Genomic DNA, 57,671 nt, shown 5'->3' with positions numbered 1-57,671 from the left:
CGCTTCTGGATCATCGCCGGACTCTTCGCCGCCTTCGGCCTCGGTGTCTTCTACGCGGAATGGGTGGTGGGGTCCCAGTGAGCTTCGACCCGCTCTACGAACCCCGCGAGGGGCTGACCCACCGCGACGCGGACTGGTCGGGCATCCACGTCCTCGTCGTCGGCCTCGGCGTGTCCGGCTTCGCGGCCGCCGACGCCCTGGCCGACCGCGGCGCGCACGTCGTCGCGGTCTCCCGCGACGAGACCGAGGCGATCCGCGAGCGCGCGACGATCCTCGAGATCCTCGACGTCGACGTCCGTCTCGGTCCGGAGCACGTGGTCGAACCCCCGGCGGGGACCGAGCTCGTCGTCACCTCTCCCGGGGTCCCGCCGCACGACCCGCTCATGCTCGCAGCGGCGACGGCCGGCATACCCGTGTGGGGAGAGGTCGAGCTCGCCTGGCGCATGCGGGCCCGCGAGGGTGCCGCCCCGTGGCTCACCGTCACCGGCACGAACGGCAAGACGACGACCGTCAACATGCTCGCCTCGATCCTGCGCCACGCGGGGCTGCGCGCCACCTCGGCGGGCAACGTCGGCACCCCGCTCCTCGAGGCGGTGCTCCACCCCGAGCCGTACGACGTCCTCGCCGTCGAGCTCTCGAGCTTCCAGCTGCACTGGCAGCGGTCGATCTCGGCCGTCGCCTCCGCCGTCCTCAACGTCGCGCCCGACCACCTCGACTGGCACGGCAGCTACGCCGAGTACCTCAGGGCCAAGGGCAAGATCTACGAGAACACCCACCTGGCCTGCGTCTACAACGTCGACGACATCCAGACCGAGCAGCTCGTCATGGAGGCCAACGTCGTCGAGGGCTGCCGGGCCATCGGATTCACGACCGGCATCCCGGCGCCGTCGATGGTCGGCGTCGTCGAGGACGTGCTCGCCGACCGCGCGTTCATCGAGCAGCGCCAGCGCTCGGCTGCCGAGCTGTGCACCCTGGCCGACCTGCGGGGCGACGCGCCGTCGGTGGCGCCGCACTACGTCGCCAACGCGCTCGCGGCCGCGGCCCTGGCCCGCGCGTACGGCGTCGGGCCCCTCGCGGTCCGGGACGGCCTGCGCGCCTTCCGTCCGGACCGGCACCGCATCGCCGAGATCGCGACGGTCAAGGGGGTCCGGTTCGTCAACGACTCCAAGGCCACCAACCCGCACGCAGCCGCAGCGGCGATCCGCTCGTTCGACTCGGTCGTGTGGGTCGCTGGAGGCCTGCTCAAGGGCGCCGACGTCGACAGCCTCGTCGAGGAGATGGCCTCGCGTCTGCGCGGCGTCGTCCTCATCGGGGCCGACCGCGACCAGATCGCCCAGGCCCTTTCCCGACACGCGCCGGATGTCCCGGTCGTGGACCTGTCCGAGACGGACACTGGAGTCATGGACCGAGTCGTCAGGGAGGCCGCGCGTCTCGCCCAGCCGGGCGACGTCGTGCTGCTGGCGCCCGCTGCCGCGTCCATGGACATGTTCACGAACTACGGAGCACGCGGAGACGCCTTCGAGGAGGCGGTCCGGCGGCATCTGGAGGCACACGGGGGGCTGGAGTGAGCACGACGACCGCTGGCGACAAGGCGGGGACGTCGAGCACCGGGGCGGGGTCCCGGTCCCTTCCCGTCATCGGCAAGCTCGAGTCGCCGCTGACGACCTACTACCTCATCCTCGGGGCCACCTCGACGCTCGTCGTCTTCGGCCTGATCATGGTGTTCTCGGCCTCCAGCGTCGAGGCGCTCCTCGCCGACGAGGCGTCCTACACGGTCTTCCTCCGCCAGCTCCTCTTCGCCGTCGTCGGCGCGGTCGCGGCCGGTTTCGCCAGTCGCCTGGACGTGCGGTGGTGGAAGCGCCTCGCCTTCCCGATGGTCGCCCTGTCGATCCTGCTGCTCGCGGCCGTCATCCCGTTCGGTCGCAGCGTCAACGGCAACCAGAACTGGCTCGCGATCGGGCCGATCCAGTTCCAGCCGTCGGAGTTCGCGAAACTGGGACTCATCCTGGTCGGGGCAGTGGTCTTCGCCAACAAGTCGGCGCGCATCACGAGTGTCGTGCACGTCGCCCTGCCCTTCCTCGTGCCGATCAGCGCCTTCGTCGTCGGCCTGATCCTTGCGGGGAAAGACCTCGGCACGGCCATGGTCGTGATCGTCATCATCGCCGCGGTCCTGCTGGTCGCCGGCGCTCCCATGCGTGTCTTCGCCGCGGGAGGCGCGCTGGCCGCCGTCGGGGTCGGCCTGCTCGTGACGGGCAGCAGCAACCGCACGAGCCGCATCACGGACTTCCTCGACCCGACGTGCAACACCAACCCCGACGGGTGGTGCGGGCAGTCGGTGCACGGCCTCTACGCGCTGGCCGACGGCGGCTGGTGGGGCGTCGGGCTCGGCGCCTCCAAGGAGAAGTGGGCCTGGCTCTCCGAGGCCCACAACGACTTCATCTTCGCCATCATCGGTGAGGAGCTCGGCCTGCCCGGCACCCTGATGATCCTGGTGCTCTTCGGCATCCTCGCGTGGGCCTGCTTCCGACTCGTCAGCCGCACCCAGGACCGCTTCGTCCGTGTCGCCGGCGCCGGCATCATGACGTGGCTGCTCGGGCAGGCCATCATCAACATCGGCGCGGTCATCGGTCTCTTCCCCGTCATCGGGGTGCCGCTTCCGCTCGTCTCGGCCGGAGGATCGTCCCTCGTCACGACCTTGGTCGGCCTCGGCATCCTGCTGTCCTTCGCGCGCAACGAACCCGGTTGCAGGGCGCTGCTCGACGCCCGCCCGAACCTCGTCCGTCGTTCCCTCGCGGTGCTGCCGTCCCGCGTCCGATCCGTCCCGCAACGTCGTAGAAGCCGGTGATCCCGCTGTCCTCGCCCACCTCCGTCCTGCTCGCCGGGGGAGGCAGTGCCGGTCATGTGTCCCCACTGCTGGCCCTCGCCGACGCCCTGCGTCGACGTCACCCCGACCTCCGGGTGACGGCGCTCGGCACGAAGGAGGGGCTGGAGGCGCGCCTGGTGCCGGCGCGTGGCTATGACCTGAGGTTCGTGCCGAAGGTGCCCCTTCCGCGGCGTCCGAGCCTGGACCTGCTGCGCCTGCCGGGTCGGCTCAAGGCCGCGGTCGACGCCGCCGGCGCCGCCATCGACGAGTCGGGCGCCGAGGTGGTCGTCGGCTTCGGTGGCTACGTCAGCACGCCCGCCTACCTCGCCGCCCGGCGCCGCCGCGTGCCGATCGTCATCCACGAGCAGAACACGACGGCCGGCCTCGCCAATCGCCTCGGGTCCCGCTGGGCCACGGCGGTCGCGACGACGTTCGCGAGCACGTCGCTGCGAGGAGCCCGGCGCATCGGGATGCCGCTGCGGCACGAGGTTGCCACCCTGGACCGGGCCGCGCGTCGGGACGAAGCTCTGGCGCACTTCGGGCTCGAGCTCTCGCGGCCGACGCTGCTCGTCACCGGCGGCTCCCTCGGAGCCCAACGCCTCAACGACACCCTGCGGGCGCGCGTCGAGGCCTTGAGCCGGGCCGGGGTACAGGTGCTCCACGTGACCGGCCTCGGCAAGGAGTTCCCGGTCGAGACGCCCGCCGGCGGGGCGCCGTACGTCGTCGTCCCCTACGCCGACCGCATGGAGCTGGCGTATGCCGCGTCCGACCTCGTCGTCGCCCGCGCGGGCGCCAACACGGTCTGCGAGCTGACGGCCGTGGGTCTTCCTGCCGTGTACGTCCCGCTCCCCGTCGGCAACGGTGAGCAGCGGCTCAACGCCTCCGAGGTCGTCGCGGCCGGAGGCGGTCTCCTCGTCGACGACGCGGCCTTCACGCCTGACTGGGTCGATGCCCAGCTGCTGCCCCTGGCGGCGGACACCGCGCGTCTCGGCGCCATGGCTGCTGCCGCCCGTGCGCTCGGTGAGCCGGCCGCCGACGAGGCCCTGGCCGACCTGGTCGACGAAGCAGCACGAGGCAGGAAGAGTCTGTGAACGAGACACCGCGCACCCCCACCGTCGACGACCCGTTCGCCGCGGCGCGCTTCGACTTCCGGGCGCCCGTGCCGAGTGCCGCCGAGCTGGGCCGCGTGCACTTCCTCGCCATCGGGGGGGCCGGGATGTCGGGCGTGGCACGCATCATGCTGGCCCGCGGCATCCAGGTCACCGGTAGCGACGCCAAGGACGTGCCCGTCCTCAAGGCCCTCGAGAGCGAGGGCGCCGGCGTCTGGGTCGGGTTCCACGAGGCACACCAGCAGCGAGCCGACGCCATCGTCATGAGCAGCTCGATCCGTGACGACAACGTGGAGCTCGTCGCCGCCCGCGAGCGGGGAGTGCCGGTGCTCCACCGGGCCCAGGGCCTCGCGGCACTCATGCAGGGCCGGCGGCCGGTCGCCGTGGCGGGAGCCAACGGCAAGACGACGACGACGTCGATGCTCACCGTGGCGCTGCAGGGCTGCGGCCTCGACCCGTCCTTCGCGGTCGGCGGCGAGCTGGCCAAGCACGGCACGAATGCCCACGACGGCGCCGACGACATCTTCGTCGTGGAGGCCGACGAGAGCGACGGATCGTTCGTGGTCTACGGCCCCGAGGTCGCGATCGTCACGAACGTCCAGCCAGATCACCTCGACTTCTACTCGAACTTCAAGGTTGTGCAGGCTGCCTACGACGCGTTCGTCGCCACGATCCGCCCGGGTGGGCTGCTCGTCACGTGCGCGGACGACGCCGGCGCCGTGGCACTGGCGCAGCGAGCCCGGGCAGCCGGCACGCGTGTGCTCACCTATGGCTTCGACCCGTCGTCCGACGTCGTGCTGGACGACCACCGTCAGGACGGCGTCACCTCCTCGGCCACCCTGCGCGACGCGGGCGTCGAGCGCCGGATGACGCTCGGCGTCCCCGGTCGCCACAACGCGCTCAACGCCGCGGCCGCCTATGCCGCGGCCGTCCACGGACTCGGCCAGGATCCCGACCGCGTCATCGCCGGCCTGGCGTCCTTCACCGGCACGCGACGACGGTTCGAGCCGAAGGGCGAAGCGGGGGGAGTCGTCGTCGTCGACGACTACGCCCACAACGCCGGCAAGGTCGCTGCGGTCGTCGAGACCGCCAAGGACCTCGTCGGGGACAGCGGGCGCCTCGTCGTCGTCTTCCAACCGCATCTCTACAGTCGGACGCGTGACTTCGCCGCCGAGCTGGGGACGGGTCTCGCACCCGCGGACGTCGTGGTGGTCATGGACGTCTACGCCGCCCGGGAAGACCCCCTGCCAGGGGTGTCCGGCCGGCTCGTCGCCGACGCGGTCACAGTCGCCCGGCCAGAGGTGGACGTCCACTACGTGCCCTCGTGGTCGGCCGTCGCCGCGACGGTGGCGGCCCTCGCCCGACCCGGTGACCTCGTGCTGACGGTCGGCGCGGGCGACGTGACGATGGTCGGCCCGGAGGTGCTGCGGGTCCTCGGTGGTGGGTCGCCGTGATGCTCGAGCGCGGCTCGTCCCGCCGCCGTGTCGCTGGCACCGGACTCGCCTCCGCACGCACGCGCTTCGAGCGCCGTGCTGCGGCAGCACGGCGGCGGCCCCGCCTGGTCGCCGGCGTCCTCGTGGCCGTGCTGCTCCTCGGAGGCCTCGTCGCCTGGCTCGGATGGTTCAGCGGTGTCCTGACGGCCTCGAAGGTCGAGGTCCACGGGGTCGGTGCCCCCGCGTCGGTTCGGGTGCGCACCGTGGCCAAGGTGCCCCTCGGTGGACCGCTCATGCGGGTCGACACCGACGCCGTCACCGCGCGGCTGCTCGCGGACCGGGCCTGGAGCAGCGTCGCGGTGAGCCGGAGCCTTCCCGACACCGTCGTCATCACGGTCACCCCGCGCGTCGCGGTGCTCGCGGTGCGCAACCCTCGAGGTGAGGTTGACGTCGTGGATCGCGACGGATTCACCTTCCGGACCGTCGGCAGCGCACCAGCGGACGTGCCGCTCGTCAGCTCGGGAGCCGCCCAGGTGACCAAGGCGGGTGTGGACGCGGCGCTGGGGGCCCTCGGGTCGCTCGAGCCGTCGCTGCGGGCCGACGTCTCCGGGGTGTCCGTGTCGACCGCCGACCAGGTCTCCTTCACCGTCACGGCGAAGGGGGGCGCACCCAAGACCGTCGTCTGGGGCGGCGCCGGCGACGGTAAGCGCAAGGCGCAGCTCGTGAAGATCCTGATGGGGGAGCCGGGGTCGACGATCGATGTCAGCGTCCCGTCGTCACCCGTGACGCGCTGACCCGTCGCAGTCGGGCCGGGACCCGGATTCTCGGGCGCGGGCCGGCGCGTGGGAGAGTGGTCCCCGGTGGTCCGGACGTCGTGTCCGGTGGTGCTGGTGTGACGCGTGGGGCCCCGTTCCTGGAATTGGGGGAATCCCCGCGGCGACACGCCGTCCCGTGGGTTGAACGACCCTGTGGCTCGTCATACCGTCGGGGCACCAGTTCGTGACCAAACCGTAACCTTTATCTTCACGTTGAGGGTTGAGGGGTAAAAGGCTCCAGTCGAACCGGACCCACCACGCACGTCCCATCCCCAGACCACCCGGCAGCACGGCATCACCAGTCAGGAAGGCCCACTCTCGTGGCAGCAGCACCGCAGAACTACTTGGCCGTCATCAAGGTCGTCGGCATCGGCGGCGGCGGCGTCAATGCCATCAATCGCATGATCGAGGTCGGCCTCAAGGGCGTCGAGTTCATCGCCATCAACACAGACGCCCAGGCGCTGCTCATGAGTGACGCCGACGTCAAGCTCGACGTCGGCCGCGAGCTCACCCGGGGCCTCGGCGCAGGCGCCGACCCGGAGGTCGGCAAGAAGGCGGCCGAGGACCACGCGGAGGAGATCGAGGAGGTCCTCAAGGGGGCCGACATGGTCTTCGTCACCGCTGGCGAGGGTGGTGGCACCGGAACCGGTGGCGCGCCCGTCGTGGCACGCATCGCCCGTCAGCTCGGCGCCCTGACCATCGGTGTCGTCACGCGTCCGTTCACCTTCGAGGGCCGCCGCCGAGCCAACCAGGCCGAGTCGGGAATCGGGAGCCTCCGTGAGGAGGTCGACACCCTGATCGTCATCCCCAACGACCGGCTGCTCTCGATCAGCGACCGCAACGTCTCGATGATGGACGCCTTCCGCTCGGCCGACCAGGTCCTGCTCTCCGGTGTCCAGGGCATCACCGACCTCATCACGACGCCGGGCCTGATCAACCTCGACTTCGCCGACGTCAAGTCGGTCATGCAGGGCGCCGGCTCGGCCCTCATGGGCATCGGCTCCGCCCGCGGCGAGGACCGTGCCGTCCAGGCCGCCGAGCTGGCCATCAGCAGCCCGCTGCTCGAGGCATCCATCGACGGTGCCCACGGCGTGCTCCTGTCGATCCAGGGTGGATCCGACCTCGGTCTCTTCGAGATCAACGAGGCGGCGCGTCTCGTCCAGGAGGCCGCGCACCCCGAGGCCAACATCATCTTCGGGGCGGTCATCGACGACGCGCTCGGCGACGAGGTCCGCGTCACGGTCATCGCGGCCGGGTTCGACAGCGGCGGTCCCACCCAGCGTCACGACGACCGTGCGCTCGGACAGGTCATGGGACGCCCGCAGCAGGCCCAGCAGCAGCGGGCGGCCTCGCCGGCGCCCCAGCAGCCGCAGCCGGCCCACTCCAACGGTGCTGCGCAGCCCGTCTCCCAGCAGGCTCAGCAGCCGGCGCACCAGCTGCCCACGCAGCAGTCCACCCAGCAGGCCGCCCAGCAGCAGCCGCAGCACCACGCTCCGGTCTCGGCAGCGCCGCCGGTGCAGCAGCCGCCCCGCCAGGTGACCTTCGACGAGGGCGACGACCTCGACGTCCCTGACTTCCTCAAGTAGGCCGTCGTAGGGTCGGCTCGTGTTCTACTGGCGCACGACCGTCGAGACGGATCAGGACGACCGCCCCGCCGACGCCGTCGAGATGGCCTTCACCGGCCGGTCGGCTGGTCGCGGCGGCGGGGCGTATGCCGGCCTGAACCTCGGCGGCCACGTCGGTGACGCTGTCGCTGACGTCGAGGCCAACCGTGAGGCCCTGGCGCACGAGGTCGACCTTGCGCGCGAGCGGCTCGTCTTCATGAACCAGGTGCACGGCAGCGACATCGCCGAGGTCGACGCACCGTGGGACGGTGAGGCGCCGGCTGTCGACGGGATCGTCACTCGTGCCACGGACCTTGCTCTCGCCGTGCTGGTGGCCGACTGCGTCCCCGTCCTGCTGCACGACGTCCGGGCCGGGGTGGTCGGCGCCGTCCACGCGGGTCGCCCCGGCATGGTGGGTGGCATCGTCGGGCGCGCCGTGACCGCGATGCGCGACCTGGGTGCGACCTCCCTGTCCGCGACGGTGGGGCCGTCGGTCTGCGGGCGCTGCTACGAGGTCCCGGCCGCCATGGCCCGCGCCGCGGCGCAGACGGCGCCGGCGTCTGCGGCGCGCTCGTGGACCGGGACTCCCGCGATCGACGTCGCCGCCGGAGTGGTCGAACAGCTGGCCGCGGCCGACGTTGCGGTGCAATGGGTCCCGGGCTGCACGCGGGAGAGCGGTGACCTCTACTCCTACCGGCGAGACGGCCGGACCGGCCGCTTCGCGGGCGTGGCCGTGCGGCGCGCGGTCTCCGCATGACGGCTGGCGCGCAACCGCGACTGGAACAGTTGCGTGACAACCTCGCAGGCGTCCACGACCGCATCGCCCGCGGCTGTGAGGAGGCGGGCCGCGACTCCGAGGACGTGACCCTTGTCGTCGTCACGAAGTACTTCCCGGCCTCCGACGTCCTCCTCCTCCACCAGCTGGGAGTCCGCCACTTCGGCGAGAACCGCGACCAGGAGGCGAGCGAGAAGTTCCGCGAGGTGCGGCGCGCGCTCTCGGAGGCCGGCGGGGATGACCTCACACTGCACTTCATCGGGCAGCTCCAGAGCAACAAGGCCGCCCACGTCGCCGGCTACGCCGATGTCGTCGAGTCCGTCGATCGAGCCAAGCTCGTGTCCCCCCTTGCCAAGGGCGCGCACGCCGCGGAGCGGCGCCTGGAGGTGCTCGTCCAGGTGAGCCTCGATGGCGCGACCTCACGCGGCGGCGCGCTCTCGCACGACGCCGACACCCTCGCGGACGCCGTTGCGGCCGCGGGGGCCCTCGAGCTGCGCGGCGTCATGGCCGTCGCACCGCTCGGCGCCGACCCCGACGAGGCTTTCGCCCGCCTGCACGACATCGCGGACGGCATACGTGCTCGGCACCCGCGGGCGGACTGGATCTCCGCCGGCATGAGCGCCGACCTCGAGGCGGCTTTGCGCCACGGCGCGACACACCTGCGTGTCGGGACGGCAATCCTCGGTTCGCGCCCGTCAGTTCTGTAACGTCGGCCACGATCACAATTCGACGTTTGGGAGCTGGCCATGGCAGGGGCACTGCGCAAGACGATGGTGTACCTCGGACTGAGCGAGGAGGACCAGCGTCATGAGCGTTACGACGAGTACGACGCCTATGACGACTCCGACCGCTACGACGACACCGAGCACACCGCAGCGGTGACCCAGCTGCCCACCAAGCGACCCGTGGCCGCGGTCGTGCGCGACGTCGAGGTCGGCTCGCTCAACCGCATCACGACGATCCACCCGCGGACCTACAACGAGGCCAAGAACATCGGCGAGTGGTTCCGCGACCAGGTGCCGGTCATCATGAACCTCAGTGACATGGACGACGCCGACGCCAAGCGTCTCGTCGACTTCGCGGCCGGGTTGGTCTTCGGCCTCCACGGCACGATCGAGCGCGTCACCTCCAAGGTGTTCCTCCTGTCGCCGGCTCACGTCGAGATCTCCGCCGACGAGGCTGAGACCCCCGCGGTCGCCAACCGCGGTTTCTTCAACCAGAGCTGAGCTCCCGGTCCCCACCAGGAGCGTTCGGCCGGGTCGTCCTGACGTCGACGTGCACCCCGGTTATCACTCCTGCCGCTAGATCAGGGACACTGACGGACATGGACGCGTTCTGGACCATCTACGGGGTGGTGGTCTTCACCTTCTTCATCGCCCTCATCGGTCGCTTCGTCATCGACTGGGTGCAGGTGCTGGCTCGGTCCTGGCGCCCCTCCGGGGTCGTCCTCGTCGTGGCCGAGGCTGTCTACACCGTGACCGACCCGCCCTTGCGCGCCCTGCGCAAGGTGATCCCGTCGCCGAACCTCGGCGGCGTCCGACTTGATCTCAGCTTCCTCGTCCTGATGTTGCTGACCTCTCTCGCTCTCAACGTGCCGAGCTTCTTCTGACCGGCAGGTGGTCACCTCGTGCCCGCTGCGCGGGCGCAGGTGCCGACAGCCCCACCGGTGAGCCTGGCTTTGGTTCGCGCCCGGAACGTTGGATAGCGTTGACCCGAACCATTACGTCTGCATCGAGGTGACACATGGCGCTTACGCCTGAACAGGTGCTCAACAAGCATTTCCAGACCACGCAGTTCCGTCGTGGCTACGAGGAGCGGGACGTCGACGACTTCCTCGATGAGATCGTGGCGGAGATGCGGTCGCTCATCGAGCAGCGTGACGACTACCTGAAGCAGCTCAACGACTGCCGCGCGAGCAAGAACCAGTCGGCGGTCCGTGCTGACGGCGCGACCGCGGCCATGCCCGCCGTGGGCCGGCCCGGCGACGAGGCCAAGCTCGGCGGCCTGACCGCCAAGATCCAGGATGCCGAGCGCGCCTTCAAGGCCGCGGCGGATCGAGCTGCCAAGGCCAAGGCCGACGCCGAGAACGCCGAGCGGGCCGCCAAGGAGCGCATCGAGCGCGCCAAGGCGGAGGCCGAGCGTGCCGAGGTCGCGGCCAAGTCCGCCGTGGACTCGCAGGCCCTGGACGACGCGCAGGCCAAGCTCAACGGCCTCAACTCCCAGGTGGCCGACGCCGAGGCCAAGCTCACCAAGGCCCAGGAGAACGCCCGCGCCTCCGAGGAGCGTGCCGCAAAGGCGCAGGCCGACGCGGACGCGGCCGCGGCTGAGGCAGCACGCCTCCGTGACGAGGCCGCCAAGGGCGCACAGGCCCCCGCTGCAGCTGCTGTCGCGGCGGCAGCGGCCCCCGCCGCCGCGTCGGGCAACCTCGACGCTGCCGGGGTCATCGCCCTCGCGCAGCGCCTCCACGACGAGCACGTGGCTGCTGGTGAGAGCCGCCGCGACGAGCTCATCTCCGAGGCCGAGGGCCGCCACCGCGAGATGATCGCTGCGGCCCAGGCCCGGCACGACGAGCTGATCAGCATCGGTCAGAACCGCCACGACGAGGCGTCCCAGCAGGCGGAGCAGATCTCGGCCGCCGCCGCCGCCCAGCGCGACCAGATGATCGCCGAGGCGACCTCGCAGCGCGACCACATGATCGCCGAGGCCACGGCGCAGCGCGACGAGATGCTGGCCGAGGCCACCCACAAGCGCGACGAGATGCTCACCGAGGCGCGCGAGCGCGCCACCGGCATGGTCGCGGAGGCCCAGCAGCGGAAGGCCGCCGTCCTCGAGGAGCTCGACAAGCAGAAGGGTCTGCTCGATCGCAAGATCGCCGAGCTGCGCGGGTTCGAGAAGAACTACCGGTCGAACCTCAAGTCCTACATCGAGGGGCAGCTGCACGACCTCGACTCCAGCGCCCAGGAGCCGGCCCATGCCGAGGCCGGAGACGGCCACCAGGGCTGAGGCCCACCTCGAACAGACGTGCGCAGGCCGTCCGGGAGCCCTCCCGGACGGCCTGCGTCGTCCGTGGGCGAGGAACACTTCGCCCACGTGAGCGTTTCGCGTTTGTGCACGACTCGTGCGGGGCTTATTGTCAGCCCCACTTGTCAGCGTCGACGGCATGAACGACGGAGGGTCTGATGGCGGCGAAGAAGATGGCAGCGGCAACCGCCGCGGCCCAGCGGTCACCCGCGAGGACGACGTCCGTGACGAAGGCCGCCCCGGCGAAGAAGGCGTCAACCGCAAGGAAGACGCCGCCGACGACGAAGGCCGCACCGGCGAAGCAGGCCACACCTGCGAAGAAGACGACGCCGACGACCAGGACGGCAACCCCGACAAAGGTTGCACCGGCCAAGAAGGTGACGTCCGCGACGAAGGCGGCAGCCACCAAGAAGGCGTCACCCGCGAAGAAGACGACGCCGCCGACGAAGAAGTCGGCGCCTGCCAAGACGGCGCCTGCCAAGACGGCGCCTGCCAAGACGGCGACGCCGGCGACGAAGAAGACGGCGCCTGCCAAGACGGCATCACCGGCGACGAAGAAGGCGACGGCGGCGACGAAGGCGCCGGCGACGAAGAAGACCACCTCCACCACCACCCGAGCAGGTGCCGCGAGCGCGAAGTCCGCCGCCAAGGCGCCTGCGACACGAACCAAGAGGGCAGCTGTGACGACGAGCTCCACCGCAGGACCCCGCGCGGCGACGAAGAAGGCCGCGGGCAGCACGACCAGAGCCAGTGCCAGCAAGATCGCCGAACGTCTCCGGGTCAAGGACGACGAGAGCCCGTGGAGCGTGGAGGAGATCGGCGAGGTTCGCGGTGTCCTCCTCGAGGAGATCGAGCAGCACCGGGTCGAGCTCAAGCTCGCCGAGGACGAGCTCGACGACCTCCTGCGCGCCTCGGGCGACGGCTCGGGCGACGACCAGGCTGACGCGGGCGCCAAGACGGCCGAGCGCGAGCACGAGATCTCCGTGGCCGCGAACGCCCGCGCGAGCCTGCGCCAGGCCGAGCACGCGCTCGAGCAGCTGGATGCCGGGACGTACGGCATCTGCGAGAACTGTGGCAACCCGATCGGCAAGCTTCGACTTCAGGCCCGTCCTCGTGCGACCCTGTGCATGACATGCCAGGAGAAGCAGGACCGCCACTGACGCCCGACCACGCCACGTCGACCTCCCGAGCGGGGGTCGACGGCGTGTCCACCACTACGACCGATACGACCGATACGACCACCGGGACCGTGAGCTCGAGAACCGCCGAGGAGAATCGCCCGAGGCCTGACCGGCGGGGGCGCCTGTTCGTCGTCCTCGGCGTCGTCGCGGTCCTCGCCTACCTCACCGACCAGCTGAGCAAGATCGTCGCCCTCGACGTGCTCGCCGACGGTGAACCACGACCTTTCGTCGGGGAGCTCATCCGCTTCAAGCTCATCGGCAACCCCGGGGCCGCCCTGTCGCTCGGTGCGAGCAACACGTGGGTCATGACGGGAATCGCGCTCGCGGTTCTCGTTGCGATCGTCGTCGTGGCGCGCCAGCTGGGGTCCCGAGCCTGGGCGGTCGCGCTCGGTCTGCTGCTCGGTGCCGCGATCGGCAACCTCACCGACAGGTTCGTCCGCCCGCCGGGCGGCGGTCAGGGGCACGTCGTCGACTTCATCGACTACAACCGCTGGTTCATCGGCAACGTGGCTGACATCTGGATCGTCTCGGCAGCTGGGCTCATCATCATCCTCGCGCTGCTGGGGATCGGGGTCGACGGCCGTCGCGACCACGGCCGTGGTGCCTCACCCGACGCCACCCACGACGAGACCACCCACGACATGACCGACCAGACCGATGACCAGGAGGGCCACCGTGCCTGACGTGCGCACCGTGCTCGTGCCCGACGGCCTCGAGGGCGAGCGTGTCGACGCCGGTGTCGCCCGGCTCTTCGGGGTCTCGCGCACCAAGGCCGCCGACCTGGCCGCAGACGGCCACGTCGTGCTCGACGGCAAGTCCGTGGTCAAGTCCGAGCGGCTCTCCGCCGGCTCGATGCTCGAGGTCTCGCTGCCCCGCCCCGAGGAGAGCCCGAGCCTGCAGATCATCGCCGAGCCCGTGCCCGGCATGTCCATCGTCCACGACGACGACGACATCGTCATCGTCGACAAGCCCGTCGGCGTCGCAGCCCACCCGAGTGTGGGGTGGAGCGGGCCCGACGTCGTGTCCGGGCTCGCGGCTGCCGGCTACCGCATCTCGACCTCCGGGGCCCCGGAGCGCCAGGGCGTCGTGAGCCGACTCGACGTCGGCACCTCGGGACTCATGGTCGTGGCGAAGAGCGAGTACGCATACTCCCGGCTCAAGGAGGCGTTCCGAAGCCGCACGGTCGACAAGACGTACCACGCCCTCGTGCAGGGGCTCCCCGACCCCGTCGTCGGCACCGTCGACGCCCCCATCGGGCGCCACCCCGGCCACGACTACAAGTTCGCCGTGATGAAGAGCGGCAAGCCGTCGGTCACGCACTACGAGGTCATCGAGGCCTTCCGGCACGCCAGCCTGCTCGACATCCACCTGGAGACGGGCCGGACCCACCAGATCCGCGTGCACTTCGCGGCGTTGCACCACCCGTGCTGTGGTGACCTCACCTACGGGGCCGACCCGAAGCTCGCGGCACGACTGAAGCTCGACCGCCAGTGGCTGCACGCCGTCGGGCTCGGGTTCGAGCACCCCGGCACGGGTGAGTACGTCCACTTCGAGAGCCGCTACCCGGAGGATCTCCAGCGCGCTCTCGACATCGTCGCGACGTTCTGAGACCTGCACCTTCGACCTGAGGGTGAAGCCTGACGACGTATGCCGTCCGGTCGGCTCGAGGGCCCCGTGTGCGGCGGACGCCCGGGGTCGGTGACACCCGGCCCCGACACGCGAGGAGTGTCCGCGCGGAGGCTTAGACTCGTCCACGATGTCGACCGAAGCCGCCCCGCGAAACGATCCGAACTTCGTGCACCTCCACGTGCACACGGAGTACTCCATGCTGGACGGGGCCGCCCGCATCGGCGACCTCTTCAGCGAGGCGGCGCGGATGGGCATGCCGGCCCTCGCGACGACCGACCACGGCTACGTCTTCGGCGCCTACGAGTTCTGGAAGAAGGCGCAGGGCACCGGCGTCAAGCCGATCATCGGCGTCGAGGCCTACATCACGCCGGGCACGCACCGCACCGACCGCACGAAGGTCAGCTGGGGCGACGGTGGCCGTGACGACGTCTCCGGCAGCGGCGCCTACACCCACATGACGATGCTCGCCCAGAACAACCAGGGCATGCACAACCTCTTCCGGATGAGCTCCATCGCGAGCCTCGACCAGGTCTACACGAAGTGGCCGCGCATCGACCGCGACCTGCTCGGGGCGTATGGCAAGGGCCTCATCGTCACGACCGGCTGCCCCTCGAGCGAGATCCAGACCAAGCTCCGGTTCGGGATGTACGACGAGGCGCGCGAGGTGGCCGCCGAGCTGCGCGACATCTTCGGCAACGAGAACGTCTACGTCGAGCTCATGGACCACGGCCTCGACATCGAGCGCCGGACCCAGAAGGACCTCATCCGGCTGGCCCGCGACCTCAAGCTGCCGCTCGTCGCGACGAACGACCTGCACTACACCCGCGCCGAGGACGCCAAGGCGCACGCGGCGCTGCTCTGCGTCCAGTCCGGCTCGACGCTGATGGACCCCAACCGGTTCAAGTTCGACGCCGACGACTTCTACCTCAAGTCCGCGGCCGAGATGCGCCACCTGTGGCGCGAGCTGCCCGAAGCCTGCGACAACACCCTGCTCATCGCCGAGCGGTGCGAGGTGTCCTTCACGGAGGGGGAGGGGCGCTACATGCCCCGTTTCCCCTGCCCCGAGGGCGAGGACGAGACGTCGTGGTTCATCAAGGAGGTCGAGACGGGCCTCTCGCGCCGGTTCCCTGACGGGGTGCCGGACTACGCCCGCAAGCAGGCGGCCTTCGAGGAGGACGTCATCGTCTCCAAGGGCTACCCCGGCTACTTCCTCGTCGTCGCCGACTTCATCAACTGGGCCAAGCGCAACGGCATCCGGGTCGGCCCCGGCCGTGGCTCGGGCGCCGGCTCGATGTGCGCCTACGCCATGGGCATCACCGACCTCGACCCGGTGCCGCACGGTCTGATCTTCGAGCGCTTCCTCAACCCCGAGCGCATGTCGATGCCCGACTTCGACGTCGACTTCGACGAGCGCCGGCGCGGTGAGGTGATCCGCTACGTCACCGAGAAGTACGGCGAGGAGCGCGTCGCCCAGATCGTCACCTACGGCACGATCAAGGCGAAGCAGGCCCTCAAGGACGCCAGCCGCGTGCTCGGGCACCCGTTCGCGATGGGTGAGAAGCTCACCAAGGCGATGCCGCCCGACGTCATGGGCAAGGGCATGCCGCTCGCCGACGTCTTCAAGCCGGACTCCAAGCGCTACAACGAGGCCGGCGACTTCCGCGTCGTCCACGACGAGGACCCGCAGGCCCAGGAGGTCGTCGCGACGGCCCTCGGCCTCGAGGGCCTGAAGCGGCAGTGGGGCGTGCACGCCGCCGGCGTCATCATGAGCAGCGAGCCGCTCGTCGACGTCATCCCGATCATGCGCCGCCTGCAGGACGGCCAGATCATCACGCAGTTCGACTACCCCAGCTGCGAGTCGCTGGGCCTGGTCAAGATGGACTTCCTCGGCCTGCGCAACCTGACGATCCTCGACGACGCCATCGAGAACATCAAGCTCAACCGCGACGAGGACATCGACCTCGACGAGCTGTCCAAGACCCTCGACGACCGCGCCACCTACGACCTGCTCGGCCGTGGCGACACCCTCGGCGTCTTCCAGCTCGACGGCGGCGGCATGCGCTCGCTGCTGCGCCTCATGCAGCCGGACAACTTCGAGGACATCTCGGCCGCCCTCGCGCTCTACCGGCCCGGACCGATGGGCGTCAACGCGCACACGAACTTCGCGCTGCGCAAGAACGGCAAGCAGGAGGTCGTCCCGCTCGACCCCCAGCTGAAGGGGAAGCTCCAGCAGGAGATGATCGACGCGCTCGACCCGATCCTCGGGATGACCTACGGCCTGGTCATCTACCAGGAGCAGGTCATGGAGATCGCCCAGAAGCTCGCCGGCTACACGCTCGGCAACGCCGACCTGCTCCGACGGGCCATGGGCAAGAAGAAGAAGGAGGTCCTCGACGCCGAGTACGTCCCCTTCTCCGAGGGCATGAAGTCCCAGGGCTTCAACGAGGCCTCGATCGCGGCGCTGTGGGGCGTCCTCGTCCCCTTCTCGGACTACGCGTTCAACAAGGCGCACACGGCGGCATACGGCCTCGTGTCGTACTGGACGGGCTACCTCAAGGCCAACTACCCGGCCGAGTACATGGCGGCGCTGCTGACGAGCGTGCGCGACGACAAGGACAAGTCCGCGCTCTACCTCAACGAGTGCCGGCACATGGGCATCAAGGTGCTGCCCCCCGACGTCAACGAGTCGATCGCCAACTTCGCGGCCGTCGGCACCGACATCCGCTTCGGCCTCGCCGCCATCCGCAACGTCGGCCTGCCCGTCGTCCAGGCCATCATCAAGGCCCGCGAGGAGAAGGGCGCCTTCGCCTCCTTCAAGGACTTCCTCTCCAAGGTGCCCGCGGTCGTCTGCAACAAGCGCACCATCGAGTCGCTCATCAAGGGTGGCGCGTTCGACTCGCTCGGCGAGAGCCGCCGCGGCATGGTCGAGGTCCACGAGCGCTACATCGACGCACTCGTCGAGGTCAAGAAGCAGGAGGCCATCGGCCAGGACAGCCTGTTCGGCAGCTTCGGCGACGACACGGACGGCGGCAGCCAGGACGGGCCGGGCGCCTTCGACGGCCTGCCCCCGGTGCCGACGCTGGAGTGGGACAAGGCCAGCCTGCTCTCGTTCGAGCGCGAGATGCTCGGCCTCTACGTCAGCGACCACCCACTGTTCGGCATCGAGCACATCCTCGCCACGCACGCCGACACCTCGATCGCCTCGCTCATGGGCGATGACCCCAAGGCGGACGGCACGCCGGTCACCGTGGCCGGGCTCATCACGAGCCTGCAGCTCAAGCGGACCAAGAAGGGCGACCTCTGGGCCATCGCGACCGTCGAGGACCTCGACGGCGCCATCGAGTGCCTCTTCTTCCCGTCGGCCTACATGACCTACTCGACGATGCTCGCGCAGGACACCGTGTGCGCCGTGAAGGGTCGCATCTCCGCCCGCGACGACTCGATCTCGATCTTCGCCCAGGAGCTGACGATCCCTGACATCAAGGAGGGGCCACGCGGCCCGGTCGTGCTGACGCTGCCGCTCGGTCGCGCGACGCCTGCCGTGGCCGAGAGCCTCAAGCGCGTGCTCGGCGAGCACCCAGGCGCGACCGAGGTGCAGGTGAAGCTGACCCAGCCCGGGCGGTCCGTGCTCATGTCCCTCGACGACTCGCTCCGCGTCACCGCCACCTCCGCCCTCTTCGGCGACCTCAAGGCCCTGCTCGGTCCGGCCTGCCTCAGCTGATGCGCGAGGCGGACCGCCGGCGGATGCGCCGGGCGCGGATGGCCGCGCTCGGCCTGACGCCGACCCTCGGCTCCCCTTCGTCCCCCGTGTCGGCGCTCGCGGTCGCCCGCAGACTCGGGGCCCTGCAGGCCCAGGACTACGCGAGCGGCGCGTGGTCCCTGGGGTTGCGCTCGGGGCTGACCCTCGCCCAGGTCGAGCAAGCCGTGCACGACCGGGAGGTGGTGCGCACGTGGCCGATGCGCGGCACGATCCACTGGGTGCCGGCCGAGGACGCCCGCTGGATGTGTGAGCTGCTCGCGGCGCCGCGCAGCACGACGCTCGCCACCCGGTTCGCCCAGCTCGGCATCTCCGAGGCTGACGTCGATCTGTCCGGCCGGGTCTTCGAGGAGCACCTGCGCGAGCCCATGAGGCGGCCCGACGTGGCGGCCCTGCTCGTGGAGCACGGCATCGACCCGACCGGCCAGCGCAACTACCACCTCATCGGCTACCACTGCATGAGTGGTCTCCTCTGCCAAGGTCCGATCATCGCCAAGCAGCCGAGCTTCGTTCTCATGGACACGTGGGTTCCCCACTCCCGCAACCCTTCCCGCGAGGAGGGCCTGGCGACGATGGCCGAGCGCTACGTCCGCAGCCACGGGCCCGTCACCGAGAAGGACCTCGCCGGCTGGCTGCTGAAGCCGCTCGGGCTGACTCGTGAGGCGCTCGCGCTCGTCGACGACCGGATCCTGCGCGAGGAGCTCGACGGGCAGACGTGGCTGACGCACGTCGACGCCCGAGACGTCCCTGCCGGTCCCGGCGGCGTGCACCTGCTACCGCAGTGGGACGAGTTCCTCCTCGGCTACAAGTCGCGCGACGTGACCCTGCCGGGGGAGCACTTCGTCAAGGTCGTGCCGGGTCGCAACATGGTCTTCAAGCCGACCCTCGTCGTCGACGGCGAGGTCGCGGGCACGTGGCGCCGCGTCCAGAAGCGCGAGCACGTCGTCGTCGAGGTGTCGCCCTTCGCCGAGCTGTCGACCCGCCGCTGGCGCGAGGTCGAAGCGGCCGCCGCGAACTACGGCGCCTTTCTCGGCACCGAAGCCGAGGTCGTCCGCCTCGGTCCTGCCGGTGGGAGCGGCTGAGTGGCTCGCGGACCCATCCCGCCCTCGCCGCTCCCACCACGCCACGGCGTGGACGCCCAGCGCTTCCGTATGCCGCAGGCCGGCCCCTGGACGTCGCTGCGGGACCACCTCGTCGAGCGGCTCTCACCCGGCCTCGACGCCGACGACGTCGACCGTATGCTCCGGGCCGGCGAGTTCGTCGATGCTTCGGGCACGCCCGTGCGTCCGGACGCGCCGTTCGTGGCGCAGTCGGCCGTCTGGGCGCACCGTGACCTCCCCGGTGAGGTGGCGCATCCGGAGGAGCCCGTCGTGCTGCACCGCGACGAGCGAATCGTCGTCGTCGACAAGCCGCACGACATGGCGACGATGCCACGCGGGCGGCACGTCGTGCAGAGCGCGCTGGCTCGCACGCGTGTGCTGACGGGCGAGCACCGGCTCACTCCGGCGCACCGCCTCGACCGCCCGACGGCGGGGGTGCTGATGTTCACGACCGAGCAGCGGTGGCGCGGGGCATACCAGCGCGTCTTCGCCGACGGGCTCGCGCACAAGGAGTACCTCGCGGTCGCGCCGGTCAGGGCTGGGCTGGACCTGCCGCTCGTGCGGCGCACGCACCTCGTCAAGGAGCACGGCACGCACCAGGCCCACGAGGTCGAGGGCGGCGAACCCAATGCCGAGACGCTCGTGGAGCTGCTCGAGACCGTGACCGGCCGTGGGGCCGCGGGGGAGACCCTCGGGCTCTACCGGCTCACTCCGAGGACAGGGCGCACCCACCAGCTGAGGTGCCAGCTGGACGGGCTCGGCATCCCCATCCTCGACGACCCGCTCTACCCCGTGGAGCGCGACGTGCCCCTCGACGACTTCAGCGCGCCCCTGCAGCTGCTCGCGGCCGTCCTCGCCTTCGACGACCCGATCGACGGGCGGCCGCGCCGCTTCGTCACGCGGCGCCGCCTCTCCGGGTGGCCCGGCCCCTTGCCCGGGATCTGACCCCCTGCAACGGCTCGTCGGGTCGACCCAGGCCGTGGACAGCCGGCGGTCACCCAGCGTTCAGGAAGGTGTGGCGTTCTCGACGCGCGAGGACGACGACCGCGGTCTAGGGTGACGCGCAGACCGCGCGGAGGAGCCGGTCCCAGGGAGGAACTCATGCGTCAATCTCGTCCTGCCCTGCGTCGGGTCGCCGCGGTCACCACCGCCGCGCTCGCCGTGGGCGTCACCCCCTTCGTCGCGGCCGCACCGGCCTCGGCGGCGACCCCGACGGAGCTGTTCGTCAGCGAGTACGTCGAGGGCTCGAGCAACAACAAGGCGCTCGAGATCTACAACGGCACCGGAGCGACCGTCGACCTCGGCGCAGCCGGCTACAACATCCAGGTCTTCGCCAACGGCCAGACCACCTCGAGCACGACGAACCTCACCGGCTCGGTCGCGTCCGGCGACGTCTTCGTCTACGCGAACAGCTCGGCGGGCGCGGCGATCAAGGCCGCCACCGACCAGGCGAGCGGGAACGCCAACTGGAACGGCAACGACGCCGTCGTGCTCCGCAAGGGCTCGACCGTCCTCGACGTCGTGGGCCAGGTGGGCAACGACCCCGGCGCCGCCGGCTGGGGCACGGACCCCACGAACACGAGCGACAACACGATCAGGCGCAAGCCGTCCGTCACGGCAGGTGACGCGAACGGAGCCGACGCCTTCGACCCCGCCGTCCAGTGGGACGGCTTCGCCATCGACACGTTCGACGGTCTGGGCAGCCACACGATCGACGGCGGCCCGGCGACGGACGTCGCCCCCAGCGTCACCTCGACCACGCCGGCCGACGGCGCCTCGAACGTCGCCGTCGACGCGAACCCGACCGTCACCTTCTCGGAGCCGGTCAACGCCGCAGCCGGGGCGTTCTCGCTCTCGTGCTCGATCTCCGGAGCCAAGACCCTCGCCGTCACCGAGGGTCCCACGACCTTCACGCTCGACCCGTCCGCTGACTTCGCCCTCGGCGACGCCTGCACCCTCACCGTGTCGGCTGCTGCCGTCACCGACCAGGACGCCATCGACCCGCCGGACCATCCCGCGAGCGACGTCACCGTGCGCTTCTCGGTCCCCGCGACCAACCCCTGCGAGGCCAGCGCCACCCCCGTGCCTGCCATCCAGGGCAGCGGCGACACCGCCGCCGTCACGGGCTCCGTCACGACACGCGGTGTCGTCGTCGGCGACTACGAGGGTCCGTCGCCGGCGTTGCGCGGCTTCTTCATCCAGGACCCGAAGGGCGACAACGACCCCGCGACCTCCGACGGCATCTTCGTCTTCGAGGGGAGCAACGCCGACAGCGTCGAGCTCGGTGACCTCGTCACGGTGACGGGCAACGCCGGCGAGAACCAGGGCCAGACCCAGGTCAGCGCCCGCACCATCACGGTCTGCGGCACCGGCACGGTCGCCCCGACCGAGGTGCGCTTTCCCGTCGCCAGCGGCACAGCCCTCGAACGCTACGAGGGCATGCTCGTGACGCTCCCGCAGGCCATGTCGGTGACCGAGCACTTCCAGCTCGGCCGCTTCGGCCAGGTCACGCTCTCGCAGGGCGGCCGGCTCGAGCAGCCCACGAACGTCGTCGCCCCGGGCGCCGATGCGGCAGCGCTCCAGACATCGAACAACCTGCGCAAGATCATCCTCGACGACACCACGCAGGCCCAGAACGTCGACCCGATCGTCTTCGGGCGGGGCGGTCAGCCGCTCACGGCGTCCAACACCCTGCGTGGCGGCGACACCGTCACCGGTCTGACGGGTGTCCTCAACTACACGTGGGGCGGCAACGCCTCCAGCGCCAACGCCTACCGCATCCGCCCGGTCTCACCTGCTGCCACGGTCGACTTCCAGCCGACCAACCCGCGGCCGGCGGGCCGCCCGCAGTCGGAGGTGACACGCGCGTCGTTGGGATGAACCTGCTCAACTTCTTCAACACGCTCGACACGACCGGCAACAACTGCCGGGGCGGGCTCACCGGCGCGGTCATGGACTGCCGCGGTGCCAACACCGCCGCAGAGTTCGACCGCCAGTGGCGCAAGACGGTCGCAGCGGTCTCGGGCACGCAGGCCGACGTCGTCGCGTTCATGGAGATGGAGAACGACGGCTACGGGGCCGACAGCGCAGAGCAGTTCCTCGTCGGCAAGCTCAACGAGAAGGACGGCGCGGGCACGTGGGCGTTCATCGACGCCGACGCCCGCACCGGCCACCCCGATGCGATGGGCAACGACGCGATCAAGGTCGGCATGCTCTACAAGCCGGGCGCCGTGACGCCGGTCGGCACGACCGCGGCCCTCAACACCCTCGACTTCGTCAACGGTGGGGACTCGGGCCCGCGCAACCGTCCCTCTCTCGCGCAGGCGTTCCGCGACAACTCGAGCGGTGGCACGTTCATCGCCGTGGCCAACCACCTCAAGAGCAAGGGCAGCGCCTGCGACGCCCCCGACGCCGGTGACGGCCAGGGCAACTGCAACGCGGTCCGGGTCCGGTCGGCGAAGCTCCTCGCGAGCTGGCTGGCGAGCGACCCCACGGGCACGGGTGACCCCGACGTCCTCATCCTCGGCGACATGAACTCCTACGCCAAGGAGGACCCGATCACGACGCTCGAGACGGCCGGCTTCGCCAACCTCATCGAGCAGCGCAACGGGCGCGAGGCATACTCCTACGCGTTCGACGGGCAGTGGGGCTACCTCGACCACGCGCTCGGCTCGGCGTCGATCAGCAGCCAGGTGACGGGGGTCGGCGACTGGCACGTCAACGCCGACGAGCCGTCGATCCTCGACTACAACACCGAGTTCAAGACGCCGGCGCAGGTCTCGAGCCTCTACGCGCCCGACCAGTTCCGCATCTCGGATCACGACCCGGTGGTCGTCGGGCTGAACCTGACGAACGCCGCCCCGGTCGTCGGCGAGGTCACCGGACCGTCGAGGGCCACCTCGGTGGGCTCGCCGGTCACGGTGAGCGCACCGTTCACCGATGCCGACCCGCTCGACACCCACACGGCGTCGATCTCGTGGGGTGACGGCAGGACCTCGGGCGGAACCGTGACCGGGAACACCGTCAGCGGCGACCACGTCTACACCGCTTCAGGCGTCTACACCGTCACCGTGACGGTCACCGACCAGTGGGGCAACACCGGCACCGGCACGACGACCGTGGTTGTCTTCGACCGTGCTGGCGGGTTCCTCACGGGCGGAGGCTGGTTCGTCTCTCCCGCGGGAGCGGTGGCCGGCGATCCGTCGGCGAACGGCAAGGCGCAGTTCTCCGTGTCGGCCAAGTACGCGGCAGGTGCGAGCCGCCCGGACGGTTCGCTGACCCTGTCGACGCCGGGCCTGACGCTCGCGTCCTCGGGGCTCGACTGGCTCGTCGTCACCGGTGACACCGCCCGCCTCGCGGGGCCCGCCACCGTCGGCGGTGCGCCCGGCTACCGGTTCGAGGCGACGGCCACCGACGCTGCGACCGACACGATGCGCGTCGTCGTGCGCGACGCGTCCGGCGCCGTCGTCTACGACAGCGGCACCCAGCGCGTCCAGGGCCAGGTCAAGCTCCACTGACGTGTCAGTGACCTGCAGCTGACCAGCACGACGGACCGGCGTCCGGTGGGGGAGGATCCCACCGGACGTCGGTCCGTGTCAGGTCCGAGAGTCGGTTCGTCGCGTCGCGTCCGCCCGCGTGGTCGCGGATCGGGTCCGTAGACTGCGCGGAATGCAGCAACCCCCGATTGCCCGGCGCGAGCCGACCACCCGCGAGCACCACGGCGACCGCTTCGACGACCACTACGCGTGGATGGCCGACCGCGACTCGGACGAGCTGCGTGAGCTCCTGGCCGCCGAGAACGCCTACGCCACCGAGCGCACCGAGCACCTGCGTCCGATGGCCGACCAGGTCTTCGAGGAGTTCCGCTCGCGCATCGAGGAGACCGACCTCTCGGTGCCTGTGCGGCACGACCGCTGGTGGTACTACTCGCGCACCATCGAGGGGGAGCAGTACGCCGTGGAGGCGCGGGTGCTGGTCGCTGATCATCCCGAGCGCCCGGCCCTCAGCGGAGGACGTCCGCCCGCGGGAGAGCAGGTGATCCTCGACCACAACGAGGAGGGGCGCGACCACGAGTTCTTCGCCGTCGGCGCGAGCGAGGTGTCACCGACCGGTGACCTGCTCGCGTATGCCGTCGACGTCGTCGGCGACGAACGCTACGACGTGCGCGTGCGCCGCATCGAGGACGGCGTCGTGCTCGATGACACCGTGCGCCAGACCGGGGGATCCCTCGCGTGGTCCGTCGATGCCCGACACCTCTTCTACACACGCGTCGACGACGCCTGGCGACCCCACCAGGTGTGGCGTCATGAGGTCGGCACTCCGGCCGAGGACGACGCGCTCGTCCACGAGGAGACCGACGAGCGCTTCTTCGTGGGGGTGGGCAGCTCGCGAGACGACCGCCTCATCCTCATCGCGATCGGGTCCAAGACCACGAGCGAGTTCCGCCTGCTCGATGCCGACGACCCGCTGGGCACGCCGCGTGTCGTGGCCGAGCGGCGGCAGGGCGTCGAGTACGACATCGAGCCGTTCGGGGACCAGATGCTCGTCACCCACAACGCCAACCGGGTCAACTTCGAGCTCGCGGTGGCGGCAGTGACGAGCACGACGGCCGACGACTGGGTGCCACTGGGTGTCACGAGCGAAGACGAGTACGTCACGGGGGCAGAGGGATTCGACGACTTCATCGCGGTGTCGCTGCGACGTGAGGGCGGCACCGGCGTGCGTGTCGTGCTGCGCGACCCGGCCGCACCGAACGGCTTGGGGCAGGCGCACGACATCGCCGTCGGGGAGCCGATCGGCACCCTGCACGTCGGCGTCAACCCCGAGGCGTCCACGTCGACGCTGCAGATCGTCCACGAGTCACTCGTCACTCCGCGGACCGTCGAGGACTACGACGTCCGCTCGCGCGCCTTCACCCTGCTCAAGCAGCAGCACGTGCGGGGCGACGTCGACCTGACGCAGTACCGCCAGCGCCGCGAGTGGGCCACGGCGGCCGACGGCACCCGGATCCCGATCTCCGTCGTGCACCGCCACGACGTGACGGCGGACGGCACCGCGCCCGGCCTGCTCAACGCGTACGGCGCCTACGGCATCTCGAGCGACCCCTGGTTCTCCGTGCTGCGGCTCTCGCTGCTCGACCGGGGGTGGGTCTTCGCCATCGCGCACGTCCGGGGCGGGTCCGAGATGGGACGCTCGTGGTACGACGACGGCAAGCTCGAGGCCAAGCCCAACACCTTCACCGACTTCATCGCCTGCGCCGACCACCTCGTCGAGACGGGCGTCGTCGCGCCGAACCGCCTTGCAGCAGAAGGTGGGTCGGCAGGGGGCCTGCTCATGGGGGCCGTGGTCAACCTCGCGCCGGAGCGCTTCCGCTTCGTCCACGCGCAGGTGCCCTTCGTCGATGCCCTGACGACGGTGCTCGACCCGAGCCTGCCGCTCACGGTCGTCGAGTGGGAGGAGTGGGGCAACCCGCTCGAGGACCCGGCGGCCTACGCCCTCATGAAGTCCTACGCGCCCTACGAGAACGTGCGTCCGACCCGGCACCCGAGCCTGCTCGTCACGGCCGGGCTCGACGACACGCGGGTCTACGTCACCGAGCCGGCCAAGTGGGTCGCGGCGCTGCGGCATGCCGACCTCGAGGTGGACGGGGCGGCCCAGATCCTCTTCCGCACCGAGATGGCCGCCGGACACGGAGGCCGGTCGGGTCGCTACGACCTGTGGCGCCAATGGGCCTGGGAGACGGCCGTGCTCATCGACCAGACGTCGTGAGCCGGCCGTCCCGTCAAGCCTGCAGCCGGATCAGGGGCCGTAGATCGCGCTGACCCACTCCGGGTGGTCGATGAAGGGGTTCCGGTTGTGCTGCCACGTGTCGAAGATGACCTGGTTGCGGCGCTTCTCGAAGGCGTCCGGGGGGTCCTGGAGGTTCCACTGCTTGAGCACCGACATCTTGCCGATGGCGGGCGCGGTGCCGTTGCCGACGTGGTCGTCTGGCTCGAGGTCGGCGAACCCGTCGCCGCCGTCCCAGCGCACCGCCATGTAGAAGATCATCCGGGCGACGTCGCCCTTGACGGCATCCCGAGGTTCGAACGAGTCGCCGTCGCTGAGGCAGCCGGCGCACTGGGCCACCGCCGAGCCGCCGTTGTCGAAGTCGAGGTTGCCGCGGGTGCTGTTGACGGTGACGTCCTCGGGACGCAGGTGGTGCACGTCCGTCCCGGGCCCGTTGACGGTGCCGAAGTCGCCGTGGCTCTTGGCCCAGACGTGCTCGCGGTTCCACTGGTCGACGCCGCCGCCGTTGTCGGACTTGGCGATCGAGCGGCCCGAGTAGACCTCGATGACGTCGTTGCTGTTGCCCGGGTCCTGGTCGGTGTCCTTGAGGGCGGTCCAGACCTGGTCGTAGGTGAGGGTCGTGACACCGCTGGAGATGATCCGGTGCAGCTCCGTGTGCAGCGCCGGTCCCGTCTTGCCGATGGCGGAGGCGTAGTAGGTCGAGTCGTACGGACCGGTGGTGCCGGTCGGGGCGGGCGTCGTGCTCGTCGGCGGCGGGGTGCTCGTCGACGTCCCGCTGCTGAAGGCGAAGGCGCTCGTCGACGTCATGCCGGGGTGGGAGAAGTACGCCGACAGGGCTCCGGTGACGTCCAGCTGGCGGCCCATGAGCGAGGGATTGCTCTTCAGGCCCCACGCGGATCGGAACGTCGAGGGGATCTGGACGTAGAGCATCCTGCTCGTCGACGTCTCTGCAGCCGAGTCGGCGATGGCGAGGGCGTAGTCGCTGGGGAAGCCGGAGCGCACCACGGTGCTCGTGGCGGTGGGCTGGCCGACGACGTAGCCGCGGACGGTGGTGCTCTGCCCCGTCTGGGAGGCGACCGCCTGCGAGACGGTGAGGGGTGCGGCGGCGAGCGCGGGCGCCGGTGCGGCGGCCGCGCGAGGCAGCGGCAGTGATCCGGCCGGGGACCCGGCTGCGCTGGTGAGCGCGAGGCTCGGCGGGACGAGGGCGACGGCCAGTCCGGTGAGGACGGCGGCGATGCGGCGCCGGGGGACGACGACGGGCACGGGTGCTCCTGTGGGGGCGGGGGAGTCGGGTGTGGTCACGCACCCACCGCCCGCGGCGGGCGGCGGCTCCACGAGCGTGGCGGACCGGCCGTCGACGCCGGGTCAGTCGTTGGTCTCACCTTTGTCTGCGGGGCGCCAAGATTCGGCAGGCGGTCACCGGGGGAGTCGCCAGACGAGTCGCGGGCGAGCCGTCGCGGCCTCCGCACGCTGAGACCGTGGTCCGGGCCGCACACGGCGCCTTCTAGACTGGTGACCCATGATGTCCTCCCTCGACCTGCGCGGCCGCACGCTCGACGTGCGCTTCCTGCGCCGGGCCCTTCCCCGAGCCGAGTTCGACGTCACGGCCGCCCTCGAGCAGGTGCGGCCGATCTGCGAGGACGTCGAGCATCGCGGTGCCGCCGCGCTGCGTGATCTCGGAGAGCGCTTCGACGGCGTGCGACCGACCCATCTGCGGGTGCCGCGCGCGCTGCTGCAGTCCGCCCTCGACCAGCTCGACCCCGACCTCCGCGCCGCGCTCGAGGAGTCCATCCGTCGTGCCCGCATCGTGCACGCCGACCAGGGCCGCACCGACACGACGACGCAGGTCGTCCCCGGCGGCACCGTGACCGAGCGGTGGGTGCCCGTCGACCGCGTCGGCCTCTACGTGCCCGGCGGCCTGGCCGTCTACCCGAGCAGCGTCATCATGAACGTCGTCCCCGCCCAGCTCGCCGAGGTCGGCTCGCTCGCCGTGGCGTCGCCGCCGCAGCGCGAGAACGTCGGTGAGTTCGCGGGCTACCCCAACCCGACCATCCTTGCGGCGTGCGCCCTGCTCGGCGTCGACGAGGTGTATGCCGTGGGCGGGGCCCAGGCGGTGGCCATGTTCGCGCACGGCTTCGTCGACGACGACCCCCAGTGGGGCGAGGTCGACGGGGAGACGGTCGTGTGCGACCCCGTGTCGCTCGTCACCGGGCCCGGCAACATCTGGGTCGTCGCCGCCAAGCGCCTCCTCAAGGGGCTCATCGGCATCGACGCCGAGGCCGGACCCACCGAGATCGCCATCCTCGCCGACGACTCCGCCGACCCTGACCACGTCGCGGCCGACCTCGTCAGCCAGGCCGAGCACGACCCGCTCGCCGCATCGGTGCTCGTCACCGACAGCGAGGAGCTCGCCGAGGCCACCCGACGGTCGCTCGCGCGACGCGTCCCGGCCACGAAGCACTCCGAACGCGTCACCGAGGCCCTCGAGGGCACGCAGTCGCGCATCGTCCTCGTCGACGACGTCGACGCGGGCCTCGACGTCGTCAACGCGTATGCCGCCGAGCACCTCGAGATCCAGACCCGCGACGCGTCCGACGTCGCCGCCCGCGTGCGCAACGCGGGTGCCGTCTTCGTCGGTCCGCACAGCCCGGTCAGCCTCGGCGACTATGCCGCCGGCTCCAACCACGTGCTGCCCACCGCAGGGTGCGCGTGCCACAGCAGCGGCCTGTCGGTGCAGTCCTTCCTCCGCGGCATCCACGTCGTCGACTACGACGAGCCCGCGCTGCGCGGTGTCGCCCGCCACGTCGTGACGCTCGCGCAGGCAGAGGACCTCCCGGCGCACGGCGAGGCCGTGACGGCGCGCTTCGGCGACGAGGTCCCCCGGTGACCGGGGGAGTCTCGGCCGCGTCAGAGGTCCAGCGCCTGCTGCGTCCCGACCTGCGCGGCCGCACGCCGTACGGCGCGCCGCAGCTCGACGTGCCGGTGCGCCTCAACACCAACGAGAACTCCTACCCGGTGCCGCCGGTCGTCGTCGACGCCGTCGTCGCGGCGCTCGCCGACGACGTGGCCTCGCTCAACCGCTACCCCGACCGCGAGTTCACCGACCTGCGCAAGGCGTTGACGGCATACATCGAGAAGCAGTCCGGGGTCACGGTCACGCCCGAGCAGGTGTGGGCGGGCAACGGCTCCAACGAGGTGCTCTCGCACGTCGTCCAGGCCTTCGGTGGGCACGGTCGTGTCGCCCTCGGGTTCACCCCGAGCTACTCGATGCACCCGATCATCACCGAGACGAACGGCACGACGTGGGTCGATGGACTCCGTTCCGCCGCGACCGAACCTGACGCGTTCGACCTGACGCCCGAGTCGGCCGCTGAGCAGGCACGCGAGCACCACCCGTCGATCGTCTTCCTCTGCTCCCCGAACAACCCGACCGGCACCGCGTTGCCGTTCGAGGTCATCGGTGCGGTCCTCGACGCGGCGCCGAACGCGATCGTCGTCGTCGACGAGGCCTACGCCGAGTTCGCCCGGCCCGGAACTCGATCCGCGCTGACGCTCCTGGCCGAGCACCCACGTCTCGTGGTGACGCGGACCATGAGCAAGGCCTTCGCCTTCGCCGGAGGGCGGCTCGGCTACCTCGTCGCGGCACCCGAGCTCGTCGACGCGCTGCGCCTCGTCCGGCTGCCCTACCACCTGAGCAGCCCGACCCAGACGATCGCCCGCATCGCCCTCGAGCACGCCGACGTCATGCTGGGCACCGTCGAGGTCATCAAGCACCAGCGCGACCGCATCGTCGAGCGGCTCACCGAGCTCGGCGCACGCCCCGTCGCCAGCGACAGCAACTTCGTCCTCTTCGGTGGCCTCCGCGACGAGAAGGCCACCTGGCAGGCCCTGCTCGACGAGGGCGTACTGGTCCGCGACATGGGTATCGCCCACCACCTGCGGGTCACGGCGGGCGACCCCGACGAGACGACCGCGTTCCTTACGGCCATGGCCCGTCTCGCCCCCACGCACGTGCTCGCCCCCCGCGCCGACCAGCAGGAGTCCCCCGCATGAGCCGCACCGCGAAGATCACCCGCGCCACGTCCGAGTCGTCCGTCGAGCTCTGGCTCGACCTGGACGGCACCGGCACGTCCGACATCTCGACCGGCGTCCCGTTCTACGACCACATGCTCCACTCGTTGAGCAAGCACTCGCTCATCGACCTCACGGTCAAGGCGACCGGCGACGTCGACGTCGACGTGCACCACACGGTCGAGGACACCGCGATCGTGCTCGGGCAGGCGCTCCGTGAAGCCCTGGGCGACAAGTCAGGCATCTCCCGCTTCGGTGACGCCACGGTGCCCCTCGACGAGGCCCTGTGCCACGCCGTCGTCGACGTGGCCGGACGGCCCTACGTCGTGCACGAGGGGGAGCCTGAAGGGCAGCAGTACGCCCTCATCGGCGGTCACTTCACCGGTTCGATGACCCGCCACGTGCTCGAGTCCTTCGCCTACAACGCCGGGCTGTGCCTCCACGTCCGCGTGCTCGCCGGCCGGGACCCGCACCACATCGTCGAGGCCCAGTTCAAGGCGGTGGCGCGGGCGCTGCGGTCCGCCGTCGCTCCCGACCCCCGGGTCGTCGGGATCCCGAGCGCCAAGGGAGCGCTCTGACGATGGTGGGCCCTCGATGAGTGCCGACGTCGTCGTCCTCGACTACGGCAGCGGCAACGTCCGCTCGGCCGTGCGCGCACTGGAGCGCGTCGGCGCGACGGTGACCCTGACCTCCGACCCACACCGTGCCCTCGAGTGCGACGGGCTCTTCGTCCCCGGCGTCGGCAACTTCCACGCCTGCATGGCTGGTCTGGCGGCAGCGCACGGACCTCGCATCATCGGCCGGCGCATCAGCGGCGGCCGGGCGGTGCTCGGCGTCTGCGTCGGCATGCAGGTGCTCTTCGACGGCTCGACCGAGCCGTCCGAGCACCCGCTCGAGGGGCTCGCCGAGTGGCCGGGGACGGTGGAGCGTCTCCCGGCCGACGTCGTGCCGCACATGGGCTGGTCGGAGGTCGAGGCCGCCGACGGGTCACGCCTGTTCGCCGGCGTCGAGCACGAGCGCTTCTACTTCGTCCACTCGTATGCCGTGCAGCAGTGGACCCTCGAGGCGACCGGCGCCTTCGCGCGGGTCGCCCCGCGGGTCACGTGGGCGCGTCACGGTGCGAAGTTCGTCGCCGCGGTCGAGAATGGCCCCCTGAGCGCGACCCAGTTCCACCCCGAGAAGTCCGGCGACGCCGGGCTGCAGCTGCTCGAGAACTGGGTCCGCGGCCTGTGACCGTGCCGCCCCCTGCCCGCCTGGGCTGAAGGGGTGTCGGCCTCGACGAGGAGGGGACCCGTGGCGACGAGGAAGCCGGCTGCCAGCTCCAGCACGAAGCGGCGGAGCCGCACCACGAGCCGCACCACGAGCCGCACCACGAGCCGCACCTCGTCCGGCGCCCTCTACCCGCGGCGGCGGCGCAGCCGGCCCGGACTCCCGACGACGGTGGGCACGGCGCTCGGCGCACTCGTCGTGACGACCCTGCTCGACCTGTCCTGGCCGTTGCGCATCGCGCTCCTCGCCGTCGTCCTCGTCGTGGGGCTGGCCTACGTCCTGTGGCGCCACCGTGGCGAGATCGCAGCCGCCGAGGCCCCCACCGCTGCTGAAGGCACCCCGGCAGGCCCCGTCGCGAACTGAGCACTCGACCGGGCGGGGAGTCGAGTGCGCCTCCCGGCCCACGGCGTGGGCCACCGGGCCGTGGTCCCCGGGCCCACGGCATACTCGAGTGGCCAGGTCCCGACCCCGAGGAGCGCACGACTCATGACCGACCAGCCTCGCCTCGAGCTGCTGCCCGCCGTCGACATCGCGGGCGGTCGCGCCGTGCAGCTGGTCCAGGGCGTCGCCGGGAGCGGCGGGGAGTTCGGTGACCCGTGGGAGGCGGCGCTGCGCTGGCAGGAGCAGGGTGCCGAGTGGATCCACCTCGTCGACCTGGACGCAGCCTTCGGGCGCGGCAGCAACCGCGACCTCATCGCCTCGATCGTCGGCCGTCTGGACCTGCAGGTCGAGCTCTCGGGCGGGATCCGTGACACCGAGTCGCTCGACGCGGCGCTCGCGACCGGCTGCCGCCGGGTCAACATCGGCACCGCCGCCCTCGAGGACCCCGACTGGACGGCCTCGATCATCGCCGACCACGGCGACCGCGTCGCCATCGGTCTCGACGTCCGCGGCACCACGCTCGCGGCGCGCGGCTGGACCCGCGAGGGTGGCGACCTGTGGGAGACCCTCGAGCGTCTCGACGCCGAGGGCTGCGCTCGGTACGTCGTCACCGACGTCAACAAGGACGGCATGCTCCAGGGGGCCAACGTCGACCTGCTCCGTGACGTGTGCGCGCGCACCGACCGCCCGGTCGTCGCGAGCGGCGGCGTCTCCACGCTCGAGGACATCGCCACGATCCGCGGGCTCGTCGGCGTCGGTGTCGAGGGGGCCATCGTCGGCTCGGCGCTCTACCGCGGCGCGTTCACCCTGCCCGAGGCCCTCGACGTCGCCGGGCGGCCAGGATCGTGACCGCACCCGCCTCCGGTCACGCTGGACAGTCAGGCCACCACGACGGGCAGGGCCGTCCCGCGGACTCCGCCGGTCAGGCGTGGCAGGGCAAGTCGATCCCCTCGCACGGCTTCTCGGGCGACACCGGAGCGGCTGACGACGCACTCCTCGCCGCTCTCGCGGCGGCGCACGAGAGCCCGGGCGACGACGCAGAGGTCGCCGTGATGGAGCACACGGCCCAGGCGCGCTGGCTCGTCCCCGTCGTCGCGGTCGCCGCGGAGGTCGACGAGTCCGGACCGCACACCGTCGACACCCGCAGCGACATGGCCGCCGTGACCCTGACGTCCCCGGATGGCTCCCGGGCCCTGCCGATGTTCACCTCCCTGGCGAGCCTTGCCGCGTGGGACCCGACGGCCAGGCCGGTTCCAGTCCGTGCGGCAGCCGCGGCGCAGGCGGCGATCAGCGAGGAGTGCCAGGTGCTGGTCGTCGACGTCGCGTCGAACCACGCGACGGTGCTGCGTCCGAGCATGCTGTGGGCACTCGCCCAGGAGCGCGCGTGGGAGCCGAGCCACCGTGACCCCCACGTCGCAGCTGCCGTACGCGCCGCCGTCGAGTCCGAGCCCCTGGTGTCGGCGCATCGCGTCGAGGCCGGCGAACCCGTCGGCGCCGGGGTCCTGCGCGTCGTGCTGGCGCTCGAGCCCGGCCTCGACGCCGACCAGGTCGGGGCCATCGCCACTCGGATCGGGGAGCGCATCGCGACCGACGGCGAGACCCGTGCGAGGATCGATGCTCTGACCTTCGCGCTCGAAGCGGCGCGCTGAGCACATCACGAGCGGAGGTGCCGGACGTGGACACCACACCCCAGGCGACCCGGGAGCACGATCCCGAGGCGCCCGCTGCAGCAGGTGCCGTCGCTGGCACGCCTGCCCGGCACGGACGGAGGACCGGTTCGGGCGCGCCCAGTGGCCCCCTCGGCTTCATCGTCGACCCGGCCCTCGACGCGCAGCGCCGCCGGGACCTGCGGCAGATGCGTCTCGTGGCGACCGGGCTGCTCGTGTTCGCCGCCATCGTCTACGTCCTGACGCGCGGGCACGACGACGGCGTCCTCGGTTTCGTCAACGCGGGCGCCGAGGCCTCGATGGTCGGTGCCTGTGCCGACTGGTTCGCCGTCACGGCCATCTTCCGGCACCCGCTCGGTCTGCCGATCCCGCACACGGCCCTCATCCCACGCAAGAAGGAGATGATCGGGCGCAGCCTGGAGGAGTTCGTCAGCGAGAACTTCATGCGCGAGGACATCATCCGCGAGCGGGTGCTCGACGCCGAGCCCACGCGACGGGCCGCCGAGTGGGCCCTCGCGCCGGGCCACGCGAAGCGACTCGTCGACGAGGTGGCCACGGTCACCGTCCACGCACTGCACCGCATCCCGGACGAGGACGTCCGCGCGATCATCGAGCAGGCCGTGCTGCCACGTCTCGCCCAGGAGCCGATCAGCTCGCTGGCTGGAGGGCTGCTCGACCAGGTGGTCCGCGACGAGGCGCACGTCGGCCTCGTCGACCTCGCGCTCGACGAGGTCCGCGGCTGGCTCGTCGACAACGAGGACCTCTTCGAGTCGCTCATCACGCAGCGGGCGCCGGCGTGGGTGCCCGCCGCGATCAACGACCTCGTGGCGCGCAAGATCCATGTCGAGGCGCTGAAGTGGCTGGCCGACATCCGCAACGACCCGCGGCACGACGTGCGCCTCGCGCTCGACAAGCTGCTCATCGACCTGGCCGACGACCTGCAGCACGACCCCGTCACCCAGGCCAAGGCCGAGCGGCTCAAGGAGCGCGTGCTCGCGCACCCGCAGGTGGCCGACACGGCGATGTCGCTGTGGGCGTCGTTCCGGGCCGTCGTCATCGCCGCACTCGAGGACGAGGGTGGGCCGGTCCGGGCCCGAGCCGTCCGCGAGGTGACGGCACTCGCCGAACGACTGCTCGCCGACGCCGCGCTCCGTGCGCGCATCGACACCCGCATCTGCGACGCGACGATCTATGCCATCGACCGCTACGGCACCGAGCTGACGCGCATCATCAGTGACACCGTCGACCGCTGGGACGGCAAGGAGACCGCCGAGCGGGTGGAGCTCCAGGTCGGCCGCGACCTGCAGTTCATCCGCATCAACGGCACCCTGGTCGGCGGCCTCATCGGCATGCTCATCCACGCCGTCTCGATCCTGCTCCCGAGCTGAGCCCCGGCTCGCGGCGTACGCGTCGCCCGTCAGCCGTGGGCGTCGAGCCGCTCGGTCACCTGCCGCAGCGTCCGGTGCAGGTCGAGCAGCTCCTGGCGTGTCAGGCCGCTGCGCACCGCGATCTGGTGCGGCAGGTCGCCGAGGCCGGCGAGGCGCTCCCGGCCTGCGGCCGTGGCCGAGACGAGGACGCGGCGCTCGTCCTCGGAGTCGCGGGCCCGCCCCACGAGGCCGGCCGACTCCATCCGCTTGAGCAGCGGCGAGAGCGTGCCGGAGTCGAGCCGCATCAGCTCGCCGAGTCGGCTCACGGTCAGCGGGCCGTGCTCGACGACACCCATGAGCGCGATGTACTGCGGGTAGGAGAGCCCGTGCTCCGCCAGCAGCTCGCGGTAGACGCCGTCGAAAGCGCGCACGGTCGTGTGCATCGCGTAGCAGATCTGCTGCTCGAGGCTGAGGGGGCTCGGGGCTGCGGCGGCGGGATTGGACGGGCTCATGACCCAAGCGTACTATCAAATTGCGCACAACTTAATTGTCAGCAATTTGAGGAGCCTGATGAGCACCACCACCCAGACCGCCCAGTACGTCGCCTCGGCCACCGCCTCCGGGCGTGAGGGTCGCGCCGTCACCTCCGACGGCCGGCTCGACGTCACGCTCGCCGCCCCGCGCGAGCTCGGTGGCAGCGGCGAGGGCACGAACCCCGAGCAGCTCTTCGCCGCCGGGTATGCGGCGTGCTTCGCGAGCGCCCTCGGCCTGGTCGCCCGCAAGCGCCGGGTCGAGGACTTCGACGTCGCGGTGACCGCCGACGTCAGCCTCTCCGGGTCCTCGAGCACCGGGTTCGGTCTCGGCGTCGTCCTGCACGTCGAGCTGCCCGAGGGCATCGACCCGCAGCTCGGCCGCGAGCTCGTCGACACCGCGCACCAGGTGTGCCCCTACTCCAACGCGACGCGCGGCAACATCCCGGTCGAGATCGTCGTCGACTGACCCACGCGCTCTCGCGTCCACCCACGATTCCGAAACCCCCTGACACGCAAGGAGACCCGATGACCAACCCCCGTGAGGTCCAGCTCAAGAGCCGCCCCGTCGGCTGGCCCACCCCCGACGACTTCGAGCTCGTGGAGAGCGCCCACGTCGACCTCGCCGACGGCCAGGTCCGCGTCCGAAACGAGGTCATGTCGGTCGACCCCTACATGCGCGGCCGGATGAGCGACGCCAAGTCGTACGCCGAGCCGTATGCGCTCGGCGAGGCCATGAACGGCGGCGCCGTGGGCGTCGTCACCGAGTCGAACGCCGAGGGGGTCGCCGTGGGCGACCACGTGCTGCACGGTCTCGGCTGGCGCGAGGAGGCCGTCGTCGACGGTACAGGCGTCCGCGTGGTCGACACGTCGGTGGCCCCGGCGTCCGCCTACCTCGGCGTGCTCGGCATGACCGGCCTCACGGCATACGCCGGCCTGACCCGCGTCGCGGGACTCAAGGAGGGCGACGTCGTCTTCGTGTCCGGCGCCGCCGGCGCCGTCGGCAGCGTCGTCGGTCAGGTCGCCAAGGCCTTGGGCGCGAGCCGCGTCATCGGCAGCGCCGGATCGCAGGAGAAGGTCGACCACCTCCTGAACGACCTCGGCTTCGACGCGGCCTTCAACTACAAGGACGGGCGCGTCTCCGACCTGCTCCGCGAAACCGCTCCTGACGGCATCGACGTCTACTTCGACAACGTCGGCGGCGACCACCTCGAGGCCGCGATCGGTTCGCTCCGCCTCGGCGGGCGCATCGCGATCTGCGGCGCGATCTCGGTCTACAACAACACCGAGCCGGCGCCCGGGCCGCGCAACCTCGCGCGCCTCATCCAGACCCGCGGCACCATCACGGGCTTCCTCGTCGGGGACCACTGGGACCTCGCGGGCGAGTACGCCCAGCGCGCGGCCGGCTGGATCGCCGACGGCACCCTGACCTCGCGCGAGACGTTCAGCGACGGGATCGACCACGCCGTCGACGCCTTCCTCGGGGTCCTGCGCGGCGAGAACGTCGGCAAGATGCTCGTCCGCCTCTGACGGCTCGAAAGAGCACTCCGTCCGCTTCCTCCTGATCGAAAGAGCGATCCGTCCGCGCACCTTGCGGACGGATCGCTCTTTCCAGTGAGTGCGGACGGATCGCTCTGTCGATCGCGTCAGGTGCCCAGCAGGTCCTTGGCCTTGTCGGCGGGGAGCAGGTCGTGCCGCAGCGGTTCGCGCACGAAGGACCCGGTGCCGTGCGACACCGACCGCAGGTCGATGGGGTAGCGCGACAGCTCCGCCGACGGCACCTCGGCGTGCACGACGGTCCACGCTCCGTCCGGGCCCATCCCGTCCGCCGGCTCCGTGCCGAGCACCTGGCCGCGCCGACCGCGCAGGTCCGACATGACGGCACCGAGGTACTCGTCGGCGATGGTGATGTCGACGCGGTCGATGGGCTCGAGCAGCGCCATCGTCGAGGCGTTGGCGGCCTCCTTGAGCGCGAGGGCTGCAGCGGTCTGGAAGGCGACGTCGGAGGAGTCGACCGAGTGCGCCTTGCCGTCGGTGAGTGTGACGCGGACGTCGACGACCGGGTGGCCCGTGAGCAGGCCCTTCTCGAGCTGGAGCCGGGTTCCCTTCTCCACCGACGGGATGAACTGGCGCGGCACGGCGCCCCCGACGACCTTGTCGACGAACTCGAAGCCGCCCCCGCGCGGCAGGGGTTCGATCTCGATCGAGCACACGGCATACTGCCCGTGACCGCCCGACTGCTTGACGTGGCGGCCCTGCACCGAGCAGCGCCGGACGAACGTCTCCCGGAGCGCGGTGCGATAGGGCTCGGCCACCACGGTCACGCCGTAGCGGTCCGCCAGGCGGCCGATGAGGTCGTCGACGTGGGCCTGGCCCATGGTCCACAGCACGACCTGGTCGGTCTCGCTCGAGTGCTCCATCCGCATCGTCACGTCCTCGGCGACGAGGCGCTGGAGCGCGGCCCCGAGCTTGTCGTCGTCGGACTTCGTCGCAGCCCGGATCGCGACGGGCAGCTGGGGCTCCGGCAGCAGCCACGGTGCGACGACCGCGGGCCGCTCCGGCGAGGAGAGGGTGTCCGACGTCTCGGCCCGGGTCAGCTTCGACACGAGGGCGATGTCACCGGCGATGGCGGTGCCACGAGGCCGGTGCGTGTCGACGAACGGCGATGCGAGCGGTCCGACGCGTTCGTCGTCGTCGTGCGCCGGGTGGCCGGCGACCTCGTGCCCGACGAAGTCGCCGAGGTGTCCCGACACGTGCACGGGCTCGTCGACGCGCAGGGTGCCGGAGAACACGCGCACGAGTGACAGGCGACCGACGTAGGGGTCCGTCGTCGTGCGCACGACCTCGGCGACGAGCGGCTGCGACGGGTCGCACGTGACGCCGTTGACGGAACCGCCCACGGGCGAGGTGACCGCGGGGAGCGGGTGGATGGTTGGGTCGGGGAAGGCCCGCTCGACGATCCCGAGCAGCTCCTCGACACCCGTGCCGGTCAGCGGCGAGACGGGGACGATGGGGAAGAACGTGCCGTGCGCGATGGCCGTGCGCAGGTCGGCGAGCAACGACTCGGTGTCGATGCTCTCGCCCTCGAGGTAGCGGTCGAGCAGGGTCGCGTCCTCGGACTCCTCGATGACGGACTCGATGAGCGCCGCCCGGGCGTCCTCGTGCTCCCCGGCGGTCTCGCCCGTCAGCAGGCCGACGACTCCCGTGACCGAGCCGCCCTCGACGACGGGCCAGTGCGTGGCCCGGGCGTCACCGAACGTGCGACGACACGTCTCGACGGTCGTGGCGAAGTCGGCGCGGGGCTGGTCCAGATGGGTCACGACGACGGCGCGGGGCATGCCGACGGCTGCGCACTCACGCCAGAGCAGCGACACGGGCCGGTCGATGTCGTCGGCGCCCGAGACGACGAAGATCGCGGCGTCGGCGGCGCGCAGCCCGGCTCTGAGGTCACCGACGAAGTCGGGGTAGCCGGGGGTGTCGAGGAGGTTGAGGGTGACCGGTCCGGACGGGAACGAGGCGGCGGTGAGGGTCGTCGTGCGGACGTGGTCGCCGCTGCCGGTGCGCTGTCCGGGCACGCGGGCCGCGATGAGTGCCTCGAAGAGTGCGGTCTTGCCGGCCCCGCCGGGTCCGACCAGCACGACGTTGCGGATGTCCTGCGGCGAGGCGGGGTTGGGGGCCGCAGGAAGGTCTGATCTGCCGGGCGTCTTTGCCATGCCCCCCACAATTCTCCTGTCGCACGGCCGTCACAAGACCTCTGGCGTATGCCACCGCCACCGTCAGCGTGCGCCTGTGGGGTGTGCATCGGGCCGTGCATCGGACGACCGTCCGGCCCGCGAATGCGGATGCGGACCGTCGGTGGCGGGTGACAGGCTGGAGACATGGATCTGGGGGCCTACCGGCCGGTGCTGGCCAACCGCGACACTCGCCAGGCGCTGCTGCTCGGGTTCCTCATCCGCGTTCCCATGTGGGCGGGTGCGGTGATCCTCACGCTGCACGTCGTGGCGTCGCTCGGGCGCAGCTACGGCGAGGCCGGCCTCGTCACGGCTGCGTCCACCGTGGCGGTCGCCGTCTCCGGCCCGTGGCGCGGCCGGCTGCTCGACCGCATCGGCCTGCGTCGCACCGTCGGGCCCTCGCTCGTCGTCCAGGTCGTGTGCTGGTCGATCGCCCCGTGGGTGGGTTACGCCCCGCTCATCGGCTTCGCGGCGCTCGCCGGGCTCTTCGTCGTCCCGACCTTCTCGATCCTGCGGCAGGTCATCATCCGCTCGGTGCCGAGCGACCAGCGCCGCACGGCGCTCTCGCTCGACTCGTCGGCGACCGAGCTGTCCTTCATGGCGGGTCCGGCCATCGGCGTGTGGCTGGCCACCTCGTGGGACACCGGCTGGGCCCTGCTCGTGTGCGAGCTGACCTCCGTCGCGGCGGGGTTCGTGCTGTGGCTGGTCAACCCGCCGCTCACCTCCGAGTCCGCCGAGAGCGAGCCCGCTCGCGACACGACCGGGGAGCAGGTTGCCGGTGACGAGCCGGGCGAGGCGGCGCGGGCCGAGGCCATCGCCGCGAGCACCAACGGTGTCGGTGCCGACGACGTCGCCCCGGGCCGCGCGATCCGCGGCTTCATCACGTTCCCGGTCGCGGCGGTCTATCTTGCCGCCGCCTGCTCCACGCTCGTCCTCAGCGGAACCGACGTCTCGATCGTGGCGGCCCTGCGCTCCTTCGAGGCGACCGGCTCGATCGGGTGGGTCCTCGCCCTCTGGGGCGCGGGTTCGCTCGTCGGTGGCCTGCTCTACGGCGCGTGGCACCGGTCCTTCTCGGTCTTCTGGCTGCTGGGCGGCCTAGCCGCCACCACTGCCCCCGTCGCCCTCGCCGTCGGGGTGCCGAGCTTCGCCGTGCTCATCACGGTGTCGGGGTTCCTCTGCGCCCCGACGATCACGGCCACCGTCGAGCAGCTGAGCCGCCAGGTGCCCGAACGGTTCCGCGGGGAGATGCTGGGCTGGCACGGATCGGCGATGACCGCCGGCTCGGCGGTGGGGGCTCCGATCGCGGGTTTCGCCATCGACCACGGCGGCTGGCAGTCGGGGTTCGTCGTCGTGTCCGCGCTCGGCGTCGTCATCGCGGGGGCGGGCCTCGTCGGCTCGCGCGTGGGCCGGCGCCGGGTCGGCCGGACCGCCGCCACCGATTCGGAGCACGGGGTCACGGCTGCTAACATGGAGCACTGACCAGCCGTCACCAGGCTCCCGCTCCGGCGAAGGCCCGGTGGCGACGTGCAAGAGAAGCTCGCTTCCACCCGCGTCAACCTCACGGTTGCCGGGTCAAGGTCTGCTCGACCGGATGCCGTTCGCGGCACACGTGTCGAGCCGTGTGACGCGACGGCGACCGTCCGGCATACGTGACCCTTGGGCTCCTCGTGCACACACGGGGAGCCCTTTTCTCGTTGTGGTCGCAGCAGGACGGACAACACCCCGTCTGGTCACCCATTTCTCGAAACTTAGGAGCACCACATCAGCGAGCCTCGCATCAACGAGCGCATCCGGGTCCCGGAAGTGCGCTTGGTTGGCCCCAACGGCGAGCAGGTCGGCATCGTCCGCGTCGAGGACGCGCTGCGTCTGGCCGAGGAGGCGAACCTCGACCTCGTCGAGGTGGCCCCCATGGCCAAGCCGCCGGTCGCCAAGCTCATGGACTTCGGCAAGTTCAAGTACGAAGCCGCCATGAAGGCACGGGAAGCGCGCAAGAACCAGGTCAACACCGTCATCAAGGAGATCAAGCTCCGTCCGAAGATCGACCCGCACGACTACGGCACCAAGAAGGGCCACGTCGAGCGGTTCCTCAAGGCCGGTGACAAGGTCAAGGTGACGATCATGTTCCGTGGCCGCGAGCAGAGCCGTCCCGAGCTGGGTCGTCGTCTGCTCGAGCGCCTCGCCGAGGACATCGCCGAGCTCGGCTTCGTCGAGTCGGCCCCGAAGCAGGACGGCCGCAACATGATCATGGTGATCGGCCCGACCAAGAAGAAGGCCGAGGCCAAGGCCGAGCAGCGTCGCTCCCGCGAGCAGCACGACCAGCACGAGCAGCACGAGCAGCACGAGCGGCGCGAGCAGCGCGAGCAGCACGCGGCCGACCAGACGGCCCCGGCCGACGAGCAGCCCGAGGCGCACGCCCAGGCCCCGCAGACCGACGAGGCCACCGCCGCCGCCGAGTGATCGGCCGGCAGTGACCCGCCGGAGGCGCGAGCCCCCGGCACGACAGACCACGTGCGTCCACTGACGCGCGCAACACGAAGGAGATCGGCCCCCATGCCGAAGATGAAGACGCACAGCGGTGCGAAGAAGCGTTTCCGCCTCACGGGCACCGGCAAGGTCATGCGCGAGCAGGCCGGCGGTCGCCACCTGCTCGAGCACAAGTCGAGCAAGAAGATGCGTTCCATCGCGAACGACGTCGAGCTCGCCAAGCCGGACGCCAAGAAGGCCAAGAAGCTCCTCGGCAAGTGAGCCGGGACCCCCACCCATCAGCACTTCGCTGAGCAGCCGGGACCCCGGTAGGCCAGCAGCAGCAAGCACTGCGTCAAGCAGAGAAGGAGTATTCACGTGGCACGCGTGAAGCGGGCGGTCAACGCCCAGAAGAAGCGTCGCGTCGTTCTCGAGCGCGCCAGCGGTTACCGCGGTCAGCGTTCGCGTCTGTACCGCAAGGCCAAGGAGCAGGTCACCCACTCGCTGGGTTACGCCTACCGTGACCGCCGCGCCAAGAAGGGCGACTTCCGTCGCCTCTGGATCCAGCGCATCAACGCTGCGGCCCGCGCCAACGGCATGACCTACAACCGGTTCATGCAGGGCCTCAAGGCTGCCGGGGTCGAGGTCGACCGCAAGATCCTCGCGGACCTCGCCGTCAACGACGCGCCGGCCTTCGCCACGCTCGTCGAGCTCTCCCGCGCCAACGTCCCTGCCCAGGCAGCGGCGAAGGTCGCCGGCGACGCCGCCTGAGCGTCGCCCGAACGCACATCACACCCCTCGAGCGCCGGGACGCCCCGTGCTGACCAACCCCCGATCCGATCGGGTCAAGGCAGTGCGGTCGCTGTCCCGGCGCTCGGTGCGTGCTCGCACCGGTGAGTTCCTCGCGGAGGGGCCCCAGGCCGTCCGCGAGGCGGTCGCCTTCCGGCCCGACCTCGTCCGCGACATCTACGTCACCACCGAGGCGGCAGGGCGTCACGCGACCATCGTCACGGCCGCCCGCGAGGCCGACCTCTGGGTGCACGAGGTGACGTCCGACGTCCTGGCCGCCATGAGCGACACCGAGTCGCCGCAGGGCATCGCGGCCGTATGCCGGGTGCTGGACCGTCCCCTGCACGACGTCCTCGCGGACCTGCCGACCGATGCGCTCGTGTGCGTCCTGACGAACGTCCGCGACCCGGGCAACGCCGGCACGGTCATCCGCGGCGCCGACGCGGCTGGCGCCGACGCGGTCATCGTCAGCGATGCGAGCGTCGACGTCTACAACAGCAAGGTCGTCCGCTCGACGGTCGGATCGCTGTGGCACGTGCCCCTTGTCGTCGGCACCAGCGTGCCGGAGATCCTCCAGGCACTGCGCGAGCGCGGGGTGCGGCTGCTCGCGGCCGACGGCGCCGGCACCACGCTCCTGCCTGACGCCGACCTCACCGGGGCTCACGCCTGGGTGATGGGCAACGAGGCATGGGGCCTGCCGCTGGAGGTGCGTGACCTCTGCGACGACGTCGTCCGGGTCCCCATCCACGGTCACGCCGAGTCGCTCAACCTCGCCATGGCGGCGACGATCTGTCTCTACGCCTCGGCAGAGGCCCGCCGCACGAGCCGCTGACAGCGCTCTCCCGGCGCTCATGACTATTCTTCGGCCATGACCTCCGTGGACGGGACCGGTGCACCGCGGCCCGTTTCGGCATCGGTGGCCGAGCCCTTCGCCCTGACGGGCGAGCTGCTGCCCGACGGACTCGTCATCGTCGGGCGTGACCGGCGGATCCACTTCGCCAACGCGGAGGCCCTGCGCATCCTCGACTGCGACGAGTCGGACCTCGTGGGCCGGGCCCTGTCCGAGGGCCTTCCGCTCACCGACAAGTACGGCCGCGACTGGTGGGCGCACACGGACCCGTGGAACGGTCTGGCCAGCCGCCCCGGTCACCGCGAGAAGCTCCTGGTGGCGCCGAAGGGGCAGGACGTCCTGGTCACCGCCCGCTACGTCCGGGCCGACGGTGACCACACCGTCGAACGGGTCATCCTCGGGCTGCGCGACGCCGAGGCCCGGCAGCGTGCCGAGCGCGACCAGGCGACGGTGCTGTCGACGGTGGCGCACGAGCTGCGGGCCCCCCTGACGTCGGTCACGGGTTTCACGAGCAGCCTGCTCCGGCGCTGGGACCGCTTCAGCGACGAACAGAAGCGCCTCATGATCGAGACCATCGAGGCCGACGCGACGCGCCTGACGCGCCTGATCACCGAGCTGCTCGACATCTCGCGCCTCGACTCGGACAGCCTCAACCTCCGGCTGGGTCCCGTCGACCTGCATGCCCTGCTGACGACGCACGTCGTCCGCTACGAGCTGGGTCGCTCGACAGGCACGGTCGACCTGCGGCTGGGGGAGGCGGCCCGCGAGCGGGGACTGCCGCAGATGTGGGCCGACACCGACCGGCTCGAGCAGATCTTCTTCAACCTCATCGAGAACGGTCTGCTGCACGGCGCCGGCAAGGTCACGGTGACGCTCGACCGCGGTGGCGCCCTCGGTGACGCGCCCGAGTCGGTGGTTGTGGAGATCGACGACGAGGGTGACGGCATACCCCCCTCCGACCGCGAGAAGATCTTCGGCCGCTTCTGGCACGGTCCCTCGAACGCGAGCACGGGTCTGGGCCTCTACGTCGTCCGGGGGCTCGTCGAGGCCCACGGGGGCACGGTGCTCGTCACCGACCGCGACGGGGGCGGCGCGCGCTTCGTCGTGACCCTGCCCGCCGGCCTGCCGGATGTCGTCGGCAGCTGACCCATCCACGGGACGGTCGGCGGCCCGTTTCGCTGCCGCCCCTAGACTGGGCAACCGCACGACAGCCACCCCGACAGCCACCCCGACAGCCACCGAGAAACCGAGCGAGAGCAGCGAACGCACGCCGATGTCCGGACCCAACACGAACTACGACCCCGTCGAGGTCTCCGCGCTCGACCCGGCGAACGTCGACGCAGCGGTGCAGGACGCGCTCACGGCGATCGCCGCAGCGGCGTCCCTCGACGACCTCAAGGCCGTCCGCATCGCGCACCAGGGGGAGAAGAGCCCGCTGGCCCTCGCGAACCGTGAGATCGGTGCGCTGCCGCCGAGCGCCAAGGCCGAGGCCGGCAAGCGCGTCGGCCAAGCGCGTGGCCGCGTCGGGCAGGCCCTGACGGCTCGCCAGGCCGAGCTCGAGGCCGAGCGCGACGAGCGCATCCTCGTCGAGGAGCGCGTCGACGTCACCGTCCCGGCGCTGCGTCGTCAGCTCGGCGCCCGCCACCCCATCGAGCTGGTCGCGCAGCGCCTCGTCGACGCCTTCGTCGGGATGGGCTGGGAGGTCGCGGAGGGTCCGGAGCTCGAGAGCGAGTGGCTCAACTTCGACGCGCTCAACCTGGGGCCCGACCATCCTGCGCGGCAGATGCAGGACACCTTCTTCCTCGACCCCGTCGACTCGGGCCTCGTGCTGCGCACGCAGACCTCGCCGGTCCAGATCCGGACGATGCTCGAGAAGGAGCCGCCGATCTACATCGTGGCGCCGGGCAAGGTCTTCCGCACCGACGACCTCGACGCGACGCACACCCCGGTCTTCCACCAGATCGAGTGCCTCGCCATCGACAAGGGCCTGACGATGGCCCACCTGCGCGGCGCGCTCGACGCGTTCGTCCGCATCATGTTCGGCGAGGAGACGCGCACCCGCGTCCGGGCCAACTACTTCCCGTTCACCGAGCCGAGCATGGAGACCGACTTCCTCTGCTTCGCCTGCCACGGCGAGGAGACCTGGGGGAGCGCCGAGCCGTGCCGCACGTGCGGCGGCTCGGGCTGGATCGAGCTCGGAGGCTCCGGCATGGTCAACCGCAAGGTGCTGCGCACGTGCGGCATCGACCCCGACGTCTACTCCGGTTTCGCGTTCGGGCTCGGCATCGAGCGGGCGCTCCAGCTGCGCCACGGGGTCCAGGGGATGCACGAGATCGTCGAGGGCGACGTCCGCTTCTCGCAGCAGTTCGGGATGGGGGTCTGACATGCGTATGCCGCTCAGCTGGCTCGCCGAGTACACCGACCTCGCGCCCGGGGCCCGGGGCGCCGATGTGGCCGCCAGCCTCGTGCGCGTGGGGCTCGAGGAGGAGGACCTCCACGGTGGCGACATCACGGGTCCGCTCGTCGTGGGCCGCGTCCTGTCCTTCGAGCTCGAGCCGCAGAAGAACGGCAAGACGATCCGCTGGTGCACCGTCGACGTCGGCCAGAACGGCCAGATGCTGACCGAGGGCAAGCACCAGGAGATCGTCTGCGGCGCCCACAACTTCGAGGTCGGTGACCTCGTCGTCTGCGTCCTGCCCGGCGCCGTGCTGCCCGGAGGGTTCGAGATCGCCGCACGCAAGACGTACGGCCACGTCTCCAACGGGATGATCTGCGCCGAGGACGAGATCGGTCTCGGTCATGACCACGAGGGCATCATCGTCCTGCGCCGCCTGCTCGGCGACGAGAAGGCCGCCACGGTCCAGCCCGGCGACGACGCGATCGCCCTGCTCGGGCTCGGTGAGGAGACCGTCGAGACCAACGTGACGCCCGACCGTGGCTACTGCTTCTCGGTCCGCGGCCTGGCCCGCGAGTACTGGCACGCCCAAGGCAGTCCCGAGGGCGGCTACCGCGACCCGGCCGACATCCTGACGCCGCAGCCCAACACGAACGGCTACGCCGTCGAGCTCAAGGACGAGTCTCCGATCGAGGGCAACGACGGGTGCGACCGCTACGTCGCGCGGATCGTGCGGGGCATCGACCCGACGCGGCCGTCGCCGGCGTGGATGAGCAAGCGCCTGACGCAGATGGGCATGCGTCCCATCTCGCTCGCCGTCGACGTCACCAACTACGTCATGCTCGCCCTCGGTCAGCCGCTCCACGCCTTCGACGTCGACCGGCTGTCCGGCTCGATCGTCGTGCGACGGGCCCGCGGTGGCGAGAAGCTCACGACGCTCGACGACGTCGAGCGCACCCTGCACCCCGACGACCTGCTCATCACCGACGGCGGCGAGCAGCCGCTCGCCATCGCCGGCGTCATGGGCGGTGCGTCCTCGGAGGTGTCCGACTCGACGACCGACGTCCTCATCGAGGCCGCGCACTTCGACCCGACGACCGTGGCGCGTTCGTCGCGCCGGCACCGCCTCATCACGGAGGCGTCCAAGCGCTTCGAGCGCGGCGTCGACCCGAAGGTCACCGCGGCCGCCGCGCAGCTCGCCGTCGACCTGCTCGTCGAGCACGGTGGCGGCACCGTCGACGACGGCGTGACCGACGTCGACCGGACGACGGAGCGCACGGCATACCTCCTCGACGTCACCGAGCCCGCGCGCATCGTGGGCGTGGACTACCCCCGTGAGCGCGTCGTCGGCATCCTGCGTGACCTCGGCTGCCGGGTCGACGAGGCCGGCGAGGGCACCGACGACACGCACGTGCTCGTGACCCCGCCGTCCTGGCGTCCCGACCTCGTCGACGCGCCCGACTACGCCGAGGAGGTCGCGCGGATCGACGGCTACAACAACATCCCGTCGATCACGCCGACCCCGAGCGACGGCCGCGGCCTGACCCACGAGCAGAAGGCGCGCCGGGTCGTCGCCGACGCGCTGGCCGGGGCCGGGCTGACCGAGGTCCTCAGCTACCCGTTCGTGTCGGAGGATCTCGCCGACCAGCTCATGCTGCCCGCCGACGACGACCGTCGTCACGCGGTCCGGCTGGCCAACCCGCTGTCCGAGGAGAGGCCGCTGCTGCGCACGTCGATCCTCGCGAGCCTCGTCGACACGCTGCGGCGCAACGTCGCGCGCGGCCACAAGGACGTCGCGATCTACGAGATCGGTCTCGTCTTCCGTCCGGGCGGTGCGCTCGGCACGGCGCCGATCCCGGGCGTGGCCTCTCGACCCGACGCCGACACCCTCGAGCAGCTGTATGCCGCAGTGCCCGCCCAGCCGCGCCGCGCCGGCATCCTCGCGACCGGCCAGGCCGAGCAGGCCGGGTGGTGGGGCCCCGGCCGGGCTGCCGACTGGAGCGACATGGTCGCCGCCGTGCAGACCGTGGCCGCCGCCCTCGCGGTCCCGGTCGTCGTCGCCAACGACCCCGGCCACGCCCCGTGGCACCCGGGACGGTGCGCGCGGATCACGCTCGCCGACGGCACGCTCGTCGGGCACGCGGGCGAGCTGCACCCCAAGGTCGTCGCGGCCCTCGACCTGCCGCCGCGCACCGTGGCGGCGGAGTTCGACGTCGACGTGCTCGTCGCCGCGAGCGCGGAACCGGTCCAGGCCCGCGCGTTCTCGACCTTCCCGCCGGCGATGACCGACATCGCGCTGCTCGTCGCGTCCGACGTGGCCGCTGCCGACGTCGAGGCCGCCCTGCGCTCCGGCGCGGGGGAGTCGCTCGAGTCGGTCGTCCTCTTCGACGTCTACGAGGGCGAGCGCATCGAGGCGGGGCACCGGTCCCTGGCCTACCGCCTCACCTTCCGGGCGCCGGACCGGACCCTGACGACCGACGAGGTCAACGGTTTCCGCGACGCAGCGGTGGCAGCCGCGGCAGCGGCGACGGGGGCCGTGCAGCGCTGATCCCTGAATGCACGAATATGCATTGGCGTGTATAGTCATGCATTGTGATCAGGGCAGCAGTGGCGGGGGCGAGCGGCTACGCCGGAGGAGAGATCCTCCGGCTGCTGCTCGCCCACCCGCAGTTCGAGGTCGGTGCCGTCACGGCGGCCAGCAGTGCGGGTGAACGACTCGGGGGCGTCCACCCGCACCTGGTCCCGCTCGCGGACCGCGTCATCGAGCCGACCACCGTCGACACCCTGGCCGGCCACGACGTCGTCTTCCTCGCCCTGCCGCACGGGCACTCCGGCGCGCTCGCCGCGCAGCTGCCCGACTCGGTCGTCGTCATCGACTGCGGGGCCGACTTCCGCCTCGAGTCCGAGACGGCCTGGACCACCTTCTACGACACGGCGTATGCCGGCTCGTGGCCCTACGGACTGCCCGAGCTCCCCGGGCCGGCGGGCTCGGTGCAGCGCGAGCGGCTCGCCGGCGCGCGCCGCATCGCGGTGCCCGGGTGCTACCCGACGGGCATCTCGCTCGCACTCGCGCCCGGCTTCGCGGCCGGACTGCTCGAGGCCCAGGACGTCGTCGTCGTGGCAGCCTCCGGCACGTCCGGGGCGGGCAGGTCCCTCAAGCCCCACCTGCTGGGCAGCGAGGTGATGGGCTCGATGTCGCCCTACGGCGTCGGCGGCGGCCACCGGCACACGCCCGAGATCGAGCAGAACCTCTCGCGCGCAGCGGGGGAGCCCGTCACGGTCTCGTTCACGCCGACCCTGGCGCCGATGCCCCGCGGCATCCTTGCCACCTGCACGGCGCGTCTGCGTCCCGGCACCGACCCGGCGACCGTGCGCGCCGCCTGGGAGAGGGCCTACGCCGACGAGCCCTTCGTGCACGTGCTGCCCGTGGGTTCGTGGCCTGCGACGGCCTCGGTCGTCGGGAGCAACCACGTGCAGCTCCAGGCCGCCGTCGACGAGCGGCTCGGCCGGGTCGTCGTCGTGTCGGCCATCGACAACCTCACCAAGGGCACCGCCGGTGCAGCCGTGCAGTGCGCCAACCTCGCCCTGGGCCTCGAGGAGACCCTCGGCCTCCCGATCGCAGGAGTCGCCCCGTGAGCGCTCGTCCGACCGTCCAGCTCCCCGCCGGCTTCCGGGCGTCCGGCGTCACCGCCGGGCTCAAGACGAGCGGCACCCCCGACCTCGCCCTCGTCGTCAACGACGGCCCCGACCACCATGCCGCGGCGGTCTTCACGACCAACCGCGTCGAGGCGGCCCCGGTGACGTGGTCCCGCCAGGTCGTCGCCGACGGCAGGGTCGACGCCGTCGTCCTCAACTCCGGGGGAGCCAACGCCTGCACCGGAGCCCAGGGCTTCCTCGACACGCACCGCACGGCGGAGCACGTCGCCGACGTCCTCGGCGTCTCGGCCGGTGACGTCGTCGTCTGCTCGACGGGTCTCATCGGCGAGCTGCTGCCGATGGACAAGATCACCTCCGGTGTCAACGCAGCGGCGGCAGCGCTCTCCCCGGAGGGCCACGAGGCCGCGGCGGTCGCGATCAAGACGACCGACACGGTGCACAAGGTGGCCGGGCACGCCGGCGCGGGATGGTCGGTCTCCGGCATGGCCAAGGGCGCGGGCATGCTCGCCCCGGCCCTCGCGACGATGCTCGTCGTCCTGACCACGGACGCCGTCGTCGACCCGGCTGCCCTCACTGCCGCACTGCGGGCAGCGACAGCCGTCTCGTTCGACCGCATCGACTCCGACGCATGCATGTCGACCAACGACACGGTCGTCGTGCTGGCCTCAGGTGCCTCCGGCGTGACCGTCGACCGGGGCGGCCTGACGGAGGCGCTGACCGCCGTCTGCTCCGACCTCGCGCGCCAGCTCATCGCCGACGCGGAGGGTGCCGCCCACGACATCGCCATCGAGGTGGCCGGCGCGGCGAGCGTCGACGACGCCCTCGAGGTGGCCCGCGCCGTGGCCCGCAACAACCTCTTCAAGTGCGCGATCTTCGGCAACGACCCCAACTGGGGACGCGTCCTGGCGGCCGTCGGCACGACCCGGGCCGCCTTCGAGCCAGCAGCCCTGGACGTGACGATGAACGGCGTCCAGGTGTGCCGCTCCGGCGGGGTCGGCGAGGACCGGGCCCTCGTGGACCTCACGGCGCGAGAGGTGCACGTCCTCGTCGACCTGCACGCCGGCGCGGATTCGGCCACCGTCTGGACCAACGACCTGACCCATGACTACGTCCACGAGAACTCGGCCTACAGCACATGAGCGACATCACCGAACCGTCCCCGACGGGCTTCCCCCCGTCCTTCCCGTCAGCCGGTGACCCACCCGCCAACGTGCGCGGGCTCATCGACGCGGCCGCGATCCGCGTCGCCGCCGGCAAGGCCTCGACGCTCGTTGAGGCGTTGCCGTGGCTCGAGCGCTTTCGCGGCGCCCTCGTCGTCGTCAAGTACGGCGGCAACGCCATGGTCGACGACGCCCTCAAGGCCGCCTTCGCCGAGGACGTCGCCTTCCTTCGGTATGCCGGACTGCGGCCCGTCGTCGTGCACGGCGGCGGCCCGCAGATCAAGGCGATGCTCGAGCGGGTGGGCATCGAGAGCGAGTTCAAGGGCGGGCTCCGCGTGACGACGCCCGAGGCCATGGACGTCGTGCGCATGGTGCTGACCGGCCAGGTCGGGCGCGAGCTCGTCGGCCTGCTCAACCAGCACGGGCCCATCGCCGTGGGGCTGTCGGGCGAGGACGCGGCCCTGCTCGGCGCCCGGCGCCGCGGCACCGTCGTCGACGGCGAGGAGATCGACCTCGGCCTCGTCGGTGACGTCGAGAGCGTCAACCCCTCGGCCATCCTCGACATCCTCGACGCGGGCCGTGTGCCGGTCGTCTCCACCGTCGCGCCCGACCTCGACGTCGACGGCCAGGTCCTCAACGTCAACGCCGACACCGCAGCCGCCGCGATCGCCGTCGCGCTCGGCGCCGAGAAGCTCGTCGTGCTCACCGACGTCGAGGGGATCTACGCCGACTGGCCCGATCGTCGCTCCCTGCTCTCCACGATCACCGTCAGCGCAGCCCGCGAGCTGCTCACCCGGGTCGACCACGGCATGGTGCCCAAGCTCGAGGCGTGCATCCGGGCCGTCGAAGGGGGCGTGCCGCAGACGCACGTGGTCGACGGCCGCAAGCCCCACTCGATCCTGCTGGAGATCTTCACCGACGAGGGGATCGGCACCATGGTGCTGCCCGACATCACCGGTTCCAAGCCGGTCCCGGCCCCCACGCCAACCGCCGCCCCGACCGCGACACCCGAGGAGAACCCATGACCGTGGGCAGTGATCTGCTGGGGCGCTACGCCAGCGCGATGGTCCAGGTCTTCGGCACACCGCAGCTGGTCCTCGCCTCGGGTCATGGCTGCTGGGTCACCGACGTCGACGGCAAGCGCTACCTCGACCTGCTGTCCGGCATCGCCGTCAACGCGCTCGGCCACGGTCACCCCGCGCTCGTGCAGGCGGTCGCCAAGCAGGCCGAGTCGGCGATCCACGTCTCCAACTTCTTCACCTCGGAGCCGGCGATCACCCTCGCCGAGCGGCTGTTGTCGATCGCGGCGGCCCCGAGCGGGTCGGGCGTCTTCTTCGCCAACTCGGGGACGGAGGCGACCGAGGCCGCGATCAAGCTCTCGCGGCGCACCGGGCGCACGCGCATCGTGGCCCTGCAGGGCTCCTTCCACGGGCGCTCCACGGGCGCCCTCGCCCTGACCCACAAGGCCGCCTACCGCGAGCCCTTCGAGCCGCTGATCCCCGAGGTCGTCTTCGTCCCACCGAACGACGCCGATGCGCTCCGTGCCGCCGTCGACGACACGACGGCGGCCCTCTTCGTCGAGCCGATCCAGGGCGAGGCCGGCGTGCGCGAGCTGTCGTCCGACTACCTGCGTCTGGCCCGGGAGCTGACGGGCGCCCACGGCGCGCTGCTCGTCGTCGACGAGATCCAGACCGGGATCGGTCGCACCGGCGACTGGTTCGCCCACCAGGCCTCGGGCATCGTGCCGGACGCGATGACCCTCGCCAAGGGTCTCGGCGGCGGGGTCCCGATCGGTGCCCTCGTGACGTTCGGTTCCGACGTCACGGCCATGCTGACCGCGGGCCAGCACGGCACGACGTTCGGCGGCAACCCCCTCGCGTGCGCCGCCGGGCTCGCCGTCCTCGACACCATCGAGCGCGATCACCTGCTCGAGCACGCGCGGCACGTCGGCGCCCTGCTCGACCACGTCGACAGCGAAGGCGTGGTCAGCACGCGGGGTCGCGGGCTGCTGCGCGCGATCGAGCTGGACGGCATACCTGCTCCTGTGGTCATGGCGGCCGCTCGCGATGCCGGCTTCATCGTCAATGCGGTGACGCCGACAGCCCTTCGTCTCGCGCCGCCGCTCGTCATCACCGAGGAAGAGCTCCAGGGCTTCCTCGACGCGCTGCCGGCGATCCTCGACGCTGCCCGCGCGACGGGGGAGGCGACGCCGTGAGCCGCACCCAGCGCCAGCGGCGCATCGTCGAGCTGCTCGGGTCCCACGAGGTGCACAGCCAGGGTGAGCTCTCCGACCTGCTCGTCGCCGAGGGCACCGAGGTGACGCAGGCGACCCTCTCGCGCGACCTCGTCGAGCTCGGCGCGGTCAAGGTGCGGCGCGGACGCGCCCTCGTGTATGCCGTCCCGGGCGAGGGCGGTGAGGTGGCCGCCGTCGGCTCGATCGGCGACGCAGCCTCGGCCCGGCTGCGACGCACGTGCGAGGAGCTGCTCGTGTCAGCAGCCGCCGCGGTCAACGTCGTGGTGCTGCGCACGCCACCGGGGGCTGCCAACTACCTCGCCTCGGCGATCGACCAGGCCCGCGACCCCGAGGTGGTCGGCACCATCGCGGGCGACGACACGATCCTGCTCGTCGCCGGCAGCGCCGAGCAGGCGGCCGCGGTGGCCGAACGTCTCCAGTCCCTCGCCGGCACGCGAGACTGAACCCACCTCGGCGGCACCCGCTGCAGCCGACACCGGACACCATGCCGACCCACGCTGATCACCCACGAGGAGAACCCGCGATGACCGATCCCACCCGCACGAGCGCCGCCGACGGCAGCGAGGGCGCCCCGGGCGCCCCGGCCGCCCGAGTGAGCCTCTGGGGCGGACGCTTCGCCGGCGGTCCCGACCAGGCGCTTGCCGCACTGTCGAAGAGCACCCACTTCGACTGGCGTCTCGCACCACACGACATCGCCGGCTCGCGCGCCCACGCCCGAGTCCTCCACGCCGCGGGCCTGCTCTCCGAGGAACACCTCGCTGGGATGATCGAGGGCCTCGACCGCCTCGAGGCCGACGTCCTCTCCGGAGCGTTCACGCCCGCCGAGGACGACGAGGACGTCCACACGGCGCTCGAGCGTGGCCTCATCGAGCGGGTCGGCACCGACCTCGGCGGTCGCCTGCGCGCCGGCCGCTCGCGCAACGACCAGGTCGCGACGCTCTTCCGGATGTACCTCCGCGAGCACGCGCGCGTCGTGGGCGGTCTCGTGCTGGATGTCGTCGATGCCCTTGTCGCCCAGGCAGATCGACACCTCGGGGTCGCGATGCCGGGGCGCACCCACCTCCAGCACGCGCAGCCCGTCCTGCTCTCGCACCACCTGCTCGCCCACGCGTGGGCACTGCTGCGCGACGTCGACCGACTGCGCGACTGGGACGAGCGCGCGAACGCGTCGCCCTACGGCTCCGGCGCGCTTGCCGGCTCGTCGCTCGGTCTCGACCCGGAGGCCGTCGCGCACGACCTCGGTTTCGCCCATGCGGTGGAGAACTCCATCGACGGCACCGCCTCGCGCGACTTCGTCGCGGAGTTCTCGTTCGTGTCCGCCATGACGGCCGTCGACATCTCGCGCATCGCCGAGGAGGTCGTGCTGTGGGCGACGAAGGAGTTCTCGTTCGTCACGCTGCACGACTCCTACTCGACGGGGTCGAGCATCATGCCGCAGAAGAAGAACCCCGACGTGGCGGAGCTCGCGCGTGGCAAGGCCGGTCGCCTCGTCGGTGACCTCGCCGGTCTGCTCACGACGCTCAAGGCCCTGCCACTGGCCTACAACCGCGACCTCCAGGAGGACAAGGAGCCGGTCTTCGACGCCGTGGACACCCTCGAGGTGCTCCTACCGGCGTTCTCGGGCATGGTCGGCACGCTGACCTTCAACACCGAGAGGCTCGAGTCGCTGGCGCCGCAGGGCTTCGCTCTCGCCACTGACATCGCGGAATGGCTGGTGCGGCAAGGGGTTCCGTTCCGAGTCGCCCACGAGGTCGCCGGCGCCTGCGTCCGCGAGTGCGAGCCGCGCGGCATCGAGCTGTGGGATCTGACCGACGAGGACTTCGCGCACATCAGCGAGCACCTGACGCCCGAGGTGCGGTCCGTGCTGTCCGTCGAAGGGTCCCTGGCGTCACGGGACGCTGTCGGCGGCACCGCCCCGGCCCGGGTCAGCGAGCAGCTCGCGGCTGCCCGCGACCGTCTCGCCGCCGCCCGCGGCTGGACGTCGGCGGCTGTCTGACGGGGCGGTTAGCGTGTCGTCGGTGAACCCCGTCGAGACCCGGCTGTCCCGCGAGTTCTTCGCCCGCCCGTCCGTCGAGGTCGCGCCCGACCTGCTCGGGCGCCACCTGTCGTTCGGTGGGGTCGTGCTGCGCCTGACCGAGCTGGAGGCGTATGCCGGTGAGGTCGATCCCGGGTCGCACGCCTTCCGGGGGGAGACGCCGCGGACCCGGCCGATGTTCGGGCCTCCCGGCTTCACCTACGTCTACTTCACCTACGGGCACCACTGGTGCGTCAACCTCGTCGTCGGCGAGGAGGGGTCGGCCTCGGCGGTGCTCGTGCGTGCCGGAGAGGTCGTGGCCGGCGGCGACCTCGTCCGGGCGCGTCGTGGGCCCGTGCGTGAGAGGGACTGGGCACGCGGCCCGGGCCGGCTCGGGCAGGCGCTCGCCATGACCAAGGAGCACACCGGTCGGGACTTCTGCCGCCCCCCGCTCGGCGAGCCCATCGACCTCGTCGTGTCCCAGGGCGACCCGGCCCCGCCGGAGCGCGTGCGCGTCGGTCCTCGGGTCGGTGTCAGCGGACCCGGGGGTGACGGGACGGCCTACCCGTGGCGCTTCTGGGTCGAGGGCGAGCCGAGCGTGTCGACCTACCGTCCGGGAGTCGTGCGCCGCCGGAGGTGATGCCCGCCATGCGGGACCGGGAGGTACTCGTTGGCCCGCGCGCGACGGCATACGGCAGGCTGTGTCCGGGTGGGCAGGGAGCCCGCTGGACCGAAAGGACACCGATACCCGTGACCGACATCTTCGACGAGCTGCAGTGGCGTGGCCTGGTGGCACAGACCACCGACGAGGCGGCGCTGCGCGAGGCACTCGCCGAGGGGCCGATCACGCTGTATTGCGGCTTCGACCCGAGCGCCCCCTCGCTGCACTTCGGCAACTTCGTCCAGCTGTCCGTCATGCGCCGCATGCAGGCTGCCGGGCACCGGGTGATCTGTCTGGTGGGCGGGTCGACGGGGCTCATCGGCGACCCGAAACCTGATGCCGAGCGCGTGCTGCAGGACAAGGACACCATCGCGACGGCAGTGAGCCGCATCCAGCAGCTCGTCGGGCCGCTGCTCGACTTCGAGGGCGACAACGCGGCCGTGCTCGTCAACAACCTGGACTGGACGGCCCCGCTGAGCGCGCTCGACTTCCTGCGCGACGTCGGCCGGCACTTCCGCGTCAACCAGATGATCCGGAAGGAGGCCGTCGCTCGTCGCCTCGAGAGCGACCAGGGCATCTCCTACACCGAGTTCAGCTACCAGATGCTCCAGGCGCTCGACTACCTCGAGCTCTACCGGAGCCGTGGCTGCACGCTGCAGATCGGGGGCAGCGACCAGTGGGGCAACATCACCGCCGGCGTCGACCTGGTGCACCGGGTCGAGGGCAGGTCGGTGCACGCGCTCGCGACGCCGCTGCTCGTCGACTCGACGGGGCGCAAGTTCGGCAAGTCGGAGGGCAACGCCGTCTGGCTCAGCGCTGACATGACGAGCCCGTACGTCTTCTACCAGTACTTCCTCAACGTGGAGGATGCCTCCGTCGTCAGCATGCTCAAGGCGCTGTCGGACCGGACGCGCGAGGAGATCCTCGAGCTCGAGCGGCAGGTGGCCGAGGAGCCGTTCCGTCGGGCGGCTCAGAAGGCCTTGGCGGCCGACGTCACCACGCTCGTGCACGGTGCCGACGCGACGGCGTCGGTCCAGGCCGCCTCGGAGGCGTTGTTCGGCAAGGGGGACCTCGGTGGGCTCGACGCCGAGACCCTCGGTGACGCGACGTCCGAGCTCCCGGGGGCCCAGGTGCCCGTCGGGACGTCCGTCGTGGATGCCCTCGTGGCGGTCGGACTCGTCGACTCCCGCAACAGCGCGAGGCGTGCGATCGGCGAGGGCGGAGCGTCCCTCAACAACGTGAAGCTGACCGATCCCGAGCGGGTGCTCGGCGAGGAGGACTTCCTGCACGGCACGGTCGCTGTCATCAAGCGTGGCCGCCGCAACCTGGCGGCCGCGCGACGTGCGTGAGTCGCGCCGGCCCGGACGTGGCACACGGCCGTTGTAGAGCGAAAGTCGGCGTCTGAAGCGGCGGATCCCGTTGCAGGACAACGGGCTCCGCCGCTTCTCGCGGTCACCGGGGTGCAGGGGAAGGCGGATTTGTGTTTCTCCGGAGGGCCGGGTTAATGTTCTCTTCGTCAGCCCGACAGGGAGGAACGGACGCCACCGCGGAGCGAGTCATCGCGAGCGAAGTTGGCCGGTCCCGGGGTTGGCGAGATGGTCCGAGGCGCCTGACGGAGTCGGGTAGCCTCGGAGTGCAGGAACCGCTCGTTCCGAGCTGGTCGCCTGGGTCGCCCCGATGGGGCGGACCGCGGTTTGACTGGCCAGGGTGCGGCGGGTAAGTTTGAAGGGTTGCCCCGGAGGCCTCCTCGTTGAGGTGGTTGATGGTGTGTGTCCGATTCTTGAGAACTCAACAGCGTGTCAAAAATCGATGCCAATTACCTCGTCCCGGGGTCTGGCTCGGATTCATCCATGAGGGTGGTCTGGGTTGGTTTCGGGCGAATTATCCTTTGGTTGAATCGAACTTCTAGCTTTTTTGAGCTGGTGGTTCGGCTTCAGTCAGGTTTTCGAGCCCTTCAGGGGTTCAAAGTTTGCTCATCTCCTTTTCGGGGGTGGGTGTTTGAACATCAACGGAGAGTTTGATCCTGGCTCAGGACGAACGCTGGCGGCGTGCTTAACACATGCAAGTCGAACGGTGACGATGAGAGCTTGCTCTTGTTTGATCAGTGGCGAACGGGTGAGTAACACGTGAGTAACCTGCCCCAGACTCTGGGATAACCCCGGGAAACCGGAGCTAATACCGGATATGACGCCAACGGGCATCCGTATGGTGTGGAAAGTTTTTCGGTCTGGGATGGACTCGCGGCCTATCAGCTTGTTGGTGAGGTAGTGGCTCACCAAGGCGACGACGGGTAGCCGGCCTGAGAGGGCGACCGGCCACACTGGGACTGAGACACGGCC

51 protein-coding genes and 1 rRNA gene (1 of these 52 running past the window's edge) are annotated in these 57,671 nt (G+C 71.1%); 48 read left to right on the top strand and 4 right to left on the bottom strand.

All coding sequences use genetic code 11. From position 1 onward, the window contains the following. The 12 genes from mraY to AC1DIW_RS19675 form a co-directional block, all read left to right on the top strand. A protein-coding gene (gene mraY, locus AC1DIW_RS19730) for a phospho-N-acetylmuramoyl-pentapeptide-transferase (RefSeq protein WP_442279869.1) crosses the window boundary here: on the top strand, positions 1 to 81 show its 3' end. It extends 1,005 nt beyond the left edge of the window; only the last 81 of its 1,086 coding nucleotides appear in the window; the start codon falls outside the window, past its left edge; its stop codon occupies positions 79 to 81. Then, positions 60 to 1,568, top strand: coding sequence for a UDP-N-acetylmuramoyl-L-alanine--D-glutamate ligase (gene murD, locus AC1DIW_RS19725; RefSeq protein ID WP_442279868.1), 1,509 nt, complete (start codon positions 60 to 62; stop codon positions 1,566 to 1,568). The genes mraY and murD overlap by 22 nt, the downstream gene beginning before the upstream one ends. Next, the gene (gene ftsW / locus AC1DIW_RS19720) at positions 1,565 to 2,845 is read left to right on the top strand and encodes a putative lipid II flippase FtsW (protein WP_478110319.1); all 1,281 of its coding nucleotides are present in this window, start codon (positions 1,565 to 1,567) and stop codon (positions 2,843 to 2,845) included. Before murD ends, ftsW begins: the two co-directional genes overlap by 4 nt. Further along, positions 2,842 to 3,954 (top strand): undecaprenyldiphospho-muramoylpentapeptide beta-N-acetylglucosaminyltransferase, encoded by a 1,113-nt coding sequence (murG, locus tag AC1DIW_RS19715; protein WP_478110317.1) that lies wholly within the window; start codon positions 2,842 to 2,844, stop codon positions 3,952 to 3,954. Before ftsW ends, murG begins: the two co-directional genes overlap by 4 nt. Further along, entirely contained in the window at positions 3,951 to 5,426 is a 1,476-nt protein-coding gene (murC, locus tag AC1DIW_RS19710) for a UDP-N-acetylmuramate--L-alanine ligase (protein WP_478110316.1), read from the top strand. The genes murG and murC overlap by 4 nt, the downstream gene beginning before the upstream one ends. Further along, the gene (locus tag AC1DIW_RS19705) at positions 5,426 to 6,199 is read left to right on the top strand and encodes a cell division protein FtsQ/DivIB (protein WP_442279925.1); all 774 of its coding nucleotides are present in this window, start codon (positions 5,426 to 5,428) and stop codon (positions 6,197 to 6,199) included. The genes murC and AC1DIW_RS19705 overlap by 1 nt, the downstream gene beginning before the upstream one ends. Positions 6,200 to 6,540: 341 nt before the next feature. After that, the gene (ftsZ, locus tag AC1DIW_RS19700) at positions 6,541 to 7,806 is read left to right on the top strand and encodes a cell division protein FtsZ (RefSeq protein WP_478110314.1); all 1,266 of its coding nucleotides are present in this window, start codon (positions 6,541 to 6,543) and stop codon (positions 7,804 to 7,806) included. Between the two features lie 19 nt (positions 7,807 to 7,825). Further along, positions 7,826 to 8,581, top strand: coding sequence for a purine nucleoside phosphorylase YfiH/LACC1 family protein (locus AC1DIW_RS19695; RefSeq protein ID WP_478110313.1), 756 nt, complete (start codon positions 7,826 to 7,828; stop codon positions 8,579 to 8,581). Further along, the gene (locus AC1DIW_RS19690) at positions 8,578 to 9,306 is read left to right on the top strand and encodes a YggS family pyridoxal phosphate-dependent enzyme (RefSeq protein WP_478110312.1); all 729 of its coding nucleotides are present in this window, start codon (positions 8,578 to 8,580) and stop codon (positions 9,304 to 9,306) included. Before AC1DIW_RS19695 ends, AC1DIW_RS19690 begins: the two co-directional genes overlap by 4 nt. Before the next feature lie 39 nt (positions 9,307 to 9,345). Then, positions 9,346 to 9,825 carry a cell division protein SepF gene (locus AC1DIW_RS19685; RefSeq protein WP_442279861.1) on the top strand — a complete coding sequence of 160 codons (480 nt, stop codon included), beginning with the start codon at positions 9,346 to 9,348 and terminating at the stop codon, positions 9,823 to 9,825. 98 nt (positions 9,826 to 9,923) lie between these two features. Next, positions 9,924 to 10,208 (top strand): YggT family protein, encoded by a 285-nt coding sequence (locus tag AC1DIW_RS19680; RefSeq protein WP_442279860.1) that lies wholly within the window; start codon positions 9,924 to 9,926, stop codon positions 10,206 to 10,208. Positions 10,209 to 10,363: 155 nt separating this feature from the next. Next, the gene (locus tag AC1DIW_RS19675) at positions 10,364 to 11,602 is read left to right on the top strand and encodes a DivIVA domain-containing protein (protein WP_478110310.1); all 1,239 of its coding nucleotides are present in this window, start codon (positions 10,364 to 10,366) and stop codon (positions 11,600 to 11,602) included. A gap of 130 nt (positions 11,603 to 11,732) precedes the next feature. Here AC1DIW_RS19675 and AC1DIW_RS19670 read toward each other — a convergent pair whose 3' ends face one another. Continuing rightward, the gene (locus AC1DIW_RS19670; RefSeq protein ID WP_478110309.1) at positions 11,733 to 12,290 is read right to left on the bottom strand and encodes a hypothetical protein; all 558 of its coding nucleotides are present in this window, start codon (positions 12,288 to 12,290) and stop codon (positions 11,733 to 11,735) included. Positions 12,291 to 12,300: 10 nt separating this feature from the next. On the opposite strand from AC1DIW_RS19670, the gene AC1DIW_RS19665 reads away from it, so the two are divergent. The 9 genes from AC1DIW_RS19665 (at position 12,301) to AC1DIW_RS19625 (ending at position 26,055) form a co-directional block, all read left to right on the top strand. Then, positions 12,301 to 12,780 carry a TraR/DksA family transcriptional regulator gene (locus tag AC1DIW_RS19665; RefSeq protein ID WP_442279857.1) on the top strand — a complete coding sequence of 160 codons (480 nt, stop codon included), beginning with the start codon at positions 12,301 to 12,303 and terminating at the stop codon, positions 12,778 to 12,780. An 89-nt stretch (positions 12,781 to 12,869) separates the two neighbouring features. Next, the gene (locus tag AC1DIW_RS19660) at positions 12,870 to 13,484 is read left to right on the top strand and encodes a signal peptidase II (RefSeq protein WP_478110307.1); all 615 of its coding nucleotides are present in this window, start codon (positions 12,870 to 12,872) and stop codon (positions 13,482 to 13,484) included. Then, positions 13,477 to 14,409 carry an RluA family pseudouridine synthase gene (locus tag AC1DIW_RS19655; protein ID WP_478110305.1) on the top strand — a complete coding sequence of 311 codons (933 nt, stop codon included), beginning with the start codon at positions 13,477 to 13,479 and terminating at the stop codon, positions 14,407 to 14,409. The genes AC1DIW_RS19660 and AC1DIW_RS19655 overlap by 8 nt, the downstream gene beginning before the upstream one ends. Positions 14,410 to 14,557: 148 nt before the next feature. Then, complete coding sequence (dnaE, locus tag AC1DIW_RS19650) at positions 14,558 to 18,151, top strand: DNA polymerase III subunit alpha (RefSeq protein WP_478110303.1); 3,594 nt, start codon at positions 14,558 to 14,560, stop codon at positions 18,149 to 18,151. Further along, positions 18,151 to 19,269 carry a winged helix DNA-binding domain-containing protein gene (locus AC1DIW_RS19645; protein WP_478110301.1) on the top strand — a complete coding sequence of 373 codons (1,119 nt, stop codon included), beginning with the start codon at positions 18,151 to 18,153 and terminating at the stop codon, positions 19,267 to 19,269. Before dnaE ends, AC1DIW_RS19645 begins: the two co-directional genes overlap by 1 nt. Next, the gene (locus tag AC1DIW_RS19640) at positions 19,270 to 20,232 is read left to right on the top strand and encodes a pseudouridine synthase (protein ID WP_478110300.1); all 963 of its coding nucleotides are present in this window, start codon (positions 19,270 to 19,272) and stop codon (positions 20,230 to 20,232) included. A 156-nt stretch (positions 20,233 to 20,388) separates the two neighbouring features. After that, a complete protein-coding gene (locus AC1DIW_RS19635) occupies positions 20,389 to 22,167 on the top strand; it encodes an Ig-like domain-containing protein (protein ID WP_478110298.1) in 1,779 nt (592 codons plus the stop codon). Next, positions 22,164 to 23,804, top strand: coding sequence for an ExeM/NucH family extracellular endonuclease (locus AC1DIW_RS19630; protein WP_478110296.1), 1,641 nt, complete (start codon positions 22,164 to 22,166; stop codon positions 23,802 to 23,804). The genes AC1DIW_RS19635 and AC1DIW_RS19630 overlap by 4 nt, the downstream gene beginning before the upstream one ends. Before the next feature lie 151 nt (positions 23,805 to 23,955). Beyond that, positions 23,956 to 26,055, top strand: a complete 2,100-nt coding sequence (locus AC1DIW_RS19625; protein ID WP_442279850.1) for a S9 family peptidase — start codon at positions 23,956 to 23,958, stop codon at positions 26,053 to 26,055. A gap of 30 nt (positions 26,056 to 26,085) precedes the next feature. Here the strand turns inward: AC1DIW_RS19625 and AC1DIW_RS19620 are convergent, their stop codons facing one another. After that, positions 26,086 to 27,336 (bottom strand): endonuclease, encoded by a 1,251-nt coding sequence (locus AC1DIW_RS19620; RefSeq protein WP_478110294.1) that lies wholly within the window; start codon positions 27,334 to 27,336, stop codon positions 26,086 to 26,088. 256 nt (positions 27,337 to 27,592) lie between these two features. On the opposite strand from AC1DIW_RS19620, the gene hisD reads away from it, so the two are divergent. The 8 genes from hisD to AC1DIW_RS19580 all read left to right on the top strand — a co-directional run bounded on the left by hisD (position 27,593) and on the right by AC1DIW_RS19580 (position 34,849). Continuing rightward, positions 27,593 to 28,960 (top strand): histidinol dehydrogenase, encoded by a 1,368-nt coding sequence (hisD, locus tag AC1DIW_RS19615; protein ID WP_478110292.1) that lies wholly within the window; start codon positions 27,593 to 27,595, stop codon positions 28,958 to 28,960. Beyond that, positions 28,957 to 30,126 (top strand): histidinol-phosphate transaminase, encoded by a 1,170-nt coding sequence (locus AC1DIW_RS19610; protein WP_442279847.1) that lies wholly within the window; start codon positions 28,957 to 28,959, stop codon positions 30,124 to 30,126. The genes hisD and AC1DIW_RS19610 overlap by 4 nt, the downstream gene beginning before the upstream one ends. Further along, positions 30,123 to 30,722 (top strand): imidazoleglycerol-phosphate dehydratase HisB, encoded by a 600-nt coding sequence (hisB, locus tag AC1DIW_RS19605; RefSeq protein ID WP_442279846.1) that lies wholly within the window; start codon positions 30,123 to 30,125, stop codon positions 30,720 to 30,722. The genes AC1DIW_RS19610 and hisB overlap by 4 nt, the downstream gene beginning before the upstream one ends. Positions 30,723 to 30,738: 16 nt before the next feature. Continuing rightward, complete coding sequence (gene hisH / locus AC1DIW_RS19600) at positions 30,739 to 31,377, top strand: imidazole glycerol phosphate synthase subunit HisH (RefSeq protein ID WP_442279845.1); 639 nt, start codon at positions 30,739 to 30,741, stop codon at positions 31,375 to 31,377. 60 nt (positions 31,378 to 31,437) lie between these two features. Next, entirely contained in the window at positions 31,438 to 31,776 is a 339-nt protein-coding gene (locus AC1DIW_RS19595; RefSeq protein WP_478110289.1) for a hypothetical protein, read from the top strand. 123 nt (positions 31,777 to 31,899) lie between these two features. Next, positions 31,900 to 32,643: a bifunctional 1-(5-phosphoribosyl)-5-((5-phosphoribosylamino)methylideneamino)imidazole-4-carboxamide isomerase/phosphoribosylanthranilate isomerase PriA gene (gene priA / locus AC1DIW_RS19590; protein ID WP_442279843.1), complete on the top strand. Its 744-nt coding sequence runs from the start codon at positions 31,900 to 31,902 to the stop codon at positions 32,641 to 32,643. Further along, entirely contained in the window at positions 32,640 to 33,443 is an 804-nt protein-coding gene (locus AC1DIW_RS19585) for an SseB family protein (protein ID WP_478110287.1), read from the top strand. Before priA ends, AC1DIW_RS19585 begins: the two co-directional genes overlap by 4 nt. Positions 33,444 to 33,469: 26 nt before the next feature. Next, entirely contained in the window at positions 33,470 to 34,849 is a 1,380-nt protein-coding gene (locus AC1DIW_RS19580) for a DUF445 domain-containing protein (RefSeq protein ID WP_478110286.1), read from the top strand. 29 nt (positions 34,850 to 34,878) lie between these two features. Here the strand turns inward: AC1DIW_RS19580 and AC1DIW_RS19575 are convergent, their stop codons facing one another. Beyond that, positions 34,879 to 35,340 (bottom strand): MarR family winged helix-turn-helix transcriptional regulator, encoded by a 462-nt coding sequence (locus AC1DIW_RS19575; protein ID WP_442279840.1) that lies wholly within the window; start codon positions 35,338 to 35,340, stop codon positions 34,879 to 34,881. 58 nt (positions 35,341 to 35,398) lie between these two features. Here AC1DIW_RS19575 and AC1DIW_RS19570 point away from each other — a divergent pair, with 58 nt between their 5' ends. Beyond that, positions 35,399 to 35,827, top strand: coding sequence for an organic hydroperoxide resistance protein (locus tag AC1DIW_RS19570; protein ID WP_442279839.1), 429 nt, complete (start codon positions 35,399 to 35,401; stop codon positions 35,825 to 35,827). A gap of 59 nt (positions 35,828 to 35,886) precedes the next feature. Then, complete coding sequence (locus AC1DIW_RS19565; RefSeq protein ID WP_478110284.1) at positions 35,887 to 36,888, top strand: NADP-dependent oxidoreductase; 1,002 nt, start codon at positions 35,887 to 35,889, stop codon at positions 36,886 to 36,888. Between the two features lie 116 nt (positions 36,889 to 37,004). Here the strand turns inward: AC1DIW_RS19565 and AC1DIW_RS19560 are convergent, their stop codons facing one another. Beyond that, positions 37,005 to 39,071, bottom strand: coding sequence for an elongation factor G-like protein EF-G2 (locus AC1DIW_RS19560; protein WP_442279837.1), 2,067 nt, complete (start codon positions 39,069 to 39,071; stop codon positions 37,005 to 37,007). Positions 39,072 to 39,236: 165 nt separating this feature from the next. Here AC1DIW_RS19560 and AC1DIW_RS19555 point away from each other — a divergent pair, with 165 nt between their 5' ends. The 17 genes from AC1DIW_RS19555 to AC1DIW_RS19475 all read left to right on the top strand — a co-directional run. Then, a complete protein-coding gene (locus AC1DIW_RS19555) occupies positions 39,237 to 40,568 on the top strand; it encodes an MFS transporter (protein ID WP_478110283.1) in 1,332 nt (443 codons plus the stop codon). 330 nt (positions 40,569 to 40,898) lie between these two features. Beyond that, positions 40,899 to 41,546: a translation initiation factor IF-3 gene (infC, locus tag AC1DIW_RS19550; RefSeq protein ID WP_478110281.1), complete on the top strand. Its 648-nt coding sequence runs from the start codon at positions 40,899 to 40,901 to the stop codon at positions 41,544 to 41,546. Between the two features lie 93 nt (positions 41,547 to 41,639). Further along, positions 41,640 to 41,834 carry a 50S ribosomal protein L35 gene (gene rpmI, locus AC1DIW_RS19545; RefSeq protein ID WP_020144695.1) on the top strand — a complete coding sequence of 65 codons (195 nt, stop codon included), beginning with the start codon at positions 41,640 to 41,642 and terminating at the stop codon, positions 41,832 to 41,834. A gap of 96 nt (positions 41,835 to 41,930) precedes the next feature. Continuing rightward, complete coding sequence (gene rplT, locus AC1DIW_RS19540; protein ID WP_345508599.1) at positions 41,931 to 42,323, top strand: 50S ribosomal protein L20; 393 nt, start codon at positions 41,931 to 41,933, stop codon at positions 42,321 to 42,323. A 46-nt stretch (positions 42,324 to 42,369) separates the two neighbouring features. Then, entirely contained in the window at positions 42,370 to 43,173 is an 804-nt protein-coding gene (locus tag AC1DIW_RS19535) for a TrmH family RNA methyltransferase (RefSeq protein ID WP_478110279.1), read from the top strand. Between the two features lie 36 nt (positions 43,174 to 43,209). Continuing rightward, positions 43,210 to 44,337, top strand: a complete 1,128-nt coding sequence (locus tag AC1DIW_RS19530; RefSeq protein ID WP_478110277.1) for a sensor histidine kinase — start codon at positions 43,210 to 43,212, stop codon at positions 44,335 to 44,337. A gap of 127 nt (positions 44,338 to 44,464) precedes the next feature. Continuing rightward, a complete protein-coding gene (gene pheS / locus AC1DIW_RS19525) occupies positions 44,465 to 45,574 on the top strand; it encodes a phenylalanine--tRNA ligase subunit alpha (RefSeq protein ID WP_478110276.1) in 1,110 nt (369 codons plus the stop codon). A gap of 1 nt (position 45,575) precedes the next feature. Continuing rightward, complete coding sequence (gene pheT / locus AC1DIW_RS19520; RefSeq protein WP_478110274.1) at positions 45,576 to 48,134, top strand: phenylalanine--tRNA ligase subunit beta; 2,559 nt, start codon at positions 45,576 to 45,578, stop codon at positions 48,132 to 48,134. 44 nt (positions 48,135 to 48,178) lie between these two features. Next, a complete protein-coding gene (argC, locus tag AC1DIW_RS19515; RefSeq protein WP_478110272.1) occupies positions 48,179 to 49,222 on the top strand; it encodes an N-acetyl-gamma-glutamyl-phosphate reductase in 1,044 nt (347 codons plus the stop codon). Next, entirely contained in the window at positions 49,219 to 50,382 is a 1,164-nt protein-coding gene (gene argJ / locus AC1DIW_RS19510) for a bifunctional glutamate N-acetyltransferase/amino-acid acetyltransferase ArgJ (protein ID WP_478110270.1), read from the top strand. The genes argC and argJ overlap by 4 nt, the downstream gene beginning before the upstream one ends. Beyond that, on the top strand, positions 50,379 to 51,428 hold the full coding sequence (gene argB, locus AC1DIW_RS19505) for an acetylglutamate kinase (RefSeq protein ID WP_478110269.1): 1,050 nt from the start codon (positions 50,379 to 50,381) through the stop codon (positions 51,426 to 51,428). The genes argJ and argB overlap by 4 nt, the downstream gene beginning before the upstream one ends. Continuing rightward, on the top strand, positions 51,425 to 52,618 hold the full coding sequence (locus AC1DIW_RS19500) for an acetylornithine transaminase (RefSeq protein ID WP_478110267.1): 1,194 nt from the start codon (positions 51,425 to 51,427) through the stop codon (positions 52,616 to 52,618). Before argB ends, AC1DIW_RS19500 begins: the two co-directional genes overlap by 4 nt. Continuing rightward, positions 52,615 to 53,100, top strand: coding sequence for an arginine repressor (gene argR, locus AC1DIW_RS19495; RefSeq protein ID WP_442279826.1), 486 nt, complete (start codon positions 52,615 to 52,617; stop codon positions 53,098 to 53,100). Before AC1DIW_RS19500 ends, argR begins: the two co-directional genes overlap by 4 nt. Positions 53,101 to 53,180: 80 nt before the next feature. Further along, entirely contained in the window at positions 53,181 to 54,653 is a 1,473-nt protein-coding gene (argH, locus tag AC1DIW_RS19490; protein WP_478110265.1) for an argininosuccinate lyase, read from the top strand. Positions 54,654 to 54,675: 22 nt separating this feature from the next. Then, complete coding sequence (locus AC1DIW_RS19485; protein WP_478110264.1) at positions 54,676 to 55,311, top strand: DNA-3-methyladenine glycosylase; 636 nt, start codon at positions 54,676 to 54,678, stop codon at positions 55,309 to 55,311. Positions 55,312 to 55,421: 110 nt separating this feature from the next. Beyond that, complete coding sequence (tyrS, locus tag AC1DIW_RS19480) at positions 55,422 to 56,681, top strand: tyrosine--tRNA ligase (RefSeq protein ID WP_442279823.1); 1,260 nt, start codon at positions 55,422 to 55,424, stop codon at positions 56,679 to 56,681. Between the two features lie 656 nt (positions 56,682 to 57,337). Beyond that, a 16S ribosomal RNA gene (locus tag AC1DIW_RS19475) occupies positions 57,338 to 57,671 on the top strand; the annotation flags it as partial.

It is taken from the genome of Terrabacter sp. 01T434 (assembly GCF_056398545.1).
The sequence above is the reverse complement of the archived record's forward strand: the minus strand, read 5'-3'. Positions and strand labels throughout refer to the sequence as shown.

Bases quoted from the DNA above. Each gene is read 5' to 3' on its own strand.
- murD (WP_442279868.1), top strand. From the start codon at position 60: ATGGGTGGTGGGGTCCCAGTGAGCTTCGACCCGCTCTACGAACCCCGC.
- AC1DIW_RS19705 (WP_442279925.1), top strand. From the start codon at position 5,426: ATGCTCGAGCGCGGCTCGTCCCGCCGCCGTGTCGCTGGCACCGGACTC.
- AC1DIW_RS19690 (WP_478110312.1), top strand. From the start codon at position 8,578: ATGACGGCTGGCGCGCAACCGCGACTGGAACAGTTGCGTGACAACCTC.
- AC1DIW_RS19685 (WP_442279861.1), top strand. From the start codon at position 9,346: ATGGCAGGGGCACTGCGCAAGACGATGGTGTACCTCGGACTGAGCGAG.
- AC1DIW_RS19680 (WP_442279860.1), top strand. From the start codon at position 9,924: ATGGACGCGTTCTGGACCATCTACGGGGTGGTGGTCTTCACCTTCTTC.
- dnaE (WP_478110303.1), top strand. From the start codon at position 14,558: ATGTCGACCGAAGCCGCCCCGCGAAACGATCCGAACTTCGTGCACCTC.
- AC1DIW_RS19645 (WP_478110301.1), top strand. From the start codon at position 18,151: ATGCGCGAGGCGGACCGCCGGCGGATGCGCCGGGCGCGGATGGCCGCG.
- AC1DIW_RS19635 (WP_478110298.1), top strand. From the start codon at position 20,389: ATGCGTCAATCTCGTCCTGCCCTGCGTCGGGTCGCCGCGGTCACCACC.
- AC1DIW_RS19630 (WP_478110296.1), top strand. From the start codon at position 22,164: ATGAACCTGCTCAACTTCTTCAACACGCTCGACACGACCGGCAACAAC.
- AC1DIW_RS19625 (WP_442279850.1), top strand. From the start codon at position 23,956: ATGCAGCAACCCCCGATTGCCCGGCGCGAGCCGACCACCCGCGAGCAC.
- hisD (WP_478110292.1), top strand. From the start codon at position 27,593: ATGATGTCCTCCCTCGACCTGCGCGGCCGCACGCTCGACGTGCGCTTC.
- hisB (WP_442279846.1), top strand. From the start codon at position 30,123: ATGAGCCGCACCGCGAAGATCACCCGCGCCACGTCCGAGTCGTCCGTC.
- hisH (WP_442279845.1), top strand. From the start codon at position 30,739: ATGAGTGCCGACGTCGTCGTCCTCGACTACGGCAGCGGCAACGTCCGC.
- priA (WP_442279843.1), top strand. From the start codon at position 31,900: ATGACCGACCAGCCTCGCCTCGAGCTGCTGCCCGCCGTCGACATCGCG.
- AC1DIW_RS19575 (WP_442279840.1), bottom strand. From the start codon at position 35,340: ATGAGCCCGTCCAATCCCGCCGCCGCAGCCCCGAGCCCCCTCAGCCTC.
- AC1DIW_RS19570 (WP_442279839.1), top strand. From the start codon at position 35,399: ATGAGCACCACCACCCAGACCGCCCAGTACGTCGCCTCGGCCACCGCC.
- AC1DIW_RS19565 (WP_478110284.1), top strand. From the start codon at position 35,887: ATGACCAACCCCCGTGAGGTCCAGCTCAAGAGCCGCCCCGTCGGCTGG.
- AC1DIW_RS19560 (WP_442279837.1), bottom strand. From the start codon at position 39,071: ATGGCAAAGACGCCCGGCAGATCAGACCTTCCTGCGGCCCCCAACCCC.
- AC1DIW_RS19555 (WP_478110283.1), top strand. From the start codon at position 39,237: ATGGATCTGGGGGCCTACCGGCCGGTGCTGGCCAACCGCGACACTCGC.
- rpmI (WP_020144695.1), top strand. From the start codon at position 41,640: ATGCCGAAGATGAAGACGCACAGCGGTGCGAAGAAGCGTTTCCGCCTC.
- AC1DIW_RS19530 (WP_478110277.1), top strand. From the start codon at position 43,210: ATGACCTCCGTGGACGGGACCGGTGCACCGCGGCCCGTTTCGGCATCG.
- pheS (WP_478110276.1), top strand. From the start codon at position 44,465: ATGTCCGGACCCAACACGAACTACGACCCCGTCGAGGTCTCCGCGCTC.
- pheT (WP_478110274.1), top strand. From the start codon at position 45,576: ATGCGTATGCCGCTCAGCTGGCTCGCCGAGTACACCGACCTCGCGCCC.
- argB (WP_478110269.1), top strand. From the start codon at position 50,379: ATGAGCGACATCACCGAACCGTCCCCGACGGGCTTCCCCCCGTCCTTC.
- AC1DIW_RS19500 (WP_478110267.1), top strand. From the start codon at position 51,425: ATGACCGTGGGCAGTGATCTGCTGGGGCGCTACGCCAGCGCGATGGTC.
- argH (WP_478110265.1), top strand. From the start codon at position 53,181: ATGACCGATCCCACCCGCACGAGCGCCGCCGACGGCAGCGAGGGCGCC.